Raw genomic sequence first — 54,852 nt, 5'->3', positions numbered from 1 at the left:
GCAGTCCCACTTGCCCGACTGGAAGTCAACGATGACGTCGTTCCCGAAGGTCTCGCCGAACACGAAGACGTCGTCGCCGTCCCCGCCCTCCAGCCGGTCGTCGCCCTCGCCGCCGGACAGGACGTCCTTGCCCGAACCGCCGTCGAGCGTGTCCTTGCCCGCGCCGCCCTCGAGCCTGTCGTTTCCGGCGTCGCCGTAGAGCTTGTCGTCGCCGCGGCCGCCCGAGACCGTGTCGTTCCCCCAGTCGCCGCTGATGGTGTCCGCGCCGCTGTCGCCGTTCAGGGTGTTGGACCGGAAGTCGCCGCAGATGCGCTTGCCCAGCGCCGCCACGCCGTTGATCGTGAAGGTGACCGTCTGAGCCGACGACGACGCCTCGCCGTCGCTGACCTGGTACTGGAACGTGACGACGCGCTTCGAGCCAACTGGGATGTCGAGGTCCGACGCCTTGGGCTCGACGTAGAACGTTCCGTCGGGATCGAGGGTCACGCCCTCTGGCAGGGCGCCCACGGCCTTGTAGGTGAGGGCCTGGCCATCGGGATCGGTTGCGGTCAGGTGGCCGATGAAGGTGGCGTCCGCCTTGCCTGAGCCCGTGAACCCCTGGGCCGTCGGGGCGCGGTTCTCCTGGATCACCAGGTTGTCGAACAGCGCCAGGCCCGAGCCGCCCTCGGCGTACCACTGGAAGGCCAGCAGGCCGCCGTTGAATGCGCCGGGCAGGTTGGCCGTCTGGAAGCCCGAGGATGCGTCGGTCTGGAACGACCAGGTGACGGTGGAGCCGTCGCTCTTGTAGCCGATAAAGTTGATGGTGACGGCGGACGAGCCGGGGATCGGATCGCCCGCCGGCGTGAAGCCCGTCCAGCGAAAGCCGTCCAGTTGCACCGTCTTCACGCCGAACGCCTTGCCGTCGAGCTTCTCGACGGTCGCGGTGTCCGTGGTGTTGTGGATGAAGATGTAGTCGCCGGTGCCGAGGTCGGAAACGCTCAGGCCGCCCCAGAACGAGTCCGGGGCGTTGGTCGACGTGGAGAAGCGGAAGCCGCTCTCCTCGTAGCTGTTGAACGCGCCGTCAGGCACGCTGTCGAACGTGATGGTCGTCGGCATGGGCTCGTCCCTTGCTAGACCGGCCGGTTAGCCGAACAGGAAGTCGCCGTCCTTGAGCGACGACTTGAGGAGGTTGAGCAGCGTCAGGGTGTGCTGCGCCCCGTCTTCGCCCTGGTAGACGATGACGACGTCCTTCCCGACCTGGGTGGCGTGGCTCAGGACCCCGCCGAAGGTGCTGTCGGCGCCGAACATCGCCGGGTCGAAGCGGATCTGGTCGTTCTTGGGATCGAAGTCGGTGATCACGTCGTCGCCGGACCGGGCGTCGAAGATGAAGAGGTCGTTGCCGTTCTCGCCGGAGAGCGTGTCGTTCCCTTCGCCGCCGACAAGGGTGTCCTTGCCGTTGCCGCCGAACAGCACGTCGCGGCCCGTTCCGCCGAGCAGGAGGTCATGGCCGTTGTCGCCGCACAGGATGTCGTCGCCCCCGCGGCCTTCCAGCGTGTCGTTCTGGTTGTCGCCGCACAGGCTGTCGGCCCCGCCCGCGCCCACCAGGTAGTCGGGATGGACCGTGCCGCACTGGGCGAAGCCGGGGGCGGTGACGCCCTGCAGCGTGTAGCTCACGGTCTGGACGTCGGAGAACGCCTCGCCGTCGCTGACGCGGAACTGGAACGTCACGGTCCGGCTCTGGCCGGTGGACAGCTCGGCGTCCGAGGCGAGCGGCTGGACGTAGAACGTGCCGTCCGGGTCAAGGGTCACGCCTTCCGGCAGGTCGCCGACGGCCTGGAACACCAGCGCCTGCCCGTCGGGATCGCTGGCGGTCAGGTGGCCGATATAGGTCTGGATGGCGGAGCCGGAGCCGGCGAAGCCGTCGGCCTCGGGGGCGCGGTTCTGCTGGAGGACAAGGTTGTCGAACAGCGCCAGGCCCGAACCGCCGTCGGCGTACCATTGGAAGGCCAGCAGGCCGCCCGCGAAGGTCGAGGGCAGGGCGACGGTCTGGAATCCGGACGCGGCGTCGGTCTGGAAGAAGGCGGTGACCGTCGAGCCGTCGTTCTTGTAGCCGATGAAGTTGATGGTGACGGCCGAAGAGCCGGGGATCGGGTCGCCCGCGGGGGTGAAGCCGGTCCAGCGGAAGCCGTCCAGGTACACCGAGGTCACGCCGAAGGCGCCGCCGTCGAGCTTGTCGACCGTCGCCGTGTCGGTCGTGTTGTGGATGAAGATGTAGTCGCCGGTGCCGAGGTCCGAGACGCTCAGGCCGCCCCAGAACGAGTCCGGCGCATTGGTCGAGGTCGAGAAGCGGAAGCCGGCTTCCTCGTAGCTGTTGAACGCGCCGTCAGGCACGGCGTCGAACGTGATGGTCGTCGGCATCTCAGAACGGCCCCCTTGACCCATCGTGGTACAGTTCGGACCTGCACCACACAATGCGGCGCCCCTCGGGCGCGAATTTCACCGGTCCCAGCAAGAGCCGGGCCGCACCATCAGTTGTACGCCGCCGAGACGTTGAACACGCCGCTGTAGGCGCCCGACACGGTGGAACTGGTCAGGGTCAGAGACCCGCCGACCGAGAAGGTGTAGCTGCCTTCCATGCCCATGATGGAGGTGAGTGTCGGCGTGCCGCTCACCGTCTTCGTGGTGGTCACCGTCAGAGTCTCGGACCCGCCCTCGCGGGTCATCACCACCGACGTCGGCACGGTGATCGACACCGCCCGGCCCCCTTCGCCCGTCACGGTGTAGTTCGCGCGGGACGGGGAGGGGACCGGCAGGGCCACGGCCGTGCCGGTGAGGCTGCGCAAGCCGGTGGCGGCGTTGATGGTGACGGTGCTGGAGCCGCTGTCCGGCCGCACGACCTTGCCGAAGGCCAGGTCGCTGTTCTTTGTGATCGACAGCGACCGATAGACCGTGGCTGTCCCGGTGCCCGTTGTCGTGACTGTGTTGCCGGATCCGTTCGGGACGAGGGTGATCACGAACTGGGATTGGGCCGAGCCCGTGGAGCCGCCCGTGTCGTCGCCCTTGATCGGGAAGTCCATCCCGACGTTGAAGGTCTTGGAAGAGTTCTTGCCGATGGCCCCGACGGTGAAGGTGCGCGGGTTGGCGCCGCTCTCGCTGGAGATGATGCTGCCGGAAAGGTCGAAATTGGTCATCGCCCCGGCGCGCCCCGTGGGCGACCCCACGCTGGAGATCGTGCCGCTCAGCGTGCGGCTGTTGCATTGGTTCTGGTTGCCGCAGGTGACGGTGACGGTGACCTGGGAGCTTCCGGTCGAGGTGCGGGCGCCGGTCCCGCTGATCTTGGTGATCGCGCCGCTGGTGCTGACCTGGAATACGGTGTCGCCGCTGTCGCCGGCCGTGACATTGCCCAGCGCAGGTCGGGATCCGGTGATCCCGATGCCGAACTTCTGCGCTTGCGCGATGCTCGCAACGCCGAGCCAAGCGAACAGAAATACTGTCCACTCAAGCAAAGGTTGCGGCCGCTTCTCGGAATGGTAGAGCATTTCGCGCGAACAATCCAATCTACTCAACCAATAGCGTGAACGTCAGAGCTTTCCAACTCGCTTAGCTGCGCGTCTTCTTCTTGGGCGCGCGGCTCGAACATCACTTCCCCCTGGACGTCGGCCCCGAAGCCGCTGTCGCTTTTCACGACCACGGCGATCGGCTTGGTGAGGCGCATCCGAAGGCGCTTGGCCTGGTCGGGATCGAGCTCCACCCGGTAGTTCCCGAGCGGCACGCCGGAGAAGATGGCGGTGCCGTCGAATTCGGTGCCAGCCTCGAAGGTCCGGCCCCGTTCATCGGTCATCACGAGGCGGGCGGCGGCTAGGCCCACGGCGCTCCCGTCAGGCCGCCGGAGCACCAACCGGACGATGACGTCGCCCGTCGGCTGGATGGGATATTCCACCTGGATGGTGGCGCCCGCCCGGGGACGCAGATCGAGCGTGGTCGGCGGGGTCTTCACCGATGCGGCCTCCACCTGATCGAGGCCGACCGTCAGGCGGGCGGTGGGTCCGGAGCCTATCCCAGGCACGAACGCGCGGCCCTGGGCGTCGGTCACGGCCCTCTGAATGCCGCCCTCGACAGTGATGTCCTTGACGGGTTCCTCGCCCGGATCGAACACCCCGTTGCCGTTGTCGTCCATGAAGGCGTGGAACAGAACGCTGCCGCCCGACCCTGGGCCTGGGCGGGTCATCTCGTAGCCGCCCTTGGCGGGGTTGTGGTTAAGGCCGAAGCTGAACTGGGCGCCCAGCCTCCAGCTCTGGTCGCGGTTGCTGTAGTCGCCACTGATGGCGAGGTCGCCGAACCGGAGGCGGTGGATGCTGGCCAGGGTGAAGTTGGTGGCGTCGAGCTCGTCCAGGGGCTGGCCCACGCCCAGGCGCACCGCCCAGTTCGGCGTGAGGTCGCGGTCGGCGCTGACGGCCAGGGTGCGCGCCGCCAGCTCGGGCAGGATGTCGTAATCCAGGGTGGCGCGGAGCTGCCAAGCGTAGTCGCGATAGGTCGACGCCGCCAGGAAGCCGGTGAGGCGGTCCTGGGTCGTCGACTGGGTTTCCGTCCGCTCGTATTCCAGGCCCGCGGACGCCAGCACGCTGCCTATCGTGCTCGAGGCGCGGAACGAGCCGGTGTAGGTGAGGCTGTTGTCCTCGTACGCGTAGCGGGCGGCGCGCAGGGAGACGGGGATGATCCGGCCGGCGAACTCGAGGCTGGCGTCCGCCGACACCTCGGTCCTCTGACGCGTCGGCCGGGTGAAGTCGAAGCCGGGACCGTTCTCGTCCAGGAAGCCGCCGCGGAACTCCGCGTGCCTGAGAACGATCGAGGCGCCCCCGATCTGTCCCGCCAGACCGAGGAAGCCCGCCGCGCCCCCCCGGTTGTCGGTGGCGGCGTCCAACTGGGTGGCGAAGCCGAAGAGCGAGGTCCGGACGCCCAGGTTGTAGATCTGGCGGTACGCGTCGTCTTCCTCCGGAACGAGGGCGGCGCCGGCGGCGACGGTGATGACCGAGGTGAGGCCGTAGTTCAGGGCGGCCACGGCGCGCAGGCCCCCCTCGGTGCGGGCCGGCGTCCCGCCTCCGCCGTTCACCTCGATGACCTCGCGTTCCTGCTCGACCGCGCCGAACTCGAAGGTGGCTTCGCCGCGCGCCAGCATGCCGCCGCCGACGTTGATGATGCGGGTCTCCTCGGTGCGTTCGCCCCGGGGGCCGTAGGTGACGATGCGGACGACGTTCACGCCCGGCGACAGCGGGACGTTGAGGAACTCGTAGCGGCCCTTGGCCGGGGTGTTCTGGCCGCTGCGCAGGACGTCGTTGATGTAGAGCTCGACGTCATAGCCGAGGGGCAACTCGCCACGGAGGTCGATTCGGTTGAAGACGTTGGTCTGGTCCAGGGGCACGGTGGAGATCGCGACGCCACGCCCGCCCAGGCCCCGCGGGCCCAGCGAGAGGCTTGGCGTATAGACGTCGCCGGCGCTTACCACCCGGGCCTTGAGAGGGCCGAGGAGCCGCCCTTCGATGGACCGGCGTTCGAAAAGCACCCGGGCGCTGGACGGCCGGCCGGCCTCGTCCGAGCCGAGGTAGCCCTGGAAATTGCCGTAGAGGAGATCCGCGGCCGCCCTGACGTCGTAGCGCAACGGCGTATGGGGCTTCTCGGTCTGGGCGCCGGTGGCCAGCTGGACGTCGAAAGCCGGAAGGCTGACGAGCCGGTAGGGGGAATTCACCACCAGGCTCTCGTTGGCGTTCTGGGCGAGATTTCCGCCAAGGCCGCGCAGACGGGCCATCCGCTCCTGCCGGGCCTGGATGGGCAGGGGCTCCTCGGCGGAAATCTTGATGGCCAGGGCCTCGGGGTTAACCTCGAACTTCATCGGCAGGAGCCGTTCCGCCGCCGAGGCCTTTATGTAGACCTCGCTCGCCGTGACCGCGATGTCGTCGGGTGAGAGCTGGACCGAACGGGCGCCCTCGCGGGCCGTGCCGGTCTTCAGGTCGATGATCAGGGACCGCCGGGCTTCTCCTATGCGGCCGACGACGCGTCCCTCGGCCGGCAGGACGTCCACGTCCATTTCCAGCAAGCGGGTCAGTTCGCCGAGGGGCAGGTGCGGGTCGGTCGTGTCGCCGTAGGCGGCCAGGCCGTCGGTCAGGGTGAGCTGGTCGAGCTCGACCGAGAAGAGGATCAGATTGGCAGGGTCGATAACGGCATTATTCGGCTGAATCTGCGCGCCAGCCGGCGCCGCTGTAGCAGTGCTCTCAGCCGCCAGTCCGGTCGAGGCGGCAAGAAGCGAGAGCGCTGCTGGAACGGTTGAGACGATCCATCTACGGCGCTTGGACGGTCGCAAGCAACTTGCCCGGGGACGAGTCGTCGTCGGTGAACGTCACCTCGAGCTTCTCACCGGGCGCGGGCGCCCGCGTCAGCGGAACGCGCATGGTCCGGCGGGAAATCTCGGGATAGACCCCGACGCCGCGCGCGACGCCGATAGGCTCCCCCCGCTTGCCCGCGGAACGGACCTCGACGTTGCCAAAGAGAGAGTTCGCGCCGACGCGCACCAGATCGAAGGCCATCACGGGGGTCCGTTTAGGCTCGCTGCGACCGTCGGGGGAGAGTTCCACGTACTCAATATGGGCGTTGTCGATGCTGGCCCGCACATCGGGCGGTGTGACCCGCACGATGGCCGGAATGCTGAGCCCGAAGATCGAGGTGATCTGGAAGCGCAGCTCGTTGGACCCGCCCCGGGCGACGTCCTCGGCCGTCGTGCCGGCGCTCGGCGGCGGGATGGTGGTCACCGTGAGGTGGCTGCGGTACTCGCCGGTCGCATCCGCCGGAACCGCGCCGACGCGCAGACGGATCGTCTGCCCCTGGCCGGGCGCCAGCGTGGCGCGCCTGGGCGACACCAGCAGCATGTCCTTGGCCGAGGCGACCTTGTCGATGATGGGCTTGGCGTCGGGATTGTTCGCCGCCTCGGACACCGCGACAATCTGTCCGTCAGGGAGCATGGCCCGATCGACGAGGGTGATGTCGAACGTCGCCGGAGCCGTGCCCTGGTTGAAGATGTAAACCGTCGCGCTCCGCTGCTGGGGACTGAACGTGACCCGCTTGGGCGTGATGTTCAGGTTGGCGCCGACCGTCGTGACCGACACCGGCGGCGGCGCGGGTTGTTCCTGGGCGTCAGCGGCGCTGACGACCGAAACCAGGGCGAGGGCGGGGAGGAGAGCTAGGCGTTTCAATTGTACTGAACCACAACCACGAGCATGCCCTCATACGGGCCCGGAACCAGGGCGCCGCCCGACGCGAACGTCAGCGCTCCCCCGATGTCCACGCTCATCGTGTTGCCGTTCAGGATGGCGCCGCCGAGAACGACATCGCCACTGCCGATTCCGAATTCGGCGTTCGTATTCGTCTTGACGGTCAAGGTTTCCTGGCCCCCGCTTCGGACGACCGTGAAGCTTTCAGGAACGGTCGTCGAGACAACGTCCCCAGGTTGACCGCGAATGGTTAACTGCGCGTTGCCCGGCCCGGAGGACCGCACGACCGTGGTCTGACTGCTGGTTGAACCGAGCGCCCCGGAACCTGTGATGGCTCTGGACGTCACGACAGGGGCCACGGAGACGGCCGGCAGGGTGAGGTTGTTGCCCAGGTCGATACCCGCCGCGGGTTCGATGCGCGCGTGGGCGTTGGCCTCGGAGGTCACCGCGAAGACGACAGCCTGCGCTTGGGGGGCGCCGAGGGACGCCAGGGTCAGGCCGAGGATCAACGCGCGCTTCATGACGGGGGGAGGCCCTGGAAGCTGAAATGGGCGGGTCGGAGGCGCGGAGCCTCCGACCCGGATACTGGATCAGTCGTACTGGACGGTGAGGGTCACGGTGCCGGTGTAGTCGCCGGCCGCCGTGGCGTTGCTCACGTTGAACGAGCCGCCGACGTAGATCGTCTGGTCGGTGGTGCCGCTCGTGGCGCTCAGCGAAGCCGTCGGGCTCAGGGAGGCGATGCCGCCGCTGAAGGCCGCCGACACGGTGTAGGCCGCGTTGCCCGTCACGTCGAACTGGGCGGTCTGCGACGAACCCGTCGTGAAGGCCCCCGAACCAGCCGAGGTCGTGGCGCCCGAGGTGGCCGCCAGCGTGACGGCGACCGGCGTGGCGCTGGTCGGACGCAGGATCGTGCCGAACTCCAGGTCGCGCTGCTTGGTGATGGTGATCGGCGCGATGATCTTGGCGTGCGCGGCGGCGTCCGACGTCACGGCCGGACCCGTGGCGGCGTGCGCGGCGCCGGCCAGAGCGGTCAGGGCCGCCGTGGCGATGAGGAGGTTGCGAATGCTCATATGTAGGTCCCCAGGAGGATGTGTTTCAATTTGGTACGCGTGAGCTTGTCCAACCAACGCCTTGCAAGGGGTGAGCCCGCTACATTGAGCCCGCCGTGCTATTCAGGGTCTCTCAGTTGTCCCGCCCGCTTTTACCGAAAGTTATCCAAGACGGCCCTTTAGGCCAGGATCGCGGAACTGGTCAAGCTTATCGGGGATGGCTCGTACCCAAATTGGGTTGTTCGATGGTAGAAAAGCCCCGTTTTCGGCGCCAGATTAAGAAATGACATACTCAAGCGAGTATTTCATCACTGGGGCGCACCCATCGGTTGCGTGTGGGGCGCCATCTGGACGTGTGGGAGCGTCCCTCGGCGAAACCTTCTCGCCATCAAAAGTTGTGGATGCAATCGAAAGTATAATTCTTCGCCTCGAAGGATATCGAAGCGGCCGAGTCCCAAAAGGGGCAAGACGGCAGAAGACAGGACGGCGATATATTGAACGGGACGGTCGACGAGAGCGAGGGCGGAGCCGCCGATGCGGCGGATCGGTTCGCGCTGCGCCGCTTGTTCGAGCGCGTGCGCGCGCACGTCGAGATCACCGAGACCCGCGGCCGCGAGAGCTCGGAGCCCCGACGCGCGGCCCGCGAACTGGAGCACGTGGCGGGCGAACTCGCCCGCGTGGCGGATGACCTGGCGAGGCGGCTGGCGCGCGCAGATGACGATCGTGTCGCGGCCCTGCGGGCGCTGGCGGGGGACGTGGCCGACCGCGCCGGACGGTTGGACGCCCTGGCCGCCGCCGGCGCGATCCGGCTGCAGGATCGGCTGGATGGCGTCGTCGAGAGGCTGGCGCAATGGGAAGCGGCCGCGACCGGCGCCGACCGGAGCCTGGGCCAGGCGCTCGAGCAGCGTCTCGGCGCCGACGAGATCCGCCGGCGGCATGAGATCGCCGGACTGACGCCTCCGGTCCACGAACGCGAACCCCGCCGTCCGCACGATCGGTCGGAGGCGCCGTTCTCGAACCCTTCAATCCGAGGAGCGCAGCCGCCCCGGCGGTCATCCCGATCCGCGGCGTTCCTCATGTCGGCCGGGGTCGCGTGCCTGGGGCTGGCCACGCTTGCGGTTGTCCTCGAACCACCGTTCCCCCGCCACGAACCGCTGGCGGGGAAGGGGACGCCGCTCGTGCTGCGAGGACCTATCCTGGTCGAGCCGCCGCGTTACGCCTACGCGCCGGATCTGTCCGTACCGCCCCCGCCGGCCGAGCCGGAACACCCTGACGCCGCCACGCCGAAGGATCTGGCGGCGGTGATGCGGGACTTCGAGGCGGGGCGCCCCGGCGCGCTGAGCGCGCTTCGGGCCAAGGCGACCGCAGGCGATCCCCGGGCGCAGATGTATCTCGCGCGCCAGTACGAGACCGGGCGCGGCGGCGTTCCGGCCGACCCCGTGCAGGCGCGGCAGTGGACGACGCGGGCGGCCGACGCCGGGGACCCTGTCGGGATGCACAACCTGGCTCTCTACTACCTCCAGGGGCGGGGAGGGCCGCGCGACGACGCGGCGGCCGCCCGGCTGCTCCGCAAGGCGGCGGCGGCCGGCGTTCCCGATTCACAGTTCAACCTCGGCCTGCTCTACGAGACCGGGGCGGGCGTAGAGCGTAACCTCGTGGAGGCCTACAAGTGGTTCCAGATCGCCGCCAACAGCGGCGACCTGAAGGCCAGGGCGCGGGCGATCGCGCTCGAGGACCGTCTCTCGCGCAAGGAACTGGCGTCAGCCGACCGGGACGCTCAGCGCTTCGCGGCCGGGCGCGGAGCGCCTGCGGAGACTCCGCTCATCCCCGGCGCGGAGACGGTGGCCGAGGCGCAGCGGAAGCTGGCCCGCATGGGGCTCTACATCGGCCCCACCGACGGCCAGGAGACGCCGGCCTACCGCCAGGCCGTGGAGGCGTTCCGGCGGAGCGAGCCGATGCAGCCCGAGGCCATCGGGCTGTTCACGTCCGGCTCATAGGTCGGGCCGGACCAGGATCTTCACGTGGGCCTCGGGGTCGCCGAGCGCCTCGAACGCCCCGGCCACGCCCTCAAGCCCCACCGACCCGGTGACGAGGTGGGAGACGTCGATCACGCCCTCCGCCAGGTTGTGGAGGGTCTGCGCGAATTCCACGGGTGAGTAGCCGAACACGAAGGTGAGCTCGATCTCCTTGGTGACGGCGATGGAGGGCTCGATGCGGTCGCTCTCCATGCAGACGCCGGCCACGACGACCTGCGCGCCGGCGGGCGCCGCTTCGATAAGGGACTGGAGCACGCCCGGCGCGCCGACGCACTCAAAGACCACCGGGCGCGCGAAGCTGCCGCCCATCATCTGGATCATGCTCTGGGCCGCGCGGCTCGTCGGCACGCCCAGGGCCTCCCAGCGGGCGTGCGGCGACTCCACGGCCGGATCGATCACGATGTCGGCCCCCAGCCGCTCGGCGGCGGCGCGGCGGCGGGGGGAATAGTCCGCCGCGATCACGGGCCCGTGGCCGGCGGCCTTCAGGGCTCCGATGACGGCGAGGCCTACGGGGCCGCAGCCCACCACCAGCGACACCGATTTCGGCTCCAGCCGCGCCTTGGCGACCGCATGGGCGCCCACCGCGAAGGGCTCGGTCAGGGCCGCCTGGTCGGTCGGCAGGCCGTTCGGCACCTCCAGCAGCATGGCCTCGGTCAACAGCATGCGCTCCGAGAACCCGCCCGGCAGCCGGTTGGAGAAGCCCAGCAGCTCGACCCCCTGCGCGGTCATCACTGCGGGCATGCTGACGACGCGGGTTCCGGGCTTCAGGGTCTTCTGGGCTCCCGGTCCGTGGTCGAGAATCTCGGCGCAGAACTCGTGGCCGAACACCGTGTCGGCGCGCGGGTCGAAGCCGCCGTCCATGCCGCCCGCCCGTCGCGACAGGTCGACCATGTGCTCCATGTGATGCAGGGCGTGCAGGTCCGAGCCGCAGATCCCGCAGGCCAGGGTCTTCACCAGCACCTGGCCCTCGGCCGGGACCAGATCATCGATCTCGTCGCAGACGAGCTGCTTGTTGCGCCGGACGACGGCCTTCATGCGTATCTCTCCCCAGGGCGGCTCTGACGGCCGCGTGTCGCGTTCTTGTCCAGCCTAGACTAATCCCCTAACCCTCGCGCCTCGGAATCAGCAACGAGCGGAGCCTCTCGATGAGCCTCGCCTTCATCTTCCCCGGACAGGGCAGCCAGGCCGTCGGCATGGGCCAGGACCTGGCCCAGGCGTTCGCCGCCGCCCGCGAGGTCTTCGAGGAGGTGGACGAGGCGCTGAAGCAGAAGCTGTCGGTCCTCATGCGCGACGGGCCCGAGGACCAGCTCACCCTGACCGAGAACGCCCAGCCGGCGCTGATGGCCGTGAGCGTGGCGGTCATGCGGGTGCTGGAGCGCGAGTTCGGCGTCACCGTGGACAAGGCCGCCTTCGTCGCCGGCCACAGCCTGGGTGAATATTCCGCGCTCGCCGCCGCGGGCGCGATCAGCCTGCCGGAGACGGCGCGCCTCCTGAAACTGCGCGGCCAGGCCATGCAGCGGGCGGTTCCCGTCGGGCAGGGGGCGATGGCCTCCCTCATCGGGCCCAGGACCGACCTGGCGCTGGCCGAGGAAGCGGCCAAGGCGGGGGCGGAGGTCGGCGTCTGCGTCGTCGCCAACGACAACAACCAGGGCAACGTCGTGATCTCCGGCGCCAAGGCCGCGGTGGACCGCGCCATCGAGAAGGCCAAGGAACTGGGCGCGCGGGCCATCCCGCTGAACGTCTCGGCGCCCTTCCACTGCCCGCTCATGCAGCCGGCCGCCGACGAGATGGCGCAGGCCCTGGCGGCCGCGACCATCCTGACGCCCCGGGCCCCCGTGGTGGCCAACGTCACCGCGCGGCCGACCAACGATCCCGAGGCGATCCGCCGCCTGCTGGTCGAGCAGGTCACCGGCCGCGTCCGCTGGCGCGAGAGCGTGAGCTGGATGGCGGACGAGGGCGGCGTGACCCGCTTCGCCGAGGCCGGCGCCGGCAAGGTGCTGTCGGGCATGGTCAAGCGGATCGCCCCCGACGCCGAGGCCGTCCCGCTGAACGGCCCCGCCGACCTCGAAGCCTTCGCCAAGACCCTCTAGAGGCCCCAAGATGTTCGAACTGACCGGCAAGACCGCCCTCGTCACCGGGGCCACCGGCGGCATTGGCGCCGCGATCGCCAAGGCCTTCCACGCCCAGGGCGCCCACGTCGTCCTCTCGGGCACCCGCGAGGCGGTTCTGCAGGAGCTGGCGGCCGAGCTGAGCGAGCGGACCTCGGCCGTCGCGGCCAACCTCTCCGAACCCGCCGCCGTGGACGGGCTGATCGAGGCGGCCGAGGCCGCGGCGGGCGCCCCCGTCGACATCCTGGTGGCCAACGCCGGCATCACCAAGGACGGCCTGTTGCTGCGCATGAAGGACGAGGACTGGGACGCCGTCCTGAAGGTCAACCTCGAGAGCTACTTCCGTCTCTGCCGCGCCGCGGTGAAGGGCATGATGCGGCGCCGTTCGGGCCGGATCATCGGCGTCACGTCGGTCGTGGGCGTCACGGGCAATCCGGGCCAGGCCAACTACGCCGCCTCGAAGGCCGGCATGATCGGCTTCTCCAAGGCCCTGGCCCAGGAGGTCGCCACCCGGGGAATCACCGTGAACTGCGTGGCCCCAGGGTTCATCGAGAGCCCCATGACCGACGCACTCAACGAGCAGCAGCGCGCCCAGATCCTGTCGACGATTCCCGCCGACCGGCTGGGTACGGGGAACGACGTGGCCGCCGCCTGCGTCTACCTCGCCAGCGCCGAGGCGGGCTACGTCACCGGCCAGACGCTTCACGTGAATGGCGGCATGGTGATGATCTGAGGCTCGCCAAGGCCGTCGGGAACATGCTACGCGGCGGCCGAACCTGATCACCAAAGCGGCGGTTGACTTCGAGGTCGCCGTCGTCGATGCAAGCACCTGACTAAGCCCTGAGGGACCTACCTAATGTCCGACGTCCTTGAACGCGTCCGTAAGATCGTCATCGAACACCTCGACGCCGATCCCGAGAAGGTCACCGAGAAGGCCAGCTTCATCGACGACCTGGGCGCCGACAGCCTCGACAACGTCGAGCTGGTGATGGCCTTCGAAGAGGAATTCGACATCGAGATCCCGGACGACGCGGCGGAGCATATCCAGACCGTCGGCGACGCCGTGAAGTTCATCCAGGAGCGCCTCGGCGCCTAAGGCGCTCGAATCGCTAGAGAATTCGACCGCCGCGTCGCTTAGGGCCTCAACTCCCGAAGCCGCGGCGGTTTTCGTTTGAGGATCGCCCATGCGTCGTGTCGTCGTCACCGGCATCGGCATCCTGAGCCCCCTGGGCCAGGGAACCGAGCTGACCTGGAAGAAGATCCTGGCCGGGGCATCCGGCGCGGGGAGGATCACAGCTTTCGACACCACCGACTACGCCTGCCAGATCGCCTGCGAGGTGCCGCGCGTGGACGGCCGGGGCGGCGGCGGGCCGGACGTCGAGGGCAGCTTCGACCCGGACGCCATCATGTCGGCCAAGGACCGCCGGCGGGTGGACGATTTCATCCTCTACGGCATCGCCGCGGCCGACGAGGCGGTGCGCGACGCGAACTGGATGCCCGAGGACGAGGAGAGCCGCGAGCGCACCGGCGTGATGATCGGCTCGGGCATCGGGGGCCTCGGCACCATCGCCGAGACGGCCATCGAGCTGCACGAGAAGGGGCCCCGCCGGGTCAGCCCGTTCTTCATCCCCTCGGCGCTGATCAACCTGGCGAGCGGCCAGGTCTCGATCCGCTACGGCTTCAAGGGGCCCAACCACGCGGTCGTCACCGCCTGCGCCACGGGCGCCCACGCCATCGGCGACGCGGCCCGGCTGATCAAGTACGGCGACGCCGACGTGATGGTCTGCGGCGGGGCCGAGGCCAGCGTGGTGCCGGTCGGCATCGCGGGCTTCATCGCCTGCCGCGCCATGGCCACCGCCTTCAACGACACGCCCGAGAAGGCCAGCCGGCCCTACGACAAGGACCGCGACGGCTTCGTCATGGGCGAGGGCGCGGCCGTCCTGGTTCTGGAGGAGCTTGAGCACGCCAAGGCGCGCGGGGCCAAGATCTACGCCGAGGTGGCGGGCTACGGCCTGTCGGGCGACGCCTTCCACATCACCGCGCCCTCCGAGGACGGCGACGGCGGCTTCCGGGCCATGAAGGCGGCCCTGAAGGATGCTGGGCTGCAGCCGGCCGACGTGGACTACGTCAACGCCCACGGCACCTCGACCATGGCCGACGGCATTGAGCTGGGCGCGGTCGAGCGCCTGATGGGCAATTCGGCGCCGGGCAAGGCGATGAGCTCGACCAAGTCGATGACCGGCCACCTGCTGGGCGCGGCCGGCGCGCTGGAGGCGGCGTTCTCGATCCTGGCCATCCGGGACCAGATCGCCCCGCCGACCATCAACCTCGACAACCCCGACGTCGAGACGGTGATGGACCTGGTGCCCCACAAGGCCAAGCCGATGAAGATCGATGTGGCCATGTCTAACAGCTTCGGCTTCGGCGGCACCAACGCCAGCGTGATCTTCAAGAAGTACGCGTGAGCCGCAAGCGCCGCCCGCGCCGGACAGCCCGGAAGGGACGCCGAATGCGGATGCGGCCGGCGGCGCTCGCCCTGATCCTCGCCGCGGGGCTCGTCGTCCTGATGGCGGGCGCGGGCCTGTGGAGCTACCGCGGGCCGGGCCCGAAGGCGCAGGCCGGCGAGGTCACGACCGTGATGCTGGAACGCGGCTCGGGCGTCTCGCAGATCGCCCGCACGCTGGAGCAGGCGGGCGTCATCAGTTCGGCGGGCCTTTTCGTCACCGCCGCCAAACTCTCCGGCGCCACCGCCGAGCTGAAGGCGGGGGAGTACGAGTTCCGATCGCGGACCTCGATGGCTCGCGTCCTGGCCGACATCCGCGCGGGCCGGGTGGTCCGCCACATGGTGACCATCCCCGAGGGCTGGACCAGCGAGATGGCCGCCGAGGCGGTGAACCGGCAGCCGGTGCTGACGGGGACGGCGGTCGCGCCGCCCGAGGGCTCCATCCTGCCCGACACCTACCAGGTCCAGCGCGGCGACGATCGGGAGGCGGTGATCGCCCGCATGCGCAAGGCCCGCGACCAACTCCTGGCCGAGCTGTGGGCCAAGCGCCAGCCGGGCCTGCCGTTCGACACGCCGGAAGAGGCGGTGACCCTGGCCTCCATCGTCGAGAAGGAGACGGCGCTGCCGGCCGAGCGTCCCAGGATCGCGGCGGTGTTCGTCAACCGCCTGCGCCAGGGCATGCGCTTGGAGAGCGACCCGACCATCATATACGGCGTTTCGAAGGGCCGGCCGCTTGGCCGCGGCATCCTCGCGTCTGAGATGGCGGCCGTAACGCCTTGGAACACCTACAGGATCGACGGGTTGCCGCCGACGCCGATCGCCAATCCGGGGCGGGAGGCGCTGGCGGCGGTGCTGAATCCGCCGAAGACCAACGAGCTGTTCTTCGTGGCCGACGGCTCGGGCGGGCACGTGTTCGCCGCCACCTTCGACGAGCACCAGAGGAACGTGGCCCGCTGGCGGCAGGTGGAACGCCAGCGCGCGGCCGCGGCGGCGGGAGGGCGCTGATGGCGATTTCGGGCATGACGGGTTTCGGCCGGGCCGAGGGCGCGCTGGCCGGCTGGTCCTGGGCCGCGGAGGCCCGCAGCGTGAACGGCCGCAACCTGGAGGTCCGCTTCCGCGGGCCGCCGGGCTTCGAGGGCCTGGAGCGCGCCGCGCGCGAGGGGGCGCAGGGGCGCTTCCAGCGCGGCCAGGTGACGGTGGGCGTGCAGGCCAGGCGCGCCGAGGGGGGCGTCGCCGTCCGCATCAACTTCGAGCAGCTCGAACGCTACCTGGCGGCGGGCGAGGCCTATGTGGGCGCGGGACGCGCGGCGCCGCCGAACCTGGACGGCCTGCTGGCGCTGCGCGGGGTGGTCGAGGCCGAGGACGCCATCCAGGATCCGGACGCGCTCGCCGAGCTGGAGGCCGCCATGGCCGCGTCGATCGGTGCGGCGCTGGATGGGCTGCTGTCCGCGCGGCGCGAGGAAGGCGCGAGCCTGCTGCCCGTGCTGATGGGCCAACTGGACCGCATCGCCGAGCTGACGGCCCAGGCGCGTGACACCGCCGCCGGCCAGCCCGCCGTCATCAAGGCCCGCTTCGAGGCGCGGCTCAAGGAACTGGCGGGAGAGGCCGCCAGCGAGGAGCGGATCGTCCAGGAGGCCGCAGCCATGGCGGTGAAGGCCGACGTGCGCGAGGAGCTGGACCGCCTGGCCGGGCACGTGGACGCCGCCCGCGCGCTGTTGTCCGGAGACGGGGCCGTGGGCCGGCGGCTGGACTTCCTGACCCAGGAGTTCATGCGCGAGGCCAACACGCTCTGTTCGAAGTCGGCGCTCGGCGCCTTGACCGCAACAGGCCTCGACCTCAAAGCGACGATCGAGCAGTTCCGCGAACAAGTGCAGAATGTGGAGTAGGCGCCGGTGACCGCTGACGATCATGCGAGGCCCTGGGAGACGACGCGGCGCGGCATGCTGCTGCTGGTTTCGAGCCCCTCAGGGGCCGGCAAGACCTCGCTCTCGCGCCGGCTGGTGGCGGACCACTCGGACCTGACGCTGTCGATCTCGGCCACGACCCGCGCCCCGCGCCCGGGCGAGGAGGAGGGCCGGGAGTACTTCTTCAAGACCCGGCCTGAGTTCGAGGCGATGATCGAGCGCGGCGAATTCCTGGAGTGGGCCATCGTAAACGGCCACTACTATGGCACGCCCAAGGCGCCGGTGATGGCGGCCCTTGAGGGCGGCCACGACGTCCTGTTCGACATCGACTGGCAGGGCGCCCGACAGATCGCCGAGAAGGCGCCGGACGACAGCGTGCGGGTGTTCATCCTGCCGCCCTCGTGGGCCGACCTCGTGCGGCGCCTGAAGGCCCGGGCCCAGGACAGCGAGGAGATCATGCACGCGCGCCTCAAGCTGGGCCGCGAGGAGATCACCCACTGGGCCGAGTACGACTACGTGATCGTCAACAAGAGCTTCGACCGCGCCTACGCGGACCTCGGCCATATCTATCGCGCCGAGCGCATGAAGCCGGGCCGCAACCCCTGGCTTCCCGGGTTCGTCGAAGGTCTGGGGCAGGAGCAGGTCTAGGTGCCTGGTTCCGGTGTATGGGGGACTCAGCTTAGCCGAGTGCTCACACCGGCAGGAGCTCTGGGCCAGATGCTCCGCGGCGGCGCCACGACCACGCACGCCATCCGGGCGGCGATACAGTGATCGAAGGCTCCGATCCAAGAGGAAGCCCAGCGGGACGGGCTGAGCAGCCGGACCGCTTCAGGCTCGATCCCGTTCACTTGACCTCGGGACTGAACACCGGGCGGCGACGCGGCGGCATCCAGGCGACGGCTCGATCCCGTTCACTTGACCTCGGGACTGAACACCTAAAGCGCGATCCGCAGAAGTGGGCGCCGGTCTTGCGATCAGATCGCGCTCAAGACTCCAGGGCGTCGCCAGCGCCGCCTCCCGGACGTGAAGGACCGCCCACCGGTCGGCGTAGAGCCTGCGCCAGCCCGGCCGGACGTCCAGGATCGGGACCAGGGCTTCGTCCGGGCGAAGCAGGGTCCAGTCGACGCCGTAGCGCTCCAGCGCCTGGCTGAGGGCCTGCTGGTTCCCGCGCGTGATCGCGTCGTAGCGCTGCATGAAGGCGTCGCCGTACATGTCGGCCCGGCCGTCGATGAAGGGGCGGTGGCCGGTCAGCATCAGCCAGCCGCCGAAACCGTAGGTGTTGAGGACCGGCCGCTGCGCGAGCTCGGGCGGCAGGTGGGTCAGCGCGGTGACCGGGGTGTTCAGACCATCCGGGCGTTGGGCGGGCAGGGCGATGCGGACGCCCGCGACGACGGCGAAGGCCAGCGCCGCGGCGACGAGGCCGCGCGGACCGAGCACGGCGCGTCCCCCGGCCCGGCCATAGGCTTCCGCAAGGGGCTCGGCGAGCAGGAGGGGGCCCAGCACCGCGAGCACGGCCTGGTGCCGCTGGTGCTCCAGCGTCATGTGCAGCACGAACAGGAGCAGCAGCAGCCGGACGACCGGCACGCGCACGCCTTTCAGCAGGCACACCAGGAGCGTGACGAGGAGCGCGGCCTCCACCGGTCCGAAGGTCGAGAAGTCGACCGGTCGCCACTCGGTGATCATCGGCAGGCTCCGCATCCGCGTGAGCGCCAGCGGGTGCAGGACCCCGTCCAGGCCGTGGGGCGTGGCGAAGGCCGCGGCCAGGGTGAGCAGGCCCGCGGGCGCCCAGGCGCCGATCACCTTCAGCGGCGTGGCCCGCCCGGCGATCAGCGCCTCCAGGCCGAAGACGCCGAACAGCAGGAGGCCGAAGAGGTAGCTGCCATGCAGGTTCGCCCAGGCGACCATGAGCAGCGGCAGCCAGAGCGGCGGCGCGCGGTCCTCGTCCCGAGCCCGGAGAAGCGCGAGCGTCCAGCCCGCCAGGAGCGGCAGGGCGAGCAGATGCGGTCGCGCCAGCAGCGAGGGCGCCGCCAGCAGGAACAGCAGCGCCAGGGTCGCGGCCGTCCCCGTCGCGGGCAGAACCCGCGAGAGGCGGCTTCCGACGAGCCCGACCAGGGCCGCCCCCGCCGCGGCGAACAGCAGGATGACGCCGGTCCAGCCGCCCAGGCGGTAGGCGCCCGCCATCGCCACCTCGGACAGCCACTCGAGCGGTATCCAGGGCTGGCCTGTGACGGTGGCCGAGAAGACGTCGCGATCCAGCAGCCGGCCGTGGTCCAGCATCCAGCCGCCGGCGGCCAGATGCCAATAGGTGTCGCCGTCGTTGAGCAGGGCGGGATGGAAGGCGAGGATGGCGAAGACCACGAGGGCCGCCAGCGCCGGGACGACGCCCGGCCGAGCCGCTGCAGGAAAGCCTCTCACCACCCCGATCCCGTCCGAACCTCGAACGTCCCAGGTAGCCTCGATTCGGCTATTTCCGCGCGTCCGGGACGAACTGGGCGGTGAACAGGCCGCAGGCCTCGGAATAGCCCTGCAGCAGGCGCCGGGCGATGAGATGCTTGGGCGTGATCTCGAGGCGCAGCTCGCAGAAGCGCGGCCCGTCGGTCGTCTCGACGCTCCGCCGCCACAGATAGTAGCGCTTGCCGTCTAGCGTCATCTGCTCCTGCCAGGGCCCGTAGAGGGCCACGGCGGCGTCCACATGCTGGCCGTAGAGCGACGAGGGCCGTTCGCCTTCGAACGCGGTTGCGCAGCCGCCCAACAGGAGACCCAGCAGAACGGGGCCGAGCAGGAGAGCCGTGCGGCGCATCGCGCCCCTTCCGTCAATTGTAGGCGACGGTGGTTGTGAAGGAGCCAGTATAGGCGCCGCTGGCGGTCGTGTCGTTGATCGGGATCTGCCCGCCGACGCCGAAGGTGGACGAGCCGGCCTGTCCCAGGGCGTTCGAGAGCGTGCCCGTGGTCGCCGTGGGCGTCAGGACCACCGTGATGGTCTCCGAGCCGCCCGAGCGGGTCATGTTGAAGTTGGCCGGGACCGAGATCGAGAAGGTCTGGCCGCCCTCGCCGTTGACCGTATAGGTCGCCCGGCCGGGCGCGGCGTTCGGGCCCGTCGAGAGCAGGGCGCCGCTGCCCGAAAGCGAGCGCGAGCCGTCGGTCTGGGAGATCGTGATGGTGCCTGAGCCCGTGGCCGGACGCACGACGGTGCCGAACGACAGGTCGGTGTTCTTGGTGAGCGTGATGGGACGGAACACCGTCACGGTCGACTGCGTGGCCTGGCTCGCCGAGGCCTGGGCATGGGCGATGCCGCCCAGCGAGGCCACCGAGGCGACGCCGGTCAGCGCGCTGATCAGGACATTGCGGATCTGAATCACTCTGACCCCCGGGTCAAAACTCTATCAAAACGCGTATCAAGGGCCGCTCGGACCTATCAAAAGTTGATCCGAAACAAAGAGCTGTTTCGAACCAGTACAGGATGAGCGGCCTGATACAGTCGTGCTTGCCGGCGTGCAATGGAGAGGCCACCCATTTCGGGTTTTCGCCCGGGGTCATGCAGGCGTCATTGCGGTGTTAACCCGCCGGCCCTAACGTGCCCCTCATGATCGGGGCGTCGCGTCTCATGCTTGGATTGGCCCTCGCCTTCGGGGGCGGGAACGCGTGGGCCCAGGCCTCCACCCAGGTTACCGGTTCCGTCGTGATCGTGGACCCGCCGCAGTTTGCCAAGGGCGCGGAACTCACGGTGGCTCCAGTCCAGCGGCCGTCCGGACAAGCCTCCGTCGCGGCCCAGGCGGTCGGCGGCCGTTACGAGGTGAGCGGCGTGGCGGGGGACACCTTCAACATCGCCATGCCGTCCAGCCTGAAGCTGGTTCGGGCCGGCGGCACGGAGGAGGTCGTCCTGTCGCTCTCGCCGAGCGGCGCGGCCACGACCCTGTCGGGCGCGCTCGGCGCCCGCAGCCGCGCCTCGGTGGACGTCCAGGGGGTCGTGGGCCTCTCCGGCGCCGCGACGCCGGGGCTCTACGAGGGCTCGTTCCCCGTCATCCTCTCGCTGCAATAGGCGGATCAATCCCCAGCAACCGCGCCATGATCCACAGGCGCGCGCCCCCGGGCCTTTGCCATTTCGGTGAACTGGGCGTCACCTTGGCGTCCATCCTCGACCGCAGAGGAGTCCGACCTCACGGGAGGAAGGCGGGCGCCTAGGGGGAGGCGTCTCCGGCGCCGAGCGCGAGCAGCGCGAAGGACGCCAGCCAGTGTTCGCCCATGTAGTCTCCGGCCACGTGCGGGAGGCTCGCGGCGAGATGCAGGCGGGCGGCGTCCTTGGCGACGGCGCGGGCGGGATCGTCGGCGGCCAGCGCCCCGGCGATCCCGCGCCAGCACCAGGCGCGCGACAGGTTCAGGCCGTCCAGGTGCGCGATCTTGCCGTCGGTGCGGTCGGTGACCGTGGCAGGCGTGAACAGGCTCTGCGGCCGCCCCTCGGCGAGGCGGGGCAGATAGGCCATGAGCCAGGCCCGGAACTCGTGGGCGGGCAGCAGCCGGCGCAGGCACTCCGCGGTGACCAGGGTAGGCGACAGGAAGTCGTCGAGCGACGGCTCCCACGCCTGGGCGTCGCGGTCGGCGAGGTGCCAGCCGCGCACCCTGGCCTCGAACGTCGCCAGCAGCTCGGGATCCCTCAGGCGGGCGTAGTCGCTGGCGATCGCGATGGCGAAGGACGTCGACGAGTGCACGCCGGTGCGGATCGGATAGGCCGCCTTGGGCAGGAAATCCTTGAAACGCCGGACGAAGGCGTCGGCCAGCGGCTGCATCCGGCCGGCCCAGGGCGCGTCGTGGGCCAGGAGTTCGGCCTGCAGCTTGAGCAGCCAGCCCCAGCCGTACGGCCGCTCGAAGCCCCGGGCGGAGGGGCGGGCCAAGTAGGCGACCTCGGCCGCGACGTTGGCCTCGGTGAAGGCGGCGTCGAGCTGTGCGCGTACGGCAGGCGCCTCGGGGATGTCGGGATGGAGGCGCAGCACGCTGGCCAGCAGCCAGTAGCCGTGGACGCAGGAGTGCCAGTCGAAGCTGCCGAAGAAGATTGGATGCAGGGCGCGCGGCCCCTGGGCGTCCTGCGGCCCGTCCAGGACGTGGTCCAGCTTGTTGGGATACTCGCGGGCCACGTGGCCCAGGGCGATGCGGGCGAAGGCCGAGGCGAGCTCGGGCGTGAGGCGCTCAGCGGAAGGCGAGGACATACATCAGCACCACATTGACGATCAGCAGCGGCAGCGCCGTCGGGACCTGGGCCTTGATGACGGCGTAGCGGTCCCTCAGTTCCAGCAGGGCCGGCGGCACGAGGTTGAAGTTGGCCGCCAGCGGGGTCATCAGCGTGCCGCAGAAGCCCGACAGCATGCCGATCGAGCACACCACCGCAGGATCTCCGCCGAAGCGGTTGATCAGAATGGGTAATCCGATCCCCGCGGTGAGCACCGGAAAAGCCGCGAAGGCGTTGCCCATGACCATGGTGAAGCCCGCCATGCCGAGGCAGTAGACGGCGACCGCCGCGAGCCGCGTGTCGAGCGGGATCCACTGTGTCACGAGCTGGCCGATCAGCTCGCCTACGCCCGCCAGGGCGAAGACCGCGCCCAGCGCGGCCAGCATCTGGGGCAGCAGGGCGGCCCAGCCCACGGTGTCCATCAGGCGGCGGCCTTCCTGGAGTGGGCTGAGCAAGGGCTGGCGGAGAAGGAGGAGCGCCGCGCCCAACGAAACGACGGCGGCGATGGCCAGCGAAATCAAGGTCGCCTGCTTGGGGTCGAGCAGCGGCTGGCCGCCGATCTGCAGCGGCTTGAGCAGCAGCACGCCCAGGATCACCACCAAGGGCAGGGTGAGGGCCGGGATGAACAGCCGGTTCCCGAAGCGTCCCGAAAGCTCGCGGCGCTCCTCGGCCGAGGTGGTGGCGGGCTGGCCCCGCCCCAGGAGGCCGAACCCGGCGATGAGCGCCAGCCCCAGGACCAGGACGCCGTTGCCGACATCGCCCAGCCGGTCGCCGGCCAGGAAGCTCAGCGCGACGAGGCCCCAGAACATCGCGTTGCCCAGCCGCCTGGGATTCGCCCGGTCGCCGGCGCTCAGCGCCGCGAAGGCGGCGAACACCAGGCCCGTCAGCACATAGACGATCGAGAGCCTGATCATGCGGCCTGCTTCTTCAGGCGACGATCGAACAGGAGGAGGCGGACCGCGTGGATCGCGAAGGCGGCGATGGCGGTCGGGATCGCCCAGAGCGACAGGTGGATGGGATCCATCACGATGCCGCTGGCGGCCAGGAAGCCCACCATCAGCAGGATCGAACCGATGGCGATGAAGATGTCCTCCCCGAAGAACAGGCCGATGTTGTCGGTGGCGGCGGCGTAGGCGCGGACCGCCTGGCGGGTGTGCTCGTCCATCTCGCCGCGGGCTTCCACGGCGCCCTCGGCCATCGGCGCCACCAGCGGCCGCACGCTCTGGGCCTGGCCGGCGATGGAGGTGAGCCCCATGGCCGAGGTGATCTGCCGGAAGGCCAGATAGCCCACGAGGAACGGCCCCACGGACACGCCCCGGAACCTGGCGATCAGTCCCCGGGCGCGCTCCTGCAGGCCGGCGCGTTCGAGCACGCCCACCATCGGCAGCACGAGATAGACAATGGTCACGTAGCGGTTCTCGTTGAACGCCTTGCCGAAGGCCGCCAGGACCTCCACGGGCAAGAGCCCGGCGAAGACTCCGGTCGTGAAGGCGGCCAGCACGACCACGAGCAGGGGGTTGAGACGCGCGGCGAAGCCCACGATGACCACCGCGACGCCCAGGAGGGTCAGCATGCCGGCTCCTCAGTGCGATTCGGCCATTGGAGCGGGTGGAATCGGGTTGGGCAACGGCGTAGGCTGCGGCCCATGAACGGACCGAAGACCCCGGACGAAGACGACGGCTTCGACCTCGTGGAGGAAGCGGGCGAGGAATCCTTCCCGGCCAGCGACCCGCCGGCCTGGACCCCGCCCGGCCACGACGACCCGCCCGAGGAGGATTAGCGGGACGCCAGCCAGGCGTCGGCGAGCGCCAGGAAACCCTTCACGTCCACCATCTCGGCCCGCGCGGCGGGATCGAGGCCCGCGGTCGTGACCAGAGCCTCGCCGCCCATGACCTTCAGGCTGGATCTCAGCATCTTGCGCCGCTGGCCAAAGGCGGCGGCGGTGACCTTCTGGAGCGCGTCGAGCCGCTGCGGCGAGGGGCGGTCGGCGCGGGGCTCCAGGCGGACCACGGCGGAATCCACCTTCGGCGGCGGGGTGAAGGCGCGGGCCGGCGCGTCCATCACGGGCCGGGCGTCGCAGGCGGCCTGGGCGATGACGCCCAGCCGGCCGTAGGCGCCGGAGCCCGGCGCGGCCACGATCCGCTCGGCCACCTCCTTCTGGAACATCAGCGTCAGGGACACCGGCGTCCAGGGGCCGGTGAGCCACTTGATGAGCAGCGGCGTACCGACGTTGTAGGGCAGGTTGGAGACGAGATGGGCGGGTCGTCCGGCGGCCAGCGCCGCCTCGTCCGTCGTCAGCGCGTCGCCGAACACCAGCGTGAGGCGGCCGTTCGCCGCCGCGGCCAGCTCCTCCAGCAGGGGGCGGAAGCGTTCGTCCTTCTCGACGGCGATCACCTGGGCGCCGGTCTCCAGCAGGGCGCGGGTGAGGCCGCCGGGGCCGGGCCCCACTTCGATGACCAGATCGCCGTCGCCGACCTCGGCCAGGCGGGCGATCTTGCGGGTGATGTTGAGGTCCAGCAGGAAATGCTGGCCGAACGCCTTCTTGGCCCACAGGCCGTGGGCCTCCAGCGCCTCGCGCAGGGTCGGCAGGGCTTCCAGGCTCATCGGCGGCGGGCCGCGATCTCGGCGGCGAGGCGGATGGCGGCGACCAGGCTGTCGGCGCGCGCGATCCCGCGTCCGGCGATGTCGAACGCCGTGCCGTGATCGGGCGAGGTGCGCACGATGGGCAGGCCCAGGCTCACGTTCACCCCGCCCCAGAAGTCCAGCATCTTCACCGGGATCAGCGCCTGGTCGTGGTACATGCAGAGCGCCGCGTCGTAGGTCGCCCGGACCTCGGCCGGGAACAGGGTGTCGGCCGGATAGGGGCCCCGGGCGTCGACGCCGGCCTCGCGCAGCGCCCGGACGGCGGGCTCGACGATCTCCACCTCCTCGCGGCCGATGCTCCCGCGCTCGCCGGCGTGGGGATTGAGCCCCGCGACGGCCAGGCGAGGCGCTTCCACCCCGAAATCCCGGCGCAGGGCCTGGGCCGTGACGAGCCCGGCATGGACGATCCTTTCGACCGACAGGGCGGCCGGAACCTTGGCGATGGGCTCGTGGACGGTGACCAGGGTGACGCGCAGGTCCGACGCGGTGAGCATCATGACCGGGCCGCGCGCGCCGTCGAACGGCGCGTTGGCGGTGAGCTCGCCCAGGAACTCGGTGTGGCCTGGAAACCTGAAGCCCGCCTCGTAGAGTGGGGCCTTGGCGATGGGCGCCGTGACGACGCCGGACACCGTCCCCGACAGCGCCAGGCCCACGGCGGTCTCGATCCAGCGGATGATGGCCGGCGCAGCGGCCGGCGTCGGCTGGCAGGCCACCACGGGCGCCTGGAGGGGCAGGTCGAGCACGGGCAGGACGTCGGCGAACGCGGCCATCGCCTCGTCCGGCGTGTGGATGACGCGCACGTCGACGTCCGAAGCGCCGGGCGCCGAGGCGAGCGCCCGCCGGTCGCCCACCACGAAGAACGCCGGGCCCGTCTCGCGCAGCGTGCGCCAGGCCTTGACCGCGATCTCGGGGCCTATGCCCGCGGGATCTCCGAGCGTGAGCGCGAGCGGGCCCGTCCTCACCGCGTCTCGATGGTGGCGGAGTTGCGCAGGTCGCGCATGTAGCGCCGCGCGATCATGCTGAGCTGCTGGCTGAACAGCCGGTTCTCGATCTGATCGCGATCCATCTGGGCCTCGCCAGCCGAGCGGCGGCCGCACACGGCGACCAGGTGCAGGCCCGCGCCGGTGCGGATCGGCTCGGAGACCTGGCCCACCTGGAGGCGTTCGGCGGCGTCCCGGAACTGCGGCGCGAGATCGGCGACCTCGGCCTCGCCCAGGTCCCCGGCCACGACGCCCTCGACGCCCTGGGCGGCCTGTTCGAGGTTGTCGCAGCTCGTGATCTTGGGCCGGATGGCCTCGAGCTTGGCCCGCGCGGCCGCCTCGTCGCCGCCCTGGGGCACGGCCACGGCGACCTGCTTCAGGTTGACCAGGGTGGCGCCGCCGCCGGCCCGCTTGTCGCGCAGATAGAGGATGTAGACGCCGTCCTTCACCGGGATGGGCTGGGAGAGCTGGCCCGGCCGCATCCCCTCCAGCACCTGCTCGACCTCGGCCGGCATTTCGCCCTGGCTGATCCAGCCCGCGTCGCCGCCGGCCGCCGCGGTCGGCAGCGCCGAGAACTGACGGGCGACCGCGGGGAAGGGCGCGCCCTGCTGCATCTGGGCCACCAACTGCTGGGCGCCCTGCATGGCCTGCTGCATGCCGCCCACCCGGTTGGCGTCGATCAGCACTTCGGAAATCTGGTACTGCGGCTTGGCGGCCGCCGCGGCCAGGCGGGCCTGGGCGGCCGAGATCTGGTCGTCGCCGACGCGCAGGCGGCTGCCGTAGCGGCCGCGGATCCAGCGGGTCCAGCTCATCTGGGCCCGGATCTGCTGGCGCAGGGTGTCGACGCCGATCCCGCGGCTGCCCAGGAAGCCCAGGAACTGCTCGCGGGACATGTTGTTCTCGCGGGCCATGGCCGCGATCTCCTCGTCCACCTCCTCGTCGGTGGCGACGATCTCGATCTTCTGCTCCTTCTCGACGCGGCGCAGCTCCTGGAACTGCAGGTGCTCGTCGACGAGGGAAATGAGGGCCTCGCGCTGGAACTGGGGCAGGGTCTGCTCGGTCGGCTGGACGCCCGAGGTGGCGATCAGGAGGCGCATGCGCTGCGCCAGGTCGTAGGTGGAGATGATGTCGTCGTTCACCACGGCGGCGACAGACTCTGACAGGCCGCGGGGCGCCTCCGGCGCCGTCTGCGCAGGAGCCGCAGGTTGCTGCTGCGCGGGCTGGGCGGCCGGGGCCTGCTGGGCCAGCGCGGCCGGCGGCGAGCCGGCCGCGATCAGCGCCGCGGCCAAGGCCGCGCTCCGCGCCGCAGGGCCCGTGACGAGTGACTTCATGAAAGAGATCTTTTCCCTGGTGGGGCGCATTTCGCCCGGCATTCTATCGGCCATTAAATGTTCCGCCCAATGTGGCGAGCGTTAGGCGCACCGAGACGGACTCGCTGGGCAGCAGGCGGCCCACGATGACGTCCTCCCGGCGGTAGATCACGTCCACCCGCAGGCAGTCGTCGCGGTAGAACACGCCGTAGTCGCGGATGACCCAGGCGTCTTCCTTCAGGTCCCGGCTGCCGTAGAGGCTGACGCCGTAGTTCTTGCCGACATAGAGCTCGCCGCCGAGGTCGAGGTTCTCGCGCTTGCGGCCGTTGATGTCGAAGTCGTCGGTCAGGTAGCGGATGAAGCCCGAGCCGCGCTTGTTGTAGACGTTGGCGCCCGCTTCCAGGCGATGGATGTCGAGGGTGTCGTTGTCGAGCCGCGCGCGGGCGAACATCGACACGCCCCTGAACGGCTGGGCGTCGGCGGCCACGATCCAGTCCGAGGCCTTGGTGCGCAGCCCGGTGCGGTCGGTGAAGACCCGGTTGTCCTCGGTGCGGAAGCTGCGGCCGACCAGCAGGTTGGCGCGGCGCCCGTCGTCCCACAGCACCGAGGCCCGCCCGGCGACGTTCAGGCGCACGCCGTCCTCATAGAGGTCGTAGCCGGGGAACTTGTTCGGCCGGAAGAGGGTGGTCTCGTCGAACTCGAAGGCGACGCTGTCCTCGTTGAGGTAGATGGCCTCGCCCGTCGTGGCGTTGTGGCCGATCACCACCTGCTTGGCGTCGGGTGAGGCGGCGACCTGGGCCACCGGCTCCAGCACCACCGTGGCGTTCTTCACGCGCTTGAAGACCGGATACGAGATATCCACGCCGGCCGTGGCCAGGCCCCTGACCATGTCGTCCTTGCGCGTCGCCGAGCCGACGCCGGTCAGGATGTCCTGGATGCGGTAGGCGTCCGCCCGCACGCTGACGAACGGAGAGACGCGCACGCCGCCAGCCGAGGTGAGGGTGCGCCGCCAGTCCAACTCTCCCGTCGCCCGGGCGCTGTCCAGGCCCGGCAGGCGGGCGCTGAGGTCGGTGGGAGACTGTTCGCGGCTCAGGACCACGCCGCTGGTGTGGACCCGCAGGCGGCCGCCCGCGATCGTCGTCGGGACCTCGTAGTGGCCTTCCACCAATGGCCCGATCACCGGGAAGATCCGGTCGTTCTCGCCCGCGGCGAAACCCGTCACGGGGTCGATGGCGCCGGGCCGCAGGCCCTGGATGGTCATGGCGGCGGTGGAGAAGTACGAGCGGCGGTCCTGGCGGATCGCGTAGATCTGGCTGATCAGCCGCCGGTCGTCGGCGACATAGGGGCCCCTCGTCTCGTAGACGTCGCCCACTTCGTACTTGTCGAAGATCAGGTCGTCCGAGGCGCGCTCGGCGGTGAAGCCCCAGCGCCACTTCTCGTCGATCTGGAAGGCCCCGCGGCCCAGGACGTAGCTGCGGTCGGTCTTCTTGCCGAACTCGTTGCCCTTGCCGTCGAAGTCGCGGTCGTGGGTGTAGCCCAGCCGCAGGTCGACCTCGCCCGAGTAGAAGCGCTTGCGGGCCTCCAGGTTCAGGAAGGGGTTCACCTTGGTGTTGAACTGCGGGCTGAAGGTGATGTCGGAGGACGGCGAGGTGACCAGGTAATAGGGCTGTTCGTACGAGAACCCGCGTCGGTCCGAGGCCGAGGCCTTGGGCGGCAGGAAGCCCGACGAGCGGCCGGCCTGCGGGTCGGCGTGCCAGAACAGCGGCAGGTAGAGCACCGGGGCGCCGAACAGGCGGAAGCGGGCGTTGCGGTAGTAGACGATGCGCCGCTTCTGATCGCGGACCACCTTGTCGGCGGCGATGGACCAGGTGGGCTTCTTCGACTTGCCGTCGGCCGCGCAGATCTCGCAGGGCGTGTAGATGGCCCGGTTGAGCTCCTGGATGTTCTCCGAGCGCTTGGCGGCGCTGGCCGCGGCCATCTTCACGTTTTCGGGAAGGCGGGCCGAGAAGCCCAGGGCGACGCCGGCGCGCATGTCCTCGTCCAGCACCACCTCGTCGGCGTATTCGGACGTCCCGTCGGCGTTGACGATGGTGATGTGGCCGAAGGCCCGGATGACGCCGGTCTCCTGCTCGTAGACCAGACGGTCGGCGCGCAGCGTGCGGCCGTTGTAGCGGACCTCGATGTTCCCGTTGGCCGTGGTCTGCTTGGCCTCGTCGTCATGGGCGACCTCGTCGGCCTCCATGTAGAGCTCGCCGGGCAGCAGGCCGTCCGGCCCGGGCCTGGCCGGGGCCGCGGCGGGCGCGGTCGTCTGGGCCTCGGCGGCGGCGGCCCACAGAATCGCCAACGCCGCGCCGGCCAGGAGGGCGTGCTTGCCTGTCTGTCGCGGCGAACGCCGACGCGGACTCATCGAGCTTACGATCCCCTCTCGCGACGACGCGCGCTTAGCCGAGCTCAAGCCGGGATGCATAGCCCGGCAGGCGAACGATTCAACCGTCTTCGGTGTAGCAAAGCAGGGTGACGCCTGCGAGCAGGGCCACCAGCCCCGGCGCCCAGGCAGCCGCCGTGAGCGGAATGAAGTCCGCCCGCGCCAGCGCGCCGGCGAACTGGTTGAAGAAGAACATCACGAACCCCAGCCCCACGCCGACGCCGGCGAGGCCGGCCAGCCCGCCCAACCGCGCCAGGCGCAGCGAGAAGGCCCCGGCCAGGACGGTCATGGCCGCGAAGAGCAGGGGGGTCGACAGGAGCTGCTGGAACCGCAGCCGGTAGCCCGAGGCGGAGAAGCCGGCCTGCTCGGTCAGCCGGATGGCCGCCGGCAGCCGCCAGAAGGCGATGGCCTCGGGCGAGGCGAAGCGCTCCATGGCCGCCTCGGCGTCGAGGGTCGAGCGGATCGACAGGCTTTCGGAGCGGATCGAATTCTCGCCCGCGCCGGCCTCGCGCACGTCCTTGAGCTGCCAGAACCCCGGCATCAGCCGGGCCTCGGCGGCCTCCAGCCGTCGGCGGAATTCCAGGGGCCCCTTGGCGGTCTTCTCGTAGATGAACACCGAGACGCCGCGCAGCACGACGGTCCCATCCCGGGTGACCCGGTCGCGGGCGTGGATGACGAGCTGGTTGCGGTCGTCGCCTTGGCGCAGCCAGACGTCGCGGGGCTGGTCGCCCAGATAGTTCTCCATGAGGCGGGCGCGCTCCGCCTCGAAGCGGGCGTTGAGCGCCGCCGCCACGGGGTTGAGGACCGCCACCGCCAGGACGCCCAGGGCCGCGGCGACGCCGGCCGACGGCAGGATGAAGCGCCAGGCCGAAACGCCGGCCGCCCGCATGGCCACCAGCTCGCTCTTGCGGTTCAGGCCGACGAACGCCCCGATCCCGCCGAACAGGAAGCAGAACGGCAGCAGGATCTGGATCAGCGAGGGAGCCCGCAGGACCGTCAGGGTGAAGATGCCGCTCGCGCCCACGTCCACCCGGGTGCCGACCTGGCTGGACAGCTCCACGAACTCGATCAGCAGGATCACGGCCGAGATCACCGCCAGCGCGGCGCCGACGCCGGCCAGCATCCGTCCGACCACATAGCGCTCGAGCCGTCCGAGGCCGGTCATGCCCGGGCTCCGGCGATGCGGGCGGGCCGGCGGGTGATGTCGATGTAGCGGCTGACCCGCTGGCGGAAGATGCTGCGGAACGCCACGGCCATGGCGACGAGCGGGATGGCGTACTGCAGGACGTTCAGCCAGGCCGCGCCCTCGGCGGCGGCCTGGGCCTGGAAGCCCAGGACGCGGACGACGACCGCCGCCGCGCCGGTGAGCGCGATCCGGCGGCCGTAGCCCAGACGTGAGAACCCGCCGCCGATGATGGCCGACAGCGCCATGGCCATGAAGGCCAGGTTGTAGAGCGGGGTGGCGATCCGCGCGTGTCCCTCGGCGAGCAGGTCGAGGCGGTTCCGCTGTTCCCAGTCCTGGGTGAGGTCGGGGAAGAAGAGCTCGTGCGGATAGCGATCCGAGGGCTTGTAGTGGACGAGCTCGTCCGAGCTGGTCAGGGCCGACAGGTCGAAGATGTATTCGTCGAAGGTCAGGTAGTTCAGCACCCCCCTGGACGAGAACTCCTGGATCGAGCCGTTCTTCATCACCAGCACGGGGCGGCCCTGGCTCTTCGACACCCGACCGGTCTGGGCGGTGTAGGTCGAAGACGAGCCGTCCGATTTCGCCTGGTGGATGAACAGGTTCTGCAGGTCGCCCGAGCCGCCCACGTGCTGGGCGTAGACGGTCAGGCCCGGCGCCGGCTCAGTGAATTCGCCCTCGCGCACGAGGGTGGAGGCGAGGTCGGTCCTGACCTTGAACAGCTCCTGGCGCATCTCGCGATAGGCCGCCGGCTGGACCCACAGGTTCACCAGCAGGGCGATGAAGGCGATGGTCGCGGCCAGGCGGATGGCCGGCGAGATCACCCGCCAACGGCTCATGCCGCCCGCGAAGCAGACCACGATCTCCTGCTCGGTGTGCAGCCGGTTCAGCGCCACCAGCGCCGCCACGAATACGGCGATGGGCAGGATCATGCTGATGAGCTGCGGCATGGCCAGCAGCGTGATCTTCAGGAAGACCAGCGCGCTCTGGCGCTGGTTGACGATCAGGTCGAGGCCCGAGAGCGTCTGGCTCAGCAGCGCCACCCCCGTCAACGCCAGGGTGGCGAGGGCGATGGGGCCCAGGAGCTGGCGTTGGAGATATCGGTCGATCAGGCGCATCGGCTTGCGAAAAAGAGCTTGCCCGCAGAATAAGGCCTGCCCCGGCCGCGGAGGTGTTCTAAATCATGCGTCGCCGCGCCAGACAACCGCAGCACGCGTTCCTTTAGTCCAGCTAACGAGAGAGTTTCATGGAGATCGAATTCGTCGCGGCGTCCGCCGGGGTCCCGCAGAAGACCGCGCTGGCGCGCATCGTCTTCGAGGGCGAGGCCTTCGACGGCGCCCTGGCGCAGGCGGTGGCCGCCAGCCGGTTCACCGGCGGCAAGGGCCAGACGCTGGACGTCCTGGCGCCCCAGGGCGTGCAGGCGGCCCGCCTGGTGCTGGTGGGCGCGGGCAAGCGCGAGGCCTTCGACGCCCTGGGCGCCGAGCACGCGGGGGCGAGCGCCTACAACGCCGTCAAGGCCTCCGGCCTGGAGACGCTGCGTATCGAGACGCCCGATGGGGACGCCGGCCTCGCCGCGCGGGCGGCCCTGGGCGTGCGCCTGGCCTGCTACCGCTTCGACAAGTACCGGACCAAGGAGCCGGCCGAGAAGAAGCCCTCCATCGTCAGGACACAGGTGGCTTGCGGCGATCCCGAGGGCGCGCTCGTCGCCTTCCCGCCGCTGGCGGCCCTCGCCGACGCGGTGAGCTTCACCCGCGACCTGGTCTCCGAGCCCGCCAACGTCCTCTATCCCGCCGAGTTCGCCCGGCGGGTGAAGGAGCTGGAGCGTCTGGGCCTCGAGGTCGAGATTCTCGGCGAGGACGCCATGAAGGCCCTGGACATGGGCAGCCTGCTGGGCGTGGGGCAGGGCAGCGTGCGCGAGAGCCAGCTCGTGGTCATCCGCTGGAACGGCGCCGACGATCCCAGCGCCCAGCCCGTGGCCTTCGTCGGCAAGGGCGTGTGCTTCGACACCGGCGGCATCTCCATCAAGCCCGCCGAGGGCATGGAGGACATGAAGTGGGACATGGGCGGGGCGGGCGCCGTCGCCGGCCTGATGTACGTCCTGGCCGCCCGCAAGGCCAAGGTGAACGCGGTGGGCATCCTCGGCCTCGTCGAGAACATGCCCGACGGCAACGCCCAGCGTCCGGGCGACGTGGTGACCTCCATGTCCGGCCAGACCATCGAGGTGATCAACACCGACGCCGAGGGGCGCCTCGTGCTGGCCGACGCCCTCTGGTACTGCCAGGACCGCTTCAAGCCGAAGTTCATGGTCGACCTGGCGACGCTTACCGGCGCCATCATCATCAGCCTGGGCAATGACTACGCCGGCTGTTTCTCCAACAACGATGAGCTGGCCGGAAACCTGCTGGACGCCGCGGGCAAGGAGGGCGAGCCCCTGTGGCGCCTGCCGCTGCCCGAGGCCTATAACAAGCAGATCGACTCCCAGATCGCCGACATGAAGAACACCGGCGGGCGGCCGGCGGGCTCGATCACCGCGGCTCTGTTCCTCCAGAAGTTCGTCAACGGCCTGCCGTGGGCCCACCTCGACATCGCCTCGACCGCCTGGAAGAAGGGTTCGACCGTTCCCACCCTGCCGGAAGGCGCCACCGGCTACGGCGTGCGCCTGCTGAACCGCATGGTGCAGGAGAAGTACGAGGGCTGAGGTGACCGCCGAGGTCTGGTTCTACCATCTGGAGCGGACGGGCCTGGACCAGGCCCTTCCCGAGTTGCTGGAAAAGACCCTGCAGCGCGGCTGGAAGGCCATCGTGCGCTCCGCCGTCCCCGAGCGCGTGGAGCACCTGGACGGCTGGCTGTGGAGCTATCGCGACGACAGCTTCCTGCCGCACGCCCCGGCCGACGAGCCGGGGGCGGGGCGCCAGCCGATCCTCATTACCACGGGCTTCGAGAACCCGAACGCCGCCGACGCGCTGTTCCTGGTGGATGGGGCCGAGCCCGGCGACCTCGCGGGCTACCAGCGCTGCGTGGTGCTGTTCGATGGGGGCGACGAGGCCCAGCTCGGCCTGGCGCGCGCCCAGTGGAGCCGCGTGAAGGCGGAGGGACATCCGGTGTCCTACTGGAAGCAGCAGGCCCGGGGATGGGAGAAGCAGGCATGAGGCGGTGGACGACAGCGACGCTCCTTCTGGGGCTGGCGGCCTGCGCGAGCCCGCCGCCCGCGGAGCCTCCGCCGCCGGCCCAGCCAGCGCCGCCGCCCGCAGCCGCGCCAGCGCCGCCGCCGGTGCAGGACGCCTGCGGCGCCGCCGAGGCCCAGCGCCTCGTGGGCCGGCCGCGCTCCGAGATCCCCGTGCCCCTGCGGCCCGAACTCCAGCGCGTGGCCTGCACCACCTGTCCGGTGACCCAGGACTACAATCCCAACCGGCTGAACTTCTTCTTCGACGCCGCGACCGGGATCGTCCGCGAGGTGCGCTGCGGCTAGGCCTGGGCCGGTTGCGGAATCCTGAGGCCCTGTTCGGCCAGGACCTCCAGCCAGGCGGCCCGGCCTCTGGCGCGGCTGAACCGCTCGACCGCCGTCGCCCGCGCCGCCGCGCGCAGCGGCGCCGAGGCCGCCGGGTCGCGGCAGGCGTCGATCAGCGCCCGGCTCAGGGCCTCCACGTCGAAGAACGGCAGCAGGCGGCCGTTCACGCCGTCCTCGATGGCGTCGTGCATCGGCGCCGTGTCCGAGCCGATCACGTAGCAGCCCAGCGCCATGGCCTCGGCCACCGACCACGAAAGCACGAAGGGGTAGGTGTAGTAGACGTGCGCCGTCGATAGCCGGAGCGCGTCCAGCATCCGGGCGTGCGGGACCTTGCCCAGGAAGTGGATTCGCGCCGGGTCGATGGCGAGATCGCGAAACACCCAGTCCTTCCAGGTCAGGCCGTCCGGCGGCGCGGCGCCGTAACCCCGATCCTTCTCCTGGCCGATGACGATCACCTGGGCGTCCGGAACCTCGGCCATCAGCCGGGGCAGGGCGCGGCCGAAGATGTGCAGCCCCCTGAGCGGCTCCATCTTGTTGTTCACATGGGTGATGACCGGCGTCCCCGGGCGGATCACCCGCCCGTCCGGCAGTTCGAAGGGTTCGGCCGGGCCCGGCCGGATCGCGTCCACGTCCACCCCCTCGTGGATGATCCGCGCCTGGTCGCGGAACACCGGCGGCAAGGTGGAGGCCTGAAACCGGGTCGGCGTCACGATGGCGTCGCCCAGGGAATAGGCCAGCGCCATGCCCATGCTCTTGGCGTCGACCAGGTTCACGGTCTCGTCGCTCGTCGCGCCGAACTCGGGGTCGAAGCCCACGTCGAAGCCCCGGCCGTGGTAGAAGAACTCGGCGAACAGCACCTGTTTCGCGTTCGGGAAGACCTCGCGCAGATGGAGCGTCTCGCCCCAGCCGGGATGGGCGACGATCACCTCGGGATCGCAGCCTTCGTCCCGCAGCACCTTGGCCCCCCGGAAGGCGCCGCTCGCGCGGATCAGGTCGGCCTCGGCGCGCACGGCGGCGGGCAGCATGCCCGGCGTGGTGCCCCGCTCCAGGCCATAGCGGGCGATTCGAACGCCGGGCGCCCCGGGTGCGTGATGCTGGCCGATCGCCCAGCAGCGCACGCCCCGATCCACGAGGGTCTGCACGAGGTCCGCGAACTGAGCGGGAAAGTTGTTGTGGACGAAGAGGACGCCGTCGGCCATGGCGCCCTTGTGCCGGGACACGGCTCCGCTGTCACGCCCCCCATGCGGCCCTTGGCCCGACGGCGGCCGTCCGATAAGGGGGAGCCGCCGCATGCGGATGTGGCGGAACTGGTAGACGCACTGGATTTAGGTTCCAGCGCCGAGAGGCGTGGAGGTTCGAGTCCTCTCATCCGCACCATCGGCCGCCCCCGCGAAGGGGGGCTTTCACGCGGGCGCCTTGCATGACATAAGGGCGCGCCGCGCCGCCGGGCGAATTTCGGCGGCGCTCCCGTATTCCACCTGAAGGCGGACCTCCAGCGCGCGACGGCGCGTCGTCCGGAAGTTGAAGAATGTCGATGCAAGTCGTTGAGAAGTCTGGTGAAGGCCTGAGCCGCGTCTATGGCGTGACGGTCCCCGTGAAGGACCTGACCGACCGGCTGGAAGCGCGGATCGCGGAGATCGCGCCCACCCTCAACGTCAAGGGCTTCCGCCCGGGCAAGGTGCCGGCGGCCCATGTGAAGCGCCTGTACGGCAAGGCCCTCATGAGCGAGGTGCTGGAGCAGACCCTCTCGGAAAGCACCCAGAAGGTGCTTGAGGACAACAAGCTGCGCCCGGCGGGCGAGCCCGACCTGAAGCCGGAAGGCGACCTGCAGGCCGTGCTCGACGGCAAGCAGGACCTGGCCTTCGAGGTCGCCGTCGACCTGATGCCCGAGTTCGAGCCGGTCGACCCGGCCAGCCTGTCGCTGACCCGTCCGGTCTATGAACCCACCGACGCCGAGGTCGAGGAGACCCTGGGCGAGCTCGCCAAGCAGAACCGCACCTACGAGGCGAAGACCGGCAAGACCGTGAAGGCCAAGGACGGCGACATGGTCGTGATCGACTTCGTGGGCCGCATCGACGGCGAGGCGTTCGAGGGCGGCTCGGCCAACGACGTGGAGCTGGTGCTGGGGTCGGGCCAGTTCATCCCCGGCTTCGAGGACCAGCTCATCGGCGCCAAGCCCGACAGCGAGGTCGAGGTGAAGGTCAGCTTCCCCGAGGATTACCAGGCCCAGCACCTGGCCGGGAAGGAAGCCGTCTTCGCGTGCAAGGTTAAGGAAGTGAAGGCCCCGGTGGACGCCGCCCCGGACGACGCCTTCGCCGAACGCCTGGGCCTCGAGAACCTCGAGAAGCTCAAGGAGCTGCTGAAGTCGAACCTCCAGGAGCAGTACGCCGGCGCCAGCCGCTTCAAGCTGAAGCGCGCCCTGCTGGACCAGCTCGATTCCAAGCACGACTTCCCGCTGCCGCCCAAGATGGTCGAGGCCGAGTTCGCCTCGATCTGGCAGCAGGTCCAGCAGGACAAGGCCGCTGGCAACCTGCCCGAGGAGGACGTCAAGAAGTCGGACGAGCAGCTCGAGAAGGAGTACCGCAAGATCGCCGAGCGCCGGGTGCGCCTGGGCCTGGTGCTGGCCGAGATCGGCCGGGCCCACAACGTCCAGGTGACCGACCAGGAGCTGGGCGAGGCGATCCGCCGCGAGGCCATCAAGTACGGCCCGCAGGCCCAGCAGGTGTTCGAGCTCCTTCGCCAGAATCCCAACGCCCAGGCGCAGCTCCGCGCGCCGATCTTCGAGGACAAGGTCGTCGACCTGATCGTCGAAAAGGCCAAGGTGGAGGACAAGCAGGTCCCGAAGGACGAGCTCCTGAAGGACGACGACCTGCCGGAAGGCTACGAGGGCTGACGCCCGCCTTCGCAGGCCGAGGCATCTGAGCGGCGCCGCCTGGATACGGGCGGCGCCGTTTTTCATGCCTGGAGAGGCCGGCGGGGCCTACAGCGAGCGCAGGCGGCGCAGAAGCTCGGGATTCTCGACCTGGGCCCGGCGGCTGTTGATCTCGCGGTGCAGGTCGAGCGCGGCCTGCTCGTCGAGCGCCAGCATGGAGGGCGGCGGCGGCTCATGAATGGGGTGCGCGGACTCCGGCACGCGTTCGCTGGACACGCTCATCGGCATTCTCCCTCTACCCCCGGCCGTGCTTCAGGCGTCCCGGGGCTCTCCCGGGATTTAAGGTATCATTTACCTCTGACGGCGCCTACGGCGCCGCTCCTTGGAAGAGTTCACCCCCGGATCAACTTCCCTTGTGGCCGCGCTTGCCCGCGTTCCGCCGAACGGAAATCGCGGAACGACGGTCATGAATGGGTTGGCTTCCGGGCATTTGCGGGCGTAGCCTTCCATCATGGACGCCGCGCCGGGGCGCGGAGCCGCCTCTGCCGCCGCAGATGCCGACTTCGCCGCCTCGGGAGTAGAGCGTCGGGAAGGAAACGACTGTTGCAGCGCACGCGTACCGAGGGATTGGCCGAGGAGTCGGTCGAGGGGTCCGACTATTTCCACAAGGTCGTCGATTGCCAGTGGGCCTGTCCGGCGCACACGCCGGTGCCCGAATACATCCGCCTGATCGCCGAAGGGCGGTACGCCGACGCCTACATGATCAACTGGCGCTCCAACGTCTTCCCGGGCGTGCTGGGGCGGACCTGCGACCGGCCGTGCGAGCCGGCCTGCCGCCGCGGCCGGGTGGAGGAAGAGCCGGTGGCCATCTGCCGGCTGAAGCGCGTGGCGGCGGACAACAAGGGGGACGTGGCCGCCCTCATGCCGCCGCCCGTGACGGCGCGGAACGGTCGCCGCGTGGCGCTGGTGGGCGCCGGGCCCGCCTCGCTGACGGTGGCCCGGGATCTCGCGCCGCTCGGCTACGAACTGGTGCTGTTCGACGCCGAGGCCAAGGCCGGCGGCTTCATCCGCAGCCAGATTCCGCGCTTCCGCCTGCCCGAGGAGGTGATCGATGAGGAGGTGGGCTATGTCACTGGCCTGGGCGGCATGGAGCTGCGCCTGGGCCAGCGGGTGGACAGCCTCAAGGGCCTCCTGGAGCAGGGTTTCGACGCCGTCTTCGTGGGTTCGGGCGCGCCGCGCGGCCGCGACCTAGACCTTCCGGGCCGGCAGGAGGCCGCCGCCAACATCCACATCGGCATCGACTGGCTGTCGTCCGTCTCGTTCGGCCACGTCGGGAAGATCGGCCGCCGTGTGATCGTGCTGGGCGGCGGCAACACGGCCATGGACTGCTGCCGCACCTCGCGCCGGCTGGGCGGCGAGGACGTCAAGGTGATCGTCCGCTCGGGCTTCGACGAGATGAAGGCGTCCCCCTGGGAGAAGGAGGATGCGATCCACGAGGACATCCCGATCATCAACTATCGGGTCCCCAAGGAATTCACCCACGAGAACGGCCGCCTGACCGGTGTCATCTTCGAGGTGGTGGAGGCCCGCTACGACGACATGGGCCGCCGCAAGCTCGTCCCGTCGGGCCAGCCCGACGAACACTACGAATGCGACGACGTGCTGGTGGCCGTGGGCCAGGAGAACGCCTTTCCCTGGATCGAGCGCGACATCGGCCTGGCATTCGACGACTGGGGGCTGCCCAAGGTCGACGAAACCACCATGCAATCCACGCTGCCGAACGTCTTCTTCGGCGGCGACGCGGCCTTCGGGCCGAAGAACATCATCTGGGCCGTCGCCCACGGCCACGAGGCGGCGGTGTCGATCCACCTGTTCTGCGAGGGCCGGGACGTGGGCGACCGGCCGGGGCCGCACGCCTCGCTGGTCAGCCAGAAGATGGGCATCCACGAGTGGAGCTACGACAACGACGTCTCGAACGATCGCCGCTACCGCGTGCCCATGCGGGAGAAGGCCGAGGCCCTGAAGGACGTCCGTCTGGAGGTCGAACTGGGCTACGACCAGGAGCTGGCGCTGCGCGAGGCCGAGCGGTGCCTGAACTGCGACGTCCAGACCGTCTTCACCGACAAGCTTTGCATCGAGTGCGACGCCTGCGTCGACATCTGCCCCATGGACTGCATCACCTTCACCGAGGATGGGGAGGAGGATGAGCTGCGCGGTCGGCTGAAGGCTCCGGCGCTCAACTTCGAGCAGGACCTCTACGTCTCGGGGCGCCTGGGCACCGGCCGGATCATGGTCAAGGACGAGGACGTCTGCCTGCACTGCGGCCTCTGCGCCGAGCGGTGCCCGACCGGCGCCTGGGACATGCACAAGTTCTATCTCGAGACGACGAAGGCGGAGGCGGCATGCCGGACCCGGTGAAAAGCCAGGCTGGGAAGCCCCGTGTGAACGACTTCGTCGTCAAGTTCGCCAATGTGAACGGCTCGGGTTCGGCCAGCGCCAACGGCCTCTTCGCCCGCTCGATCCTGCGGATGGGCGTGCCGGTGGCGGCGCGCAACATCTTCCCCTCCAATATCCAGGGCCTGCCGACCTGGTACGAGGTGCGGATCACCGAGGCGGGCCACCTGGGCCGGCGCGGCGGGGTCGACGTCATGGTGGCCATGAACCCGCAGACCTGGGACCGGGACGTGGCCGAGATCGAGAGCGGCGGGTTCCTGTTCTACGACTCCACGCGGCCGATCCCGCCCTCGAGGTTCCGCGACGATATCACCGTCATCGGCGTGCCGCTGACGGCCATGTGCAACGAGGCATACGACTTGCCGCGCGAGCGGCAGCTCTTCAAGAACATCATCTATGTCGGGGCCTTGGCGGGGCTTCTTGGCATCGAGCCGCAGGTCATCGAGGACCTCCTGGCCGAGGATTTCGCCGGCCGCGACAAGCTCATCAAGGCCAATGTCGAGGCGCTGCACATGGGCCTCGACTATGTGAAGCGGCATCTTTCGCCCCTCAGCCTCCAGGTGCGCCGCGCCGACGCCGTGGGCGACCGGATCTATGTCGAGGGCAACCAGGCCGCGGGCCTGGGGGCGGTCTATGGCGGGGCCACGGTCTGCGCCTGGTATCCGATCACGCCCTCGACCTCACTGGCCGAGGCCTTCACCGCCTACTGCCAGAAGCTGCGCACCGATCCCGAGACCGGCAAGGCGCGCTACGCCATCGTCCAGGCCGAGGACGAGATCGCCTCGATCGGCATGGTGGTGGGCGCGGGCTGGAACGGCTGCCGGGCGTTCACGGCGACCTCGGGCCCGGGCGTCTCGCTGATGACCGAGTTCATCGGCCTCAGCTATTTCGCCGAGATCCCGGCGGTGATCTTCGACGTCCAGCGGGGCGGGCCCTCGACGGGCATGCCGACCCGCACCCAGCAGGCCGACCTGCTGGCCGCCGCCTACGCCAGCCACGGCGACACCAAGCATCCCATGCTGCTGCCGGCCGATCCTGGCGAGTGCTTCGAGATGGGAGCCCAGGCCTTCGACCTCGCCGACCGGCTGCAGACGACGGTCTTCGTCATGCTGGACCTCGACATCGGCATGAACGAGTGGCTGACCGAGCCCTTCAAGTGGGACGACGCCCGCAGGCTCGACCGCGGCAAGGTGATGACCGCCGAGATGCTGGAGGCGGGGGCCGACTTCGGCCGCTACAAGGAGGTGGACGGCGACGGGATTCCGTACCGCACCTATCCCGGCACGCACCCCTCCAGGGGCGGCTACTTCACCCGCGGGACCTCCCGAAACCCCTATGCCCGCTACTCCGAGGAGGGGGCGGTCTACGTCGACAACATGCAGCGCCTGCTGCGCAAGTTCGAGACGGCCAAGACCCTCGTGCCCCAGCCCGTCGTCCGACCGGCCAAGGGCAAGGCCAAGGACGCGGTGATCTATTTCGGCTCCACCAGCCCGGCCATGCACGAGGCGCTGGAGATGCTGGAGGCCCAGGGCCGCAAGCTGGACGCCATGCGGCTCCGGGCCTTCCCCTTCCCGGCGGAGGTGGACGAGTTCATCGCCGCCCACGAGCGCGTCTTCGTGGTCGAGCAGAACCGCGACGCCCAGCTCCGGACCCTGCTGATGACCGAGATCGGGGTCGATCCGGCCAAGCTCGTCCCCGTCCTGCACTACGACGGCACCCCCATCACCGCGCGGTTCATCGCGGGCGAGATCGCCCAGCTCATGAACCTGGGCCAGATCGAGGCGGCGGAATGACCTACATCCTCAAGCCCAAGCTGCATCACCCGAAGCTGCCGATCAACGGCCTGGGCTATACCCGGCGCGACTACGAGGGCTCGGTCTCGACGCTGTGCGCCGGCTGCGGCCACGACTCGATCTCGGCGGCGATCATCCAGGCCTGCTTCGAGCTGGAGCTGCCGCCGCACCGCGTGGCCAAGCTGTCGGGCATCGGCTGCTCGTCCAAGACCCCGGACTACTTCCTGGGCAACAGCCACGGCTTCAACACCGTCCACGGCCGGATGCCCTCGGTGCTGACCGGCGCCAACCTCGCCAACCGGGAGCTTATCTACCTGGGCGTCTCGGGCGACGGGGACTCAGCCTCCATCGGGCTCGGCCAGTTCGCCCACGCCATCCGGCGCGGGGTGAACATGCTCTACATCGTCGAGAACAACGGGGTGTACGGCCTCACCAAGGGCCAGTTCTCGGCCACCTCGGACAAGGGCTCGAAGTCCAAGCGGGGCGTGGTCAACCATGACGCCGGCATCGACATGGTGAGCCTCGCCCTCCAGATGGGCGCGACCTTCGTGGCCCGCAGCTTCTCAGGCGACAAGGCCCAGCTCGTCCCGCTCATCAAGGCCGGCCTGGCCCACAAGGGCGCGGCCTTCATCGACTGCATCAGCCCCTGCGTGCAGTTCAACAACCACCCGGGTTCGACCAAGAGCTTCGACTATGTGCGCGAGCACAACGAGGCGGTGAACAAGCTGGACGTCATCACGTCCCGCGACCCGATCCACGTCGACTACGCGCCCGGCGAGACCGTCCGGGTCCAGCAGCACGACGGCTCGATCCTCTCGCTGCACAAGCTGGCCGAACTGTACAATCCCAACAATCGCGCCCAGGCCCTGGGCTACCTCCAGGCCCGGCAGGCGCGGGGGCAGATCGTGACGGGCCTGCTCTACGTCGACCCCAACGCCGGCGACCTGCACGACGCGGTGGGCACCGTCGACACGCCCCTGAACCAGCTCTCGGAGACCGAGCTGGTCCCCGGCCAGGCGGCGCTCGACGCGATCAACGCCGGCCTGCGTTAGGCCGGACCATCCAGGCGGCGAAGAGGCCCAGCACGACGGCGCAGCCCAGCGCCAGGGCGGCGATCAGCGGCTGGTCGCCCCGCTCGGCCGCCCAGACGGCCACGAAGCCCCAGGCGACGGCGGCGGCGTAGGGGATCAGGCCCGAGGCCCGCAGGACGCTTAAGGCGACCGCCAGGACGACGAGCAGCCCGCCGGCGGCGGCCAGAGGCGCCTGGCCCGGGCGCAGCAGGCCCTCGGCCGTCATGACCGTCAGGATGTTCACCGCCGAGGCGATGGTCAGCCAGCCGGCCAGCAGACCGAGCGGCCACCAAACCATCAGCCACTCCAGGACGCTCGGACTCTTGCCCTTGCCGGCCCGCAGCAGGCCGGTCGTCAACACGGCCGCCGACAGCACGATGATCGCCACGCTGGGCCAGCGGGCGTCCACGGCGGCGGCCAGGATCCAGGCGCCACAGCCCGCGATGGCCAGGGCGGACGGCCAGCCCAAGATCTTCAGGGCCGCATTCGAGGCGTTGCGTGGCAGGACCTGGTAGGCCGCGTAGATCACAAAGCCCAGGTAGAGCAGGCCCCAGATGGAAAAGGCATAGCCGGCGGCCCTAAGGGTGGTGTTGCCGGATTGGGCGAACTCGGCGGCGGTTAACCCCCATCCCGTGGCGTTCTGGAACGCGGGCGCGCCGATCGCGAAGGCGACGGCCAGGATGATGGCGAGGGCGCGGACGGGGATGTTCATTTCTGCGGGGGCGCTTCCTTGGGCGGCTCTTCGGGTGGCTTGGCGCTGTTCACCTCGGGCACGTAGAGGCCGGTGACCTTGCCGGTGGCCCAGCCGGCGGCGCGGAAGCGGGGGCCGTATTCGGCGCAGGGGTCGGGGTCGGGAATCTTGCGGCTCTTGGTCTTCGGCGGGCTCATCGCCTTGGCCGCGTCGTCGGCGAAGGGCTCGAGGAACTGCAGGGCGTCGCCGATCCGGCTGAGCGACGGATCGTCGGTGCCGACGGCGGTGGCGGCGCGGGCCCAGGTGATGGCGGCGAGCTGACGCCCGTCGGGCGTGAGCATCTCGGCCTCGGCGGCGAGGGCGCCCAGGCTTCCGGGCGCGCGCAGGCCCAGCGGTCCGGGGATGAAGAAGCCGGCCGCCGCCGAAGCCGCCGAGGCGACCCGACCGGTGCCTTCCACCTGCGTCACGGCCGCGCGGACGCGAGCGTCGCCCTGGCCCTCCTTGGCGATGTCGTAGCGCTCGGAGAGTTCGAAGCAGAGCTGGGCGTCGGCTTCCCGCAGCAGCAGGGCGCGCTCCTCCTCGCTGAGCCAGTCGGCCTGGGCCGAGGGATGGATCCGGGTGGGTTCGATCCGCACCGTCTTCACCGCCTTCAGGGCCTCGGCGTCCTGGCGTTCGGACAGCTTGGCGCGCAGGGTGTTCTTGCGCGGCGTCAGGCCCTCGTAGCTGGTGAGGAACCCGGACGGCTTCGGGGGCGTCGTGCAGGCGGCCAGCGCCAGGATCAGGGGAACGACAAGTAGCGGCTTCATGAGGCGTCCGGCTAGGATGACGATCGCGCCATCATGACCGAAACGCGTGACGAAGCGTTGCGTGAGGTCAAGCTTTCGCGAGCTCGCCCACCACGAAGGCGTCTTCCCCGTCGCGGACCAGCCCTTCAAGTACGGCTGGAAGCTCGTCCGGATGCACGATCAGCACCAGGCCCACGCCGCAGTTGAAGGTCCGGCGCATCTCATGCTCGGAGACGCCGCCGGCGGCCTGAAGCCACTCGAAGACCGGCGGCAGGGTCCAGGCGTTCCAGTCGAAGCGGGGAACCAGGCCCTCGGCGATGGCGCGCGGCGGGTTCTCGATCAGGCCGCCGCCGGTGATGTGGGCGAGGCCGCTGATCCGGCCCGCCTTCAGGTGCGGCAGGACGGTCTTCACATAGATGCGGGTGGGCGCCAGCAGCGCCGCGGCCAGCGTCTTGCCCTCGGCGAAGGGGGCGGGCGCGGCCCAGGCCAGGCCCGAACGCTCGACGATCCGGCGGATCAGCGAATAGCCGTTGGAGTGCGGGCCGGAGGACGCCAGGCCCACGAGCAGGTCGCCGGGCCGCTGGTCGTCGAGGCGGGGCAGCACCTTGTCGCGGTCGACGGCGCCCACGCAGAAGCCGGCCATGTCGTAGTCGCCCTCGGCGTACATGCCGGGCATCTCGGCCGTCTCGCCGCCCACAAGGGCGCAGCCCGCCTGGCGGCAGCCCTCGGCGATGCCGGCGACGACCGCGGCGGCGGCCTCCACGTCGAGCTTCCCGGTGGCGTAGTAGTCCAGGAACATCAGCGGCTCGGCGCCCTGTGCCAACAGGTCGTTGACGCACATGCCCACCAGGTCGACGCCGACCGTGTCGTGGATTCCGGTCTCGATCGCGACCTTCAGCTTGGTGCCCACGCCGTCGGTCGTGGTGACCAGCAGCGGATCGTCGTAGCCGGCCGCCTTCAGGTCGAACAGCGCGCCGAAGCCGCCAAGCGACGCCTCGGCCCCTGAACGGCGCGTGGACTTCGCCAAAGGCTTGATCCGCTCGACGAGCGCGTTGCCTGCGTCTATGTCGACGCCCGCTTGGGCGTAGGTGAGACCGTTCGGGCGCTCGGACATTCAGGAAGCCTATAAAGGAATTGGAGCCGCGCGCGCATCGCGCACTTGCAGACTCGGTCGCGCGCGGGGCTATAGCTAATCAATGCCGACTATCACAACCACCGCGGACCTCGCGGCGTTCTGCGACAAGCTCAAGGGCCAGCCTTTCGTCGCGGTGGACACCGAGTTCATGCGCGAGACCACGTACTGGCCCAAGCTCTGCCTGATCCAGGCCGCGGCGCCCAACGCCGAGGCGGTGATCGACCCGCTGGCGGACGGGATCGACCTGGGCTGCTTCCTCGACATCCTGCGCGACGAGAGCATCCTGAAGGTCTTCCACGCCGCGCGCCAGGACGTGGAAATCTTCAACAACCTGGGCGCCATGCCCCGGCCGCTGTTCGACACCCAGGTGGCCGGCATGGCCGCCGGCTTCGGCGAGCAGATCGCCTACGACGCCCTGGTGCGGCAGATGTTGAAGATCGAGCTGGACAAGAGCTCGCGCTTCACCGACTGGGCGCGCCGCCCGCTGACCGAGAACCAGCTCACCTACGCCCTGGCCGACGTGACCCACCTGGCCCGGCTCTTCCCCATGCTGCGCGAGCGGCTGGAGCGGGAGGGGCGCCTGGCCTGGGTTCGCGACGAGATGGAGGATCTCATCGATCCCGCCAACTACGACGTCGAGCCCGAGAACGCCTGGAAGCGACTGCGGCCGCGCCGGCACACGGCCAAGTACCTCGCCGTCTATCGCGCGGTGGCGGCCTGGCGCGAACGCACGGCCCAGCTCCGCGACCAGCCGCGCGGACGCATCCTGAAGGACGACGCGATCGACGAGATCGCCACCCAGGCTCCGACCGACCCCGACGCCCTGGACCGCCTGCGCTCGGTGCCAAAGGGCTTCTCCGGCTCGCGGTTCGGGCCGGACCTGCTGGCCGCCGTGCGCGAGGCGCTGAAGGACCCGGAAGCCTACGCGCCGGTGATCGAGAAGACGCGCCAGCCCGCATCTCCGGCGGCAGGCGCCGTGGTCGAGCTACTGAAGGTGTTGCTGAAGGCCCGCGCCGAGGAGGCCGGCGTCGCCTCCAAGCTGATCGCCACGGTGGCCGACCTGGAGCTGATCGCCAACAACGATCACGCCGACACCGCGGCCCTCAAGGGCTGGCGGCGCGAGGCGTTCGGCGAGGACGCGCTCAAGCTCAAGCGGGGCGAACTCGCGCTGGTGCTGGACGGCGCCCGCGTGCGGGTCGTGGAGGTCCGCCGCGCGCCGAAGGCCGCCTCCGCGGGCTGAGCCCGCACGCTCCTGAGGATAAGTCGAAGGTCTTGAGAACGCTGGTGGATTTTTCCGCGGAACAGCGTTCTCCACAGGCTGTCCACCTGTTCGTCAGCGGATCGTTCACAGGGCCGCCAGCGCCGCCGCTTGCCGCCGGGGCGGGGTTGGTTGATCGTGACCTTGCCGAGAGGGACCGCGGCGCGGCGGACCGGGAGACCGGAAAGCCAGGCGGGCGGAAGGCTCCTCCAGGGCGGTGAAGTTGCGGGGGCGACCCCGGGATCCGACCGGCCTGAAGGGATACCGGAGACGGAGCGAGGCCGAGCCGGGCGACCGGCGGAGCGGAGATCCCCTCCGACCTCGAAGGCTCAGATCCCCCAACGGATCTGGTTCAGAGGGCGGTGTTCCGGGAAACCGGGGCGCCGCCCTCTTGCTATGCGGCGTCAGCCGATATCAGCCGATATCGAGGCGCACCTTCAGCGCCTGGGCCAGGGACTGTGCGCGTTTGGCCGTCTGTTCCCCTAGCAGCATGTCCTCCCAGCCCGGCAGGGTGGTCAGGGCGAGGCGTCCGTCCACGAGCGCGAGGCTCGACTTCTCCAACAGGCGCGGATTGCGGCCGGAGAGGTCGCAGCCCAGACGGATGGCCGAACCGAGGGCGCGGGCCCGCTGGCGCCGTTCCGTCGACAGAATGCGGCCGACGGCGCCGCTGTCGGGCGGACTGGGCGCCGAGGAATGGCGGGCGAACATGGCGCAGGCCAGGAACGCCCGCTCCGGGTGGGTCATGCCGGCGATCGGCGCGCGCAGGACCTGCTCGAAGGCGAGGTCGGCGCGATGGTCCGGGTGCAGGCGGGCGCCCAGGTCGGCCAGCCGGCAGGCCGCCGCCGTCAGGATGCGCTCACGGTCCCCGAATACGGGGGCGAGCTTCTCAAACGTAGGCGCGATCCAGGCTTCGAGGACCGGGCCCAGCTCGGGCGAGACACCCTTCTGGGCGGTGAGCGCCTCGCAGCCCTCGATCAGCGGATCGCGCGTGCGGACGGCGGCGGGCATGGCCTCCAGCAGCATGCCCTCGCGCACGCCGTAGGCCGAGATGACGATGCGCTCGACGCCCAGGCGCTCGATGAGCTGGTCCAGGACCAGGGCGGAATAGGGCAGGGTGTCGAAGCGCTTCTTCGACAGCCCTTGGATGCGCTCCAGCGAGGACTTCGACTGGCGCTCGACGAAGCGGGTGACGTCCAGGGCGTCCGCCCGGCTCATCTCGTACTGGTGGGCCACGTGCAGCGGATAGTCGGCGAGCTGCATGTGCAGGAGCGCGAGGTTGCGCCAGGCGCCGCCGACTGCATGGAAGTCCCGGCTGGCGAAACGGTTGGCGTGCGGGGCGAGCTGGACGTCCACGGCGCGGCGCACGCGGTCCACGTCCAGGGGCTTGGGGGCGCCGAGCGCGAAGGGGCCGAGCGGCAGGGTCGCGCCTTCGACCGGACCGGTCCCGTTCAGACGCACGAGCTCCAGGCTGGAGCCGCCGAGGTCGCCCACCACGCCCTGGGCGCTGGGATCGCCGGCCACGACGCCCATGGCCGCGTAGTGGGCTTCCTCCTCGCCGGAGAGCACGCGGATCTCAAGTCCGGCCTCGTCCTTGACGCGCTTGACGAAGGTTGCGCCGTCCGCGGCCTCGCGCACGGCCGCGGTTCCCGCCGTCGTCACCTCGCTGGCGCGCCAGCCGTCCAGCACCGCCCGGAAGCGGCGCAGGGCCTGGATCGCGGCCTCCACGCCCTCGGGCGACAGGCGGCCGGTGGCCGGCAGGTCCCGGCCGAGGCCCGCCACGACCTTTTCGTTGTAAACCGTCCAGAGCGCGCGCCCGTCCACCCGATAGATCACGAGACGGACGGAGTTGGAGCCGACGTCGATGACGGCGGCCTGGCGGGCTTCGGGCCGGGGGCTATCCGCGCGAGGCCACATGGTCGATCGCGCGCGGCATGTCCTTCACTCGCTGACCTCTGCCTGAGAGGCTTGGATTGGTCATGAAATACTCGTGCGCGGAGAAAGCGTTGGGGTGGTCCCAGGACGGGTCCCGCCTATAGCGGCCGTCGTCGTCCAAGGTCCAGCTCTGGGCCTCGTCCTTCAGGTTGGCCAGCATGATCTGCTGGAGCACCTGCTGGTGGACGGTCGGGTTCTCGATGGGCGTCAGGCATTCGACCCGGCGGTCGAGGTTGCGCGGCATCCAGTCGGCCGACGAGATGAACACCCGGGCCTGGGCCGAGGGCATGGCGTGGCCGTTGGCGAAGGCCACGATCCGGGCGTGCTCCAGGAAGCGGCCCACAATGGACTTCACCCGGATGTTCTCGGAGAGGCCGGGGACGCCGGGACGCAGGCAGCAAATGCCACGGACCACGAGGTCGATGGACACGCCCGCCTGGCTGGCGGCGTAGAGGGCGTCGACGATCTCGCCGTCCACCAGGGCGTTCAGCTTGGCCCAGATGGCGGCGGGACGGCCGGCGCGGGCGTTCTCGGCCTCCTGGCCGATCAGCGCGAGCAGGTCGCGCTTCATGGTGATCGGCGAGAACGACAGCTTCTCCAGGCTCGCCGGCTGGGCGTAGCCGGTGACGAAGTTGAACAGCCGCGCGGCGTCGCGGCCGAGCGCCGGGTCGGTCGTGAAGAGGCTGAGGTCGGTGTAGATGCGCGCCGTGATCGGGTGGTAGTTGCCGGTCCCGAAGTGGCAGTAGGTCCTGAGCGCGTCGCCCTCGCGCCGGACCACCGTCGAGAGCTTGGCGTGGGTCTTGTACTCGATGAAGCCGAAGACCACGTGGACGCCGGCCCGCTCGAGGTCCCGGGCCCACTTCAGATTGGCCTCCTCGTCGAAGCGGGCCTTGATCTCGACGACGGCGGTGACGTTCTTGCCATTGTCGGCGGCTTCGATGAGGGCGGCGACGATCGGGCTGTCCTTCGAGGTCCGGTAGAGGGTCTGCTTGATGGCGAGCACGTTCGGATCGCGGGCCGCCTGGCGCAGGAACTGGACCACCACGTCGAAGCTTTCGAAGGGGTGGTGGACCAGGATGTCCTTCTCGCGGATGGCCGCGAAGCAGTCCCCGCCGTGGTCCCGGATGCGCTCGGGGAAGCGCGGCTCGAACGGCTTGAACTTCAGGTCGGGGCGGTCCGGCGGGATGAGCTGCGACAGCTCGTCGAGGCCCAGCAGCCCGTCGATGAGGATGACGTCCTCGGGATTGGCGTCGAGGTTCTCGCAGATGAAGCCGCGCAGGTCGTCGGCCATGGCCGCCTCGATCTCGACGCGGACCACCGAGCCCATGCGGCGCTGTTTCAGCAGGGCCTCGAACTCGCGGACCAGGTCCTCGGCCTCTTCCTCGATCTCGACGTCAGAGTCCCGGATCAGGCGGAAGACCCCATGCTCCTCGATATCGCAGCCGGGGAACAGATGGTCGAGGAAGAGCGTGACCACGCTCTCCAGCGACAGGTAGCGGCGCTCGCGCCGGCGGCCGCCCTTCGGGCCCTGGAGCTCCCAGAACCGGGCGACCTGGGCCGGCAGGGGCACAAGGGCGTGCAGACGCCGCCCGTCGGACAGGCGGCGCAGGTTCAGCACCAGCGAGAACGCCAGGTTCGGGATGAACGGGAAGGGGTGCGCCGGGTCGATGGCCAGCGGCGTCAGCACCGGGAACAGCTCGGAGAGGAAGCGTTCCTCGAGCGCGGCCTTCTCGGCTTCGGAAATGTCGGCGGCGCCGACCACGCGCAAGCCCTCCTCGGCGAGTTCGGCGGTGAGCTCGCGCCAGCGGGTCTGCTGGTCGGCCATCAGGTCGGCGGCCTCGGCGTTCACGCGCACGAGCTGTTCGGCCGGCATGAGCCCATCCTGGCTGACGACGCGGACCCGCTCGCGCACCTGGGCCTTAAGGCCCGCGACGCGGACCATGTAGAACTCGTCGAGGTTGTTGGCGCTGATCGCCAGGAACCGCAGCCGCTCCAGCAGGGGGTGACGCGGGTTCATGCTCTCGGCCAGGACGCGCCGGTTGAAGGCCAGCCACGAGAGCTCGCGGTTGAAGAAACGGGCGGGGGAGCCCGCCAGCTCGACGTCCCAGGCCAGTTCGGCGCGCGCCCCGTCGTTCGCGGATTGCGAGGCGAGAGGCGGGGAATAGGTCATCGGGACGGCTCCGGGGCGGCGGAAGCGGTGTCTGAGGTTAACCTGCCGCCAAGCGGGGAACAGTCTTCATTCGAAAAGGTCAAGATTTTGGTTATCGCCCTCAAGGATTTGGCGGGCGAGGACGCGGGTGACTGGGCGGAAATCGCCGTCTCCGGCCTCATCCAGGCGCCGCACGATCTCGGCGGCGTCCGGGATCGACCGGCCCATGCGGCGCAGGAGGTAGGGATAGACCTCCTCGGGGGGGCGAATGTTCCGATCCCGGAAGAATTTGCGGAGCACGCCTTCCAGCACGGCGTCGTCCGGCGGCTCGATCTCGGCGACCGGAAGGGCGTTCAGCCGCGAACGCAGATCGGGCAGGCCGGCGCGCCAGGCGGCTGGCGGCCGGCGCGCGGTCATCAGCAGGCCGCCGCCCTCGCGCGCCGCCAGGTTGATCAGGTGGAACAGCGCCTCGTCTGGCGCGCCCTGATCCATGTCCTCGACCAGCACGGGGCGTCCGGCCGCCAGGGCCACGTCGGGCGCGTTCCGGTCCAGCACGGCCGCGCCCACGGCGTCGGCCCAGGCGCGGGCGAGGTGGGTCTTGCCGCTGCCCTCGGGTCCGACGAGCGCCAGGGCCCCGCCGTACCAGGCGGGCCAGGCGTCGATCCGCGCCACCGCCTGGGCGTTCGAGGGGCCGACCACGAAATCGTCGCGGGAATAGGCCGCCGCGCGATCGAGCCTCAGCCGAAGCTGCCGCGCCATGCGCCTGATCCGATGGAAGAACTCACGAGGGACAGTCTAGCAAATCCGGCCGGCAGGACGCCACCGGGGCGGCGGGGCCATCCCCGCCATTCACAGCCTCAGGACGGCTCGCCGGGCTTGAGGTCGCGCGCCGACATCAGCGTCCAGCCCTCGGGCTTGAGCAGCTCGATCGGGGAGAAGCGGACCTTGTAGTCCATCTTCTCGGAGCCACGGACCCAGTAGCCCAGATAGACGTAGGGCAGGTTCGTCAGGCAGGCCTGGATCACGTGGTCCAGGATCATGAACGAGCCCAGGCTGCGGCGGGTCATGGTGGGGTCGTAGAAGCTGTAGACCAGCGACAGGCCGTCGCTCATCAGATCCACCAGCGCGCAGGCTACGAGTTCGCCCGGGCCGCCGTCGGCGGACTTGGCGCGGTACTCGATGATGTGGGTCCGGACGGCGGTGTCCTCGACCATGGCGACATAGTCGGGCCAGGTCATCTCGGCCATCCCGCCGTCGGCGTGGCGGGCCAGCAGATAGCGCCGGAGCAGGTCGAACTGCTCCATGGTCGCCTCGGCCTCGACCAGATGGCGCTGAAGGTCCTCGTTGCGGGCCAGGGCCTTCCGCTCGGAGCGGGAGAACAGGTAGTCGGCGACCGGGATCCGGGCCGAGACGCAGGCCGTGCAGGCCTCGCAGGCCGGGCGGTAGGCGATGTTCTGGGAGCGCCGGAAGCCGACCTGGGTCAGGCTGTCGTTCACGGCGGCGCCGTCCGAGAGGGGCAGGTGGGCGAACACCTTCCGTTCGTGGCGCTCAGGCAGGTACGGGCAAGGCGAGGGCGCCGTCAGGAAGAACCGGAGCTGACGAGTCGGAAAATGCTGCGTCACGGACCTGCGTTCGCCCTCAGATCAAGCGCCCCGGTGAGATTAGGCGTCATGGCGGGCGGTTGCGCAAGGCGCTTGCGTCACAACGCGGGGTCGGGCGGCAGCACCGGCGCCTCGCGCAGCAACACGATGGCGATGCGGCGGTTGCCGGGAAGGGTGGGATCGTCGGGGTAGAGCGGCTCCGAACTGGCCTTGCCCGAAACCTGGTAGATGCGGTCGGCGTCGACGCCAGAGCCTTGCAGGATGCGCCGCGACGCATCGGCGCGGGCCGCCGACAGCGGCCAGTCGCCCTCGGCCCTGGCGCCGTTCGCGTTGGCGCTGGTGTGGCCGTAGATGCTGACGCGGTTGGGCAGTTGGTTGATCACCTTGGAGACGGCTCGCAGCAGCAGCTTGGCCCGGTCGTTCGGCTGGGACGAGCCCTGGTTGAACATCGAGCGGCCCTCCTGATCCACGAGCTGGATGCGCAGGCCCTCGGGCGTCTGGTCGATGATGATGTTCTTGGACAGTTCGGCGAGCTCGGGCATGTCCTGCAGCGACTGGCGCAGGGACTGGGCGGCCGAGGCGAAGGCGGCCGCCTCGCGGCGCTGCAGCGCGTCGCGCAACGCCTGGGTCGAGGCCGCGTCCAGGGACTCGGCCTTGGCCGCCTCGTGGTTCTTGCCGTCGTTCGGGTTGCGGGAATCGGGCGCCAGCTCCTCGATGATCGAGGCCGCCCCCGAGCTCTTGGAGCCGTCGTTCCCCAGCGCCGTGCCGGCCAGGATGCCGCCGGCGCCGGAGGTCGTCTCGGAGACGCTGGCCGGGGCGAAGTAGTCGGCGATGCCGCGCTTCTGCTCGGGGCTGGTGGTGTTGATGAGCCACATCAGCAGGAAGAAGGCCATCATCGCGGTCACGAAGTCGGCGTAGGCCACCTTCCAGGCGCCGCCGTGATGGCCGCCGCCACCGCCCTTCTTGACCTTCTTGATGAGGATCGGCTGATCGCCCACCGACATGGTTCGCGCACCTTAAGGCTGATACGAGGGCAACGTCGCAGCCGCGCGTTAAGATGGCGTTGCGGCGCAGCACGGCGAGGAGGGCAGTATGAAGGTGGCGTTCGCGGGCCTGGGCGTGATGGGCTTCCCGATGGCGGGGCACCTGGTCAGGGCCGGCCACGAGGTGTCGGTCTACAACCGCAGCCCCGACAAGGCCCGGCGCTGGGTCGAGGTCCACGGGGGGCGTTCTGGCGAGACCGCGGCCGAGGCGGCGCGGGGCGCAGAGGTGCTGGTGCTGTGCGTCGGCGACGACGACGACGTCCGCCAGGTCGTCTCCGAGGCCCTTCCGATGCTGGCCGAGGGCGCGGTGATCGTCGACCATACCACGACCTCCGCCGTGGTCGCGCGCGAGATGGCCGAGCTGGCGGCCCGGAGCGGCCGCGCCTTCATGGACGCCCCGGTCTCGGGCGGTCAGGCCGGGGCCGAGAACGGCCAGCTCACCATCATGTGCGGCGGCGATGAGGCGGCCTACGTCAAGGCCGAGCCGGTCATGGCGTCCTACGCCAAGGCCAGCCGGCTGATGGGCGGGCCGGGCTCGGGCCAGCTCACCAAGATGGTCAACCAGATCTGCATCGCCGGCGTGGTCCAGGGGCTGGCCGAAGGCCTGCATTTCGCCAGGCGCGCCGGGCTCGACGCCCAGGGCGTGTTCGAGGCGATCTCAAAGGGCGCGGCGCAGTCCTGGCAGATGGACAACCGCTGGAAGACCATGAGCGAGGGCAGGTTCGACTTCGGCTTCGCCGTCGACTGGATGCGCAAGGACCTGGGCCTGCTGCTGGATGAGGCCACCCGCAACGGCGCGAAACTGGAGATGACCGCCATGGTCGACCGCTTCTACGCCGAGGTGCAGGCGCTGGGCGGGAGCCGCTGGGACACCTCAAGCTTGGTCGCCCGGCTCGAACCGCCGAAGTAGGGAGCTGGGGCATGGGGATCATCACCAGGACCATAGAGGCGAACGGCTTCCGCTTCGCCGTGGATGAGGCGGGGGAGGGCGACCGGCTGGCGCTCTGCCTGCATGGCTTCCCGGAGAGCCGGTTCTCGTGGCGCTTCCATCTGCCGCTGCTGGCTCAGATGGGCTACCGGGCCTGGGCGCCGGACCTCAGGGGCTATGGTGAGACGGAGCCCCGGCCGCAGGACGTGGCGAGCTACCGCATCGAGCGGTTGCTGGAGGACGTGGCGGGCCTGATCGACGCCAGCGGGGCGAAAGAGGTCACGTTGATCGGCCACGACTGGGGCGCGGCCGTGGCCTGGGCGTTCGCGGCCCACAAGGTGCGGCCGCTGGAGCGACTGGTGATCATGAACGTGCCGCACCCGGCGGTGTTCGCGAAGGTTCTGCGCAGCTCCCCGCGCCAGCTCCTGCGCTCCTGGTACATGTTTCTGTTCCAGATTCCCGGCCTGCCGGAATGGCTGAACACCGCCGGCGACGCGCGGGCGATCCGCCGGGCGTTCCGCGGCATGGCCATCGACAAGAGTCGATTCCCCGACGAGGTGCTGGACCGGTATGCCCGTGACGCCCAGCGTCCCGGCGCCATGACGGCGATGGTGAACTGGTACCGCGCGGCGGCGCGCCACCCGGGCCTCATGGCCGGGCCGTGGCCCAGGATCGAGACGCCGACGCTGGTCATCTGGGGGGAGGCCGATGCGGCGCTCGGCCTGGAAACGCTCGACGGGACGGACGCTTACGTCGAGGACCTCACGATCCGCCGCCTGCCGGACGTCTCACACTGGGTGCAGCAGGAGGCGCCTGAGGCGGTGAACGTCATCCTGGAGGACTGGCTCAGCGCCCCACGGTGATGGCGGGCAGGATGCGGCGGGCCAGCAGCGGGGCGATCGGAACGTCCGGCGGCGCCGCCGGGTCGATCCAGAGCAGCTCCTCGATCTCGGCCCGGGCCTGGACGCGGCCTTCCACCTGCACGGCGTAGGCGTGCGAGCGCACCGTCGCGCCGGGCTCGTTGGCGGCGGGCGCC

General features: G+C 70.0%; 50 protein-coding genes, 1 tRNA gene and 1 pseudogene (1 of these 52 only partly in view). 21 read left to right on the top strand and 31 right to left on the bottom strand.

The window, feature by feature from the left end:
• From ACK4TT_RS14120 to ACK4TT_RS14090, 7 genes are all read right to left on the bottom strand, one after another.
• Positions 1-1,095 carry the 5' portion of a calcium-binding protein gene (locus ACK4TT_RS14120; RefSeq protein ID WP_410213243.1) on the bottom strand. 306 nt of this gene lie to the left of the window's left edge, so the window shows 1,095 of its 1,401 coding nt (coding positions 1-1,095); the start codon lies at positions 1,093-1,095; its stop codon lies off the left edge, out of view.
• A gap of 27 nt (positions 1,096-1,122) precedes the next feature.
• Positions 1,123-2,397, bottom strand: coding sequence for a calcium-binding protein (locus ACK4TT_RS14115; protein WP_410213242.1), 1,275 nt, complete (start codon positions 2,395-2,397; stop codon positions 1,123-1,125).
• A gap of 110 nt (positions 2,398-2,507) precedes the next feature.
• Positions 2,508-3,518, bottom strand: a complete 1,011-nt coding sequence (locus tag ACK4TT_RS14110) for a DUF4402 domain-containing protein (protein WP_410213241.1) — start codon at positions 3,516-3,518, stop codon at positions 2,508-2,510.
• A gap of 23 nt (positions 3,519-3,541) precedes the next feature.
• On the bottom strand, positions 3,542-6,334 hold the full coding sequence (locus ACK4TT_RS14105; RefSeq protein ID WP_409640214.1) for a hypothetical protein: 2,793 nt from the start codon (positions 6,332-6,334) through the stop codon (positions 3,542-3,544).
• Positions 6,312-7,133, bottom strand: coding sequence for a molecular chaperone (locus tag ACK4TT_RS14100; RefSeq protein ID WP_409640211.1), 822 nt, complete (start codon positions 7,131-7,133; stop codon positions 6,312-6,314). The genes ACK4TT_RS14105 and ACK4TT_RS14100 overlap by 23 nt, the downstream gene beginning before the upstream one ends.
• A gap of 83 nt (positions 7,134-7,216) precedes the next feature.
• Entirely contained in the window at positions 7,217-7,759 is a 543-nt protein-coding gene (locus tag ACK4TT_RS14095; protein ID WP_410213240.1) for a DUF4402 domain-containing protein, read from the bottom strand.
• A 69-nt stretch (positions 7,760-7,828) separates the two neighbouring features.
• Positions 7,829-8,308, bottom strand: a complete 480-nt coding sequence (locus ACK4TT_RS14090) for a DUF4402 domain-containing protein (RefSeq protein ID WP_409640205.1) — start codon at positions 8,306-8,308, stop codon at positions 7,829-7,831.
• 473 nt (positions 8,309-8,781) lie between these two features.
• On the opposite strand from ACK4TT_RS14090, the gene ACK4TT_RS14085 reads away from it, so the two are divergent.
• A complete protein-coding gene (locus tag ACK4TT_RS14085; protein WP_410213239.1) occupies positions 8,782-10,284 on the top strand; it encodes a hypothetical protein in 1,503 nt (500 codons plus the stop codon).
• Here the strand turns inward: ACK4TT_RS14085 and ACK4TT_RS14080 are convergent.
• Positions 10,279-11,358, bottom strand: a complete 1,080-nt coding sequence (locus ACK4TT_RS14080; protein WP_409640201.1) for a zinc-binding dehydrogenase — start codon at positions 11,356-11,358, stop codon at positions 10,279-10,281. The genes ACK4TT_RS14085 and ACK4TT_RS14080 overlap by 6 nt on opposite strands.
• A gap of 110 nt (positions 11,359-11,468) precedes the next feature.
• Between ACK4TT_RS14080 and fabD the strand changes: the two genes are divergently transcribed.
• The 7 genes from fabD (at position 11,469) to gmk (ending at position 17,486) form a co-directional block, all read left to right on the top strand.
• Positions 11,469-12,413 (top strand): ACP S-malonyltransferase, encoded by a 945-nt coding sequence (fabD, locus tag ACK4TT_RS14075; protein ID WP_409640198.1) that lies wholly within the window; start codon positions 11,469-11,471, stop codon positions 12,411-12,413.
• 10 nt (positions 12,414-12,423) lie between these two features.
• Complete coding sequence (gene fabG, locus ACK4TT_RS14070) at positions 12,424-13,164, top strand: 3-oxoacyl-[acyl-carrier-protein] reductase (protein ID WP_410213238.1); 741 nt, start codon at positions 12,424-12,426, stop codon at positions 13,162-13,164.
• 123 nt (positions 13,165-13,287) lie between these two features.
• Positions 13,288-13,527 carry an acyl carrier protein gene (locus ACK4TT_RS14065; RefSeq protein WP_012522113.1) on the top strand — a complete coding sequence of 80 codons (240 nt, stop codon included), beginning with the start codon at positions 13,288-13,290 and terminating at the stop codon, positions 13,525-13,527.
• Positions 13,528-13,615: 88 nt separating this feature from the next.
• Complete coding sequence (gene fabF, locus ACK4TT_RS14060) at positions 13,616-14,896, top strand: beta-ketoacyl-ACP synthase II (protein WP_409640191.1); 1,281 nt, start codon at positions 13,616-13,618, stop codon at positions 14,894-14,896.
• Between the two features lie 44 nt (positions 14,897-14,940).
• On the top strand, positions 14,941-15,939 hold the full coding sequence (gene mltG, locus ACK4TT_RS14055) for an endolytic transglycosylase MltG (RefSeq protein WP_409640188.1): 999 nt from the start codon (positions 14,941-14,943) through the stop codon (positions 15,937-15,939).
• Positions 15,939-16,820 carry a YicC/YloC family endoribonuclease gene (locus tag ACK4TT_RS14050; RefSeq protein WP_410213237.1) on the top strand — a complete coding sequence of 294 codons (882 nt, stop codon included), beginning with the start codon at positions 15,939-15,941 and terminating at the stop codon, positions 16,818-16,820. The genes mltG and ACK4TT_RS14050 overlap by 1 nt, the downstream gene beginning before the upstream one ends.
• Positions 16,821-16,874: 54 nt before the next feature.
• Positions 16,875-17,486 carry a guanylate kinase gene (gene gmk / locus ACK4TT_RS14045; protein ID WP_409640235.1) on the top strand — a complete coding sequence of 204 codons (612 nt, stop codon included), beginning with the start codon at positions 16,875-16,877 and terminating at the stop codon, positions 17,484-17,486.
• Positions 17,487-17,666: 180 nt separating this feature from the next.
• Here the strand turns inward: gmk and ACK4TT_RS14040 are convergent, their stop codons facing one another.
• From ACK4TT_RS14040 to ACK4TT_RS14030, 3 genes are read right to left on the bottom strand one after another with little or no spacing between them, the layout of a single operon-like run.
• On the bottom strand, positions 17,667-19,253 hold the full coding sequence (locus ACK4TT_RS14040; RefSeq protein WP_410213236.1) for a hypothetical protein: 1,587 nt from the start codon (positions 19,251-19,253) through the stop codon (positions 17,667-17,669).
• Positions 19,254-19,302: 49 nt separating this feature from the next.
• Complete coding sequence (locus tag ACK4TT_RS14035) at positions 19,303-19,638, bottom strand: hypothetical protein (protein ID WP_409640179.1); 336 nt, start codon at positions 19,636-19,638, stop codon at positions 19,303-19,305.
• 13 nt (positions 19,639-19,651) lie between these two features.
• Positions 19,652-20,197, bottom strand: a complete 546-nt coding sequence (locus ACK4TT_RS14030) for a DUF4402 domain-containing protein (protein WP_409640176.1) — start codon at positions 20,195-20,197, stop codon at positions 19,652-19,654.
• Between the two features lie 245 nt (positions 20,198-20,442).
• Here ACK4TT_RS14030 and ACK4TT_RS14025 point away from each other — a divergent pair, with 245 nt between their 5' ends.
• On the top strand, positions 20,443-20,877 hold the full coding sequence (locus ACK4TT_RS14025; protein ID WP_409640173.1) for a DUF4402 domain-containing protein: 435 nt from the start codon (positions 20,443-20,445) through the stop codon (positions 20,875-20,877).
• A 139-nt stretch (positions 20,878-21,016) separates the two neighbouring features.
• On the opposite strand, the gene ACK4TT_RS14020 is transcribed toward ACK4TT_RS14025, so the two are convergent.
• Genes ACK4TT_RS14020 through ACK4TT_RS14010 form a run of 3 tightly spaced genes read right to left on the bottom strand, consistent with a single transcriptional unit; the run spans position 21,017 to position 23,632 of the window.
• Complete coding sequence (locus ACK4TT_RS14020) at positions 21,017-22,039, bottom strand: DUF2891 domain-containing protein (RefSeq protein ID WP_410213235.1); 1,023 nt, start codon at positions 22,037-22,039, stop codon at positions 21,017-21,019.
• Positions 22,020-22,973, bottom strand: a complete 954-nt coding sequence (locus ACK4TT_RS14015) for a DUF979 domain-containing protein (RefSeq protein WP_409640167.1) — start codon at positions 22,971-22,973, stop codon at positions 22,020-22,022. The genes ACK4TT_RS14020 and ACK4TT_RS14015 overlap by 20 nt, the downstream gene beginning before the upstream one ends.
• Positions 22,970-23,632 carry a DUF969 domain-containing protein gene (locus ACK4TT_RS14010; RefSeq protein ID WP_410213234.1) on the bottom strand — a complete coding sequence of 221 codons (663 nt, stop codon included), beginning with the start codon at positions 23,630-23,632 and terminating at the stop codon, positions 22,970-22,972. The genes ACK4TT_RS14015 and ACK4TT_RS14010 overlap by 4 nt, the downstream gene beginning before the upstream one ends.
• A gap of 72 nt (positions 23,633-23,704) precedes the next feature.
• On the opposite strand from ACK4TT_RS14010, the gene ACK4TT_RS14005 reads away from it, so the two are divergent.
• Positions 23,705-23,839, top strand: coding sequence for a hypothetical protein (locus ACK4TT_RS14005; RefSeq protein WP_409640162.1), 135 nt, complete (start codon positions 23,705-23,707; stop codon positions 23,837-23,839).
• On the opposite strand, the gene rsmA is transcribed toward ACK4TT_RS14005, so the two are convergent.
• From rsmA to lptF, 6 genes are all read right to left on the bottom strand, one after another.
• Complete coding sequence (gene rsmA, locus ACK4TT_RS14000; RefSeq protein ID WP_410213233.1) at positions 23,836-24,663, bottom strand: 16S rRNA (adenine(1518)-N(6)/adenine(1519)-N(6))-dimethyltransferase RsmA; 828 nt, start codon at positions 24,661-24,663, stop codon at positions 23,836-23,838. The two genes, ACK4TT_RS14005 and rsmA, sit on opposite strands and share 4 nt — an antisense overlap.
• On the bottom strand, positions 24,660-25,664 hold the full coding sequence (pdxA, locus tag ACK4TT_RS13995) for a 4-hydroxythreonine-4-phosphate dehydrogenase PdxA (RefSeq protein ID WP_410213232.1): 1,005 nt from the start codon (positions 25,662-25,664) through the stop codon (positions 24,660-24,662). Before pdxA ends, rsmA begins: the two co-directional genes overlap by 4 nt.
• Positions 25,661-27,013 (bottom strand): peptidylprolyl isomerase, encoded by a 1,353-nt coding sequence (locus tag ACK4TT_RS13990; RefSeq protein WP_409640153.1) that lies wholly within the window; start codon positions 27,011-27,013, stop codon positions 25,661-25,663. Before ACK4TT_RS13990 ends, pdxA begins: the two co-directional genes overlap by 4 nt.
• A 43-nt stretch (positions 27,014-27,056) precedes the next feature.
• Positions 27,057-29,399, bottom strand: coding sequence for an LPS-assembly protein LptD (locus ACK4TT_RS13985; protein WP_410213231.1), 2,343 nt, complete (start codon positions 29,397-29,399; stop codon positions 27,057-27,059).
• Positions 29,400-29,478: 79 nt separating this feature from the next.
• The gene (gene lptG / locus ACK4TT_RS13980) at positions 29,479-30,582 is read right to left on the bottom strand and encodes an LPS export ABC transporter permease LptG (RefSeq protein ID WP_409640148.1); all 1,104 of its coding nucleotides are present in this window, start codon (positions 30,580-30,582) and stop codon (positions 29,479-29,481) included.
• A complete protein-coding gene (lptF, locus tag ACK4TT_RS13975; RefSeq protein ID WP_409640145.1) occupies positions 30,579-31,715 on the bottom strand; it encodes an LPS export ABC transporter permease LptF in 1,137 nt (378 codons plus the stop codon). The genes lptG and lptF overlap by 4 nt, the downstream gene beginning before the upstream one ends.
• Positions 31,716-31,843: 128 nt before the next feature.
• On the opposite strand from lptF, the gene ACK4TT_RS13970 reads away from it, so the two are divergent.
• The 3 genes from ACK4TT_RS13970 to ACK4TT_RS13960 are packed head-to-tail and all read left to right on the top strand — an operon-like array spanning position 31,844 to position 34,066.
• Positions 31,844-33,295: a leucyl aminopeptidase gene (locus ACK4TT_RS13970; protein ID WP_410213230.1), complete on the top strand. Its 1,452-nt coding sequence runs from the start codon at positions 31,844-31,846 to the stop codon at positions 33,293-33,295.
• A gap of 1 nt (position 33,296) precedes the next feature.
• Positions 33,297-33,746 carry a DNA polymerase III subunit chi gene (locus ACK4TT_RS13965; protein ID WP_409640138.1) on the top strand — a complete coding sequence of 150 codons (450 nt, stop codon included), beginning with the start codon at positions 33,297-33,299 and terminating at the stop codon, positions 33,744-33,746.
• Positions 33,743-34,066, top strand: coding sequence for a peptidase inhibitor I78 (locus ACK4TT_RS13960; RefSeq protein ID WP_409640135.1), 324 nt, complete (start codon positions 33,743-33,745; stop codon positions 34,064-34,066). Before ACK4TT_RS13965 ends, ACK4TT_RS13960 begins: the two co-directional genes overlap by 4 nt.
• Here the strand turns inward: ACK4TT_RS13960 and ACK4TT_RS13955 are convergent.
• Positions 34,063-35,325: a glycosyltransferase gene (locus ACK4TT_RS13955; RefSeq protein ID WP_410213229.1), complete on the bottom strand. Its 1,263-nt coding sequence runs from the start codon at positions 35,323-35,325 to the stop codon at positions 34,063-34,065. The genes ACK4TT_RS13960 and ACK4TT_RS13955 overlap by 4 nt on opposite strands.
• Before the next feature lie 72 nt (positions 35,326-35,397).
• Between ACK4TT_RS13955 and ACK4TT_RS13950 the strand changes: the two genes are divergently transcribed.
• A tRNA-Leu gene (locus tag ACK4TT_RS13950) sits at positions 35,398-35,482 on the top strand.
• Between the two features lie 157 nt (positions 35,483-35,639).
• Positions 35,640-36,998 (top strand): trigger factor, encoded by a 1,359-nt coding sequence (gene tig, locus ACK4TT_RS13945; protein WP_409640129.1) that lies wholly within the window; start codon positions 35,640-35,642, stop codon positions 36,996-36,998.
• Positions 36,999-37,085: 87 nt separating this feature from the next.
• Here tig and ACK4TT_RS13940 read toward each other — a convergent pair whose 3' ends face one another.
• Positions 37,086-37,259: a hypothetical protein gene (locus tag ACK4TT_RS13940; RefSeq protein ID WP_409640126.1), complete on the bottom strand. Its 174-nt coding sequence runs from the start codon at positions 37,257-37,259 to the stop codon at positions 37,086-37,088.
• Between the two features lie 321 nt (positions 37,260-37,580).
• Here ACK4TT_RS13940 and ACK4TT_RS13935 point away from each other — a divergent pair, with 321 nt between their 5' ends.
• Genes ACK4TT_RS13935 through ACK4TT_RS13925 form a run of 3 tightly spaced genes read left to right on the top strand, consistent with a single transcriptional unit; the run spans position 37,581 to position 42,276 of the window.
• A complete protein-coding gene (locus tag ACK4TT_RS13935) occupies positions 37,581-39,395 on the top strand; it encodes an FAD-dependent oxidoreductase (RefSeq protein ID WP_409640123.1) in 1,815 nt (604 codons plus the stop codon).
• A gap of 23 nt (positions 39,396-39,418) precedes the next feature.
• Entirely contained in the window at positions 39,419-41,224 is a 1,806-nt protein-coding gene (locus tag ACK4TT_RS13930; RefSeq protein ID WP_409640119.1) for a 2-oxoacid:acceptor oxidoreductase subunit alpha, read from the top strand.
• On the top strand, positions 41,221-42,276 hold the full coding sequence (locus ACK4TT_RS13925) for a 2-oxoacid:ferredoxin oxidoreductase subunit beta (protein ID WP_409640116.1): 1,056 nt from the start codon (positions 41,221-41,223) through the stop codon (positions 42,274-42,276). Before ACK4TT_RS13930 ends, ACK4TT_RS13925 begins: the two co-directional genes overlap by 4 nt.
• Here the strand turns inward: ACK4TT_RS13925 and ACK4TT_RS13920 are convergent.
• From ACK4TT_RS13920 to purM, 3 genes are all read right to left on the bottom strand, one after another.
• Positions 42,257-43,006, bottom strand: a complete 750-nt coding sequence (locus ACK4TT_RS13920) for a hypothetical protein (protein WP_409640113.1) — start codon at positions 43,004-43,006, stop codon at positions 42,257-42,259. The two genes, ACK4TT_RS13925 and ACK4TT_RS13920, sit on opposite strands and share 20 nt — an antisense overlap.
• Entirely contained in the window at positions 43,003-43,791 is a 789-nt protein-coding gene (locus ACK4TT_RS13915) for a DUF3313 domain-containing protein (protein WP_409640110.1), read from the bottom strand. Before ACK4TT_RS13915 ends, ACK4TT_RS13920 begins: the two co-directional genes overlap by 4 nt.
• A 67-nt stretch (positions 43,792-43,858) precedes the next feature.
• Complete coding sequence (gene purM, locus ACK4TT_RS13910; protein ID WP_410213228.1) at positions 43,859-44,884, bottom strand: phosphoribosylformylglycinamidine cyclo-ligase; 1,026 nt, start codon at positions 44,882-44,884, stop codon at positions 43,859-43,861.
• Between the two features lie 82 nt (positions 44,885-44,966).
• On the opposite strand from purM, the gene rnd reads away from it, so the two are divergent.
• The gene (rnd, locus tag ACK4TT_RS13905) at positions 44,967-46,145 is read left to right on the top strand and encodes a ribonuclease D (RefSeq protein WP_410213227.1); all 1,179 of its coding nucleotides are present in this window, start codon (positions 44,967-44,969) and stop codon (positions 46,143-46,145) included.
• 432 nt (positions 46,146-46,577) lie between these two features.
• Here rnd and ACK4TT_RS13900 read toward each other — a convergent pair whose 3' ends face one another.
• The 5 genes from ACK4TT_RS13900 to ACK4TT_RS13880 all read right to left on the bottom strand — a co-directional run bounded on the left by ACK4TT_RS13900 (position 46,578) and on the right by ACK4TT_RS13880 (position 52,849).
• Positions 46,578-48,077, bottom strand: coding sequence for a Ppx/GppA family phosphatase (locus tag ACK4TT_RS13900; RefSeq protein WP_410213226.1), 1,500 nt, complete (start codon positions 48,075-48,077; stop codon positions 46,578-46,580).
• The gene (locus ACK4TT_RS13895) at positions 48,058-50,265 is read right to left on the bottom strand and encodes an RNA degradosome polyphosphate kinase (protein WP_409640098.1); all 2,208 of its coding nucleotides are present in this window, start codon (positions 50,263-50,265) and stop codon (positions 48,058-48,060) included. The genes ACK4TT_RS13900 and ACK4TT_RS13895 overlap by 20 nt, the downstream gene beginning before the upstream one ends.
• Before the next feature lie 66 nt (positions 50,266-50,331).
• Positions 50,332-51,003: a chromosomal replication initiator DnaA gene (locus tag ACK4TT_RS13890; RefSeq protein WP_409640095.1), complete on the bottom strand. Its 672-nt coding sequence runs from the start codon at positions 51,001-51,003 to the stop codon at positions 50,332-50,334.
• A 98-nt stretch (positions 51,004-51,101) separates the two neighbouring features.
• Positions 51,102-51,866, bottom strand: a complete 765-nt coding sequence (locus ACK4TT_RS13885) for an arginyltransferase (RefSeq protein WP_409640092.1) — start codon at positions 51,864-51,866, stop codon at positions 51,102-51,104.
• Positions 51,867-51,943: 77 nt separating this feature from the next.
• The gene (locus ACK4TT_RS13880) at positions 51,944-52,849 is read right to left on the bottom strand and encodes a flagellar motor protein MotB (RefSeq protein ID WP_409640088.1); all 906 of its coding nucleotides are present in this window, start codon (positions 52,847-52,849) and stop codon (positions 51,944-51,946) included.
• Positions 52,850-52,937: 88 nt separating this feature from the next.
• Here ACK4TT_RS13880 and ACK4TT_RS13875 point away from each other — a divergent pair, with 88 nt between their 5' ends.
• Both ACK4TT_RS13875 and ACK4TT_RS13870 read left to right on the top strand, forming a co-directional pair.
• Positions 52,938-53,798: an NAD(P)-dependent oxidoreductase gene (locus tag ACK4TT_RS13875; protein ID WP_409640085.1), complete on the top strand. Its 861-nt coding sequence runs from the start codon at positions 52,938-52,940 to the stop codon at positions 53,796-53,798.
• 11 nt (positions 53,799-53,809) lie between these two features.
• Entirely contained in the window at positions 53,810-54,679 is an 870-nt protein-coding gene (locus tag ACK4TT_RS13870; protein WP_410213225.1) for an alpha/beta fold hydrolase, read from the top strand.
• On the opposite strand, the pseudogene ACK4TT_RS13865 reads toward ACK4TT_RS13870, so the two are convergent.
• Positions 54,663-54,852, bottom strand: a pseudogene (locus ACK4TT_RS13865) (NUDIX hydrolase); the annotation flags it as partial. The gene ACK4TT_RS13870 and the pseudogene ACK4TT_RS13865 sit on opposite strands and share 17 nt — an antisense overlap.

Source organism: Phenylobacterium sp., assembly GCF_046463815.1.
Taxonomy (GTDB): domain Bacteria; phylum Pseudomonadota; class Alphaproteobacteria; order Caulobacterales; family Caulobacteraceae; genus Phenylobacterium.
The sequence above is the reverse complement of the archived record's forward strand: the minus strand, read 5'-3'. Positions and strand labels throughout refer to the sequence as shown.

What these genes read in the sequence shown, in the direction of transcription:
- ACK4TT_RS13940 (WP_409640126.1), bottom strand. Translation starts at nt 37,259, where the DNA reads ATGAGCGTGTCCAGCGAACGCGTGCCGGAGTCCGCGCACCCCATTCAT.
- ACK4TT_RS14110 (WP_410213241.1), bottom strand. Translation starts at nt 3,518, where the DNA reads ATGCTCTACCATTCCGAGAAGCGGCCGCAACCTTTGCTTGAGTGGACA.
- ACK4TT_RS13870 (WP_410213225.1), top strand. Translation starts at nt 53,810, where the DNA reads ATGGGGATCATCACCAGGACCATAGAGGCGAACGGCTTCCGCTTCGCC.
- ACK4TT_RS13915 (WP_409640110.1), bottom strand. Translation starts at nt 43,791, where the DNA reads ATGAAGCCGCTACTTGTCGTTCCCCTGATCCTGGCGCTGGCCGCCTGC.
- mltG (WP_409640188.1), top strand. Translation starts at nt 14,941, where the DNA reads ATGCGGATGCGGCCGGCGGCGCTCGCCCTGATCCTCGCCGCGGGGCTC.
- ACK4TT_RS14015 (WP_409640167.1), bottom strand. Translation starts at nt 22,973, where the DNA reads ATGATCAGGCTCTCGATCGTCTATGTGCTGACGGGCCTGGTGTTCGCC.
- gmk (WP_409640235.1), top strand. Translation starts at nt 16,875, where the DNA reads ATGCTGCTGCTGGTTTCGAGCCCCTCAGGGGCCGGCAAGACCTCGCTC.
- ACK4TT_RS13970 (WP_410213230.1), top strand. Translation starts at nt 31,844, where the DNA reads ATGGAGATCGAATTCGTCGCGGCGTCCGCCGGGGTCCCGCAGAAGACC.
- ACK4TT_RS14025 (WP_409640173.1), top strand. Translation starts at nt 20,443, where the DNA reads ATGCTTGGATTGGCCCTCGCCTTCGGGGGCGGGAACGCGTGGGCCCAG.
- ACK4TT_RS13900 (WP_410213226.1), bottom strand. Translation starts at nt 48,077, where the DNA reads ATGTGGCCTCGCGCGGATAGCCCCCGGCCCGAAGCCCGCCAGGCCGCC.
- ACK4TT_RS13925 (WP_409640116.1), top strand. Translation starts at nt 41,221, where the DNA reads ATGACCTACATCCTCAAGCCCAAGCTGCATCACCCGAAGCTGCCGATC.
- fabG (WP_410213238.1), top strand. Translation starts at nt 12,424, where the DNA reads ATGTTCGAACTGACCGGCAAGACCGCCCTCGTCACCGGGGCCACCGGC.
- ACK4TT_RS13895 (WP_409640098.1), bottom strand. Translation starts at nt 50,265, where the DNA reads ATGACCTATTCCCCGCCTCTCGCCTCGCAATCCGCGAACGACGGGGCG.
- fabD (WP_409640198.1), top strand. Translation starts at nt 11,469, where the DNA reads ATGAGCCTCGCCTTCATCTTCCCCGGACAGGGCAGCCAGGCCGTCGGC.
- ACK4TT_RS14050 (WP_410213237.1), top strand. Translation starts at nt 15,939, where the DNA reads ATGGCGATTTCGGGCATGACGGGTTTCGGCCGGGCCGAGGGCGCGCTG.
- ACK4TT_RS14090 (WP_409640205.1), bottom strand. Translation starts at nt 8,308, where the DNA reads ATGAGCATTCGCAACCTCCTCATCGCCACGGCGGCCCTGACCGCTCTG.
- ACK4TT_RS14020 (WP_410213235.1), bottom strand. Translation starts at nt 22,039, where the DNA reads ATGTCCTCGCCTTCCGCTGAGCGCCTCACGCCCGAGCTCGCCTCGGCC.
- purM (WP_410213228.1), bottom strand. Translation starts at nt 44,884, where the DNA reads ATGTCCGAGCGCCCGAACGGTCTCACCTACGCCCAAGCGGGCGTCGAC.
- ACK4TT_RS14080 (WP_409640201.1), bottom strand. Translation starts at nt 11,358, where the DNA reads ATGAAGGCCGTCGTCCGGCGCAACAAGCAGCTCGTCTGCGACGAGATC.
- ACK4TT_RS13890 (WP_409640095.1), bottom strand. Translation starts at nt 51,003, where the DNA reads ATGGCGCGGCAGCTTCGGCTGAGGCTCGATCGCGCGGCGGCCTATTCC.
- ACK4TT_RS14065 (WP_012522113.1), top strand. Translation starts at nt 13,288, where the DNA reads ATGTCCGACGTCCTTGAACGCGTCCGTAAGATCGTCATCGAACACCTC.
- ACK4TT_RS14035 (WP_409640179.1), bottom strand. Translation starts at nt 19,638, where the DNA reads ATGCGCCGCACGGCTCTCCTGCTCGGCCCCGTTCTGCTGGGTCTCCTG.
- ACK4TT_RS13920 (WP_409640113.1), bottom strand. Translation starts at nt 43,006, where the DNA reads ATGAACATCCCCGTCCGCGCCCTCGCCATCATCCTGGCCGTCGCCTTC.
- rnd (WP_410213227.1), top strand. Translation starts at nt 44,967, where the DNA reads ATGCCGACTATCACAACCACCGCGGACCTCGCGGCGTTCTGCGACAAG.
- ACK4TT_RS13990 (WP_409640153.1), bottom strand. Translation starts at nt 27,013, where the DNA reads ATGAAGTCACTCGTCACGGGCCCTGCGGCGCGGAGCGCGGCCTTGGCC.
- tig (WP_409640129.1), top strand. Translation starts at nt 35,640, where the DNA reads ATGCAAGTCGTTGAGAAGTCTGGTGAAGGCCTGAGCCGCGTCTATGGC.
- ACK4TT_RS14010 (WP_410213234.1), bottom strand. Translation starts at nt 23,632, where the DNA reads ATGCTGACCCTCCTGGGCGTCGCGGTGGTCATCGTGGGCTTCGCCGCG.
- ACK4TT_RS14115 (WP_410213242.1), bottom strand. Translation starts at nt 2,397, where the DNA reads ATGCCGACGACCATCACGTTCGACGCCGTGCCTGACGGCGCGTTCAAC.
- ACK4TT_RS14005 (WP_409640162.1), top strand. Translation starts at nt 23,705, where the DNA reads ATGAACGGACCGAAGACCCCGGACGAAGACGACGGCTTCGACCTCGTG.
- ACK4TT_RS13880 (WP_409640088.1), bottom strand. Translation starts at nt 52,849, where the DNA reads ATGTCGGTGGGCGATCAGCCGATCCTCATCAAGAAGGTCAAGAAGGGC.
- lptG (WP_409640148.1), bottom strand. Translation starts at nt 30,582, where the DNA reads ATGACCGGCCTCGGACGGCTCGAGCGCTATGTGGTCGGACGGATGCTG.
- rsmA (WP_410213233.1), bottom strand. Translation starts at nt 24,663, where the DNA reads ATGAGCCTGGAAGCCCTGCCGACCCTGCGCGAGGCGCTGGAGGCCCAC.
- ACK4TT_RS14095 (WP_410213240.1), bottom strand. Translation starts at nt 7,759, where the DNA reads ATGAAGCGCGCGTTGATCCTCGGCCTGACCCTGGCGTCCCTCGGCGCC.
- ACK4TT_RS13985 (WP_410213231.1), bottom strand. Translation starts at nt 29,399, where the DNA reads ATGAGTCCGCGTCGGCGTTCGCCGCGACAGACAGGCAAGCACGCCCTC.
- ACK4TT_RS13960 (WP_409640135.1), top strand. Translation starts at nt 33,743, where the DNA reads ATGAGGCGGTGGACGACAGCGACGCTCCTTCTGGGGCTGGCGGCCTGC.
- lptF (WP_409640145.1), bottom strand. Translation starts at nt 31,715, where the DNA reads ATGCGCCTGATCGACCGATATCTCCAACGCCAGCTCCTGGGCCCCATC.
- fabF (WP_409640191.1), top strand. Translation starts at nt 13,616, where the DNA reads ATGCGTCGTGTCGTCGTCACCGGCATCGGCATCCTGAGCCCCCTGGGC.
- ACK4TT_RS13875 (WP_409640085.1), top strand. Translation starts at nt 52,938, where the DNA reads ATGAAGGTGGCGTTCGCGGGCCTGGGCGTGATGGGCTTCCCGATGGCG.